Here is a 56,146-nt window from a genome sequence, read left to right as displayed (position 1 = left end):
TATGCAGAAACTATGAACTTCTAATGGAATCCTCTGAAAACATGGTCAAATTATCTGCTATAAAATTATTACTCAATAAAATTTAAACAGGCTCTAAAAGAATTAGGAGTTATTTAATCCTCTTTTTCTAAAAAATCAATTATATTATTTTCAATTAATAAATTCTCATTTAACATTTTTTTCCAACAATGAGAATTTATTATTTTTTCTCCAATTTCTTGAAAGGAATAAATATTCTTAAATTTTTTATTTAGAATAAAATGAGTTTCTCCTTGAGAAAATTTATTTTTATTCAATTCACAGATTAGAAAATCCAAATCTTTAGTTTCTTTAAGAAGTGAATCGACTAAATCTTCTATACTCTTCATATCCATATGATATTTTTATTTAAGTTTATAAGCCTCTTTAAAAATGTTACCAAAAAAGAGTAGGGAATATTAATTGGATTAAAAACATCTATTTAGAGCTGCAAAACAAAAAATTAATGTATCCAACAGACTTTAACCCTTACTCTTTTTTATTCTTACTTTTTTAGCTAATCTACAACCAATTTGCTCTCGTTCATAAACTGTTAATTTATAACTATTTTGGAAATACGCATTATACAAACTATCATTAGCTTTTGTTCGTTTTAAAATCCCAATCAATTCTTCCAATTCGATCTGTCTTTAAGGAGCTAAATAATCATCACTATTTAATTCCCAAATTGCCACCATATTTTCATTAGTTATTTTTGCCATTCGAAAACTACACACAACATTCCGCCTCTTCATACAGTTGCGAACTTCCAAAGTTTATATTAGCCGATTAAAGATAAAACTTCTTGCGAAGCGTAAAGATGAATTCACTACAAAATTTGCAATTACCTGAAACAGCTATTATAGCCAGTTTTTTATTTTTCCTGCTGTTTATCATATATACTTGGGTTCAATACTTTTTCTAAATTACCCATTTTGAGCAAGTCTTCAATTGTTTGTTGAATACATTCTCTTGTTAGTTCTTTTACAAATAAGTCTGGTGGCTTTTGATAAAGTCCACTTAAATTTTGTCCTGTTTTCTCGTCTTCACTAATTGCAGTTTCTAAAAAACTGTATGTCCAAACGTTAAGACCATAGTGTCGCCCGTCTTCCAGGTCAACATGAATATTGCAGAACTCATTTTCTTTGTCCCAATTTGTTGAGTCAAATTCTTCAAATTCTAACCACAATGTAAATTTCGTCTTTTCTGTTTTTCTATCTTTTAACTTGTTATAGAGTTTTCTCAATTCTTTATTGTCTGACCAGCCTTCACTTTCAGTCATTGCAATAATAAGAAAGTCTTTTGCTTCGTAAATTGTGTTTGCCTGTCCTTTAACGACGGCATAATTCCAAGGACTTTGATTTTTAGACATTTTATATTCAAATTGGAATTTTTTGTCTCCGATACTATAAACCCTCACAAACCAACCATCTTCCCAACTGTCTGTTGCTTGAATTAAAAGCGAATAATGAGAAGTCAATCCATATAATGTCGTTTTAATAAAAGTTTCGTTTACCATTGAAATAAAATCGAACATTACCTTTCCAATTTCATTTTCAACCATAGTTGCATTGTCACTTGTCAATTCTTTGTAGAATTCCTCAAGTCTCTTATTCTTTTGGTCTGAACTTCTAATTATGGGCATATTATCGTTTTAAAATTGACTATAAAACTCAAATATAAGCTATTGTATTAATATTTTTAACGATCAATAGCCAATTTTCTTACCATCCCTTTGAAAATCAATCCATGAAACGGTAATACAGAATACCAATACAATCTTCCCCACAACCCTCTTGGTCGAAAGACAGCTTTCTGCCAAAGCTTTCCTTTGTATAATTTGAACATAAGCCAAGCTTCTCCGGGTAATTTCATTTCAGCAAAAAGGATTAATTTACCTTCTTCTCTATTGGCATAAATAACACGCCAGAAATCCAAAGCGTCGCCTTCGTGAAGTTGTAAAGGGTGTGTTCTTCCTCTTCTAAGACCAGGACCACCAACCAAAACATCCATATAGCCTCTTATCTTCCAAAGACCTTGTCCATACCAACCATTGTTTCCTCCCACTCCAAAAACACGGTCAAGACATTTTTCCTTGTCATCATATTTTGCGCTCCTAACATCCTTAAAACATCCAAAATGAGGCACTTCGATATATTCTTTGAGTGAGGAGTCATTTCTGCTGCTGATAAAGCTGTCTTTCCAACTAGAAAGTATTTCGTTGGCCTGAATTTTAGCCATCGTTCTCTCCAAAGCCTCCCTATATGAAAAAGGGGTAACTCCGGTTATTTTTTTAATCTGAGATAAACTTTCGTCCTTGCAAACAACTTCAATTTTCATACTTCCTACCAATGAACTTGCCAGATTATAAGATGTTGAAGTGATAAAATACAGCCAGTAAGATGATAATTTTGGTGTCATTACCGGTAAAATAAAAATGCTTCGTTTTAAACCGCGCACATTGGCGTAACCCATCAATATTTCTTTGTAAGTAAGAACATTATCACAGCCAATATCAAAACTTTTATGGTACGTTTCCTTCTTGAACAGAGTGAAAATGAGAAAATCCAAAACATTCGCAATACCTATCGGTTGGCATTTCGTATTAAGCCATCTAGGAGTAATCATCACAGGCAACTTTTCAACAAGATCACGGATTATCTCAAAGGAGGCACTCCCAGAACCGATGATAATTCCAGCCCGCAAAACAGTAACAGCAATTTCACATTCAATCAATAACTTTTCCACGTTAAATCTTGAATTAAGATGTTTTGATAATTCTTTTTGGTTCACCAATCCTGATAAATATATAATATGCTCACACTGGGTTTTCTCAATAGCAGAAACAAAATTCTGAGCGCAAGTCTTTTCAGATTCTTCATAATCATCACTTGTACTCATAGAATGCATCAAGTAATAGGCGCCGGAAATATCATACGGAATATTCTTCAATGTTTCTTCTTTCAGAAAATCAACCTCAATTACTTCTATCAAATCATCTTTGATTCCATCTGGCTTTGAAAAACGACTGACATCACGACTGCAGCAAACCACTTTATAGCCATTCTCTGCAATTACACTGATCATTCTTTTGCCGATGTAACCAGTTGCTCCTGTGAGTAATATTTTTTTCATATAAAATATTATTTTTAATAATTTACATAAACATTTTATGATACCAATAGAAAAATTAAAGCTTATCCAAAAGATGACCGAAATAATCTTTCTTTGTAGTAAGATAAGATTCATTGATTGGATTAGATTCAATTTCCAAAGGAATTCTTTCATTAAGTAAAATCCCGCTATTATTAAATACCTTTAATTTTTCAGGATTATTGGTGAGTAAATTAACTTTAAAGACATTGAGAATTTTCAGTATCTGAATTCCTACATCAAAATTTCTACCATCTGCCGGCAGACCCAGTCTCAAATTGGCCTCTACCGTATCAAGACCTTGCTCCTGAAGAGCATATGCTTTTAGTTTGTTAATAATCCCAATATTTCTTCCTTCCTGTCTTAAATAAATTAAAATACCTCCGTTTTCTGATAAAAATTTCATTGTAGCATCCAGTTGTTGTCCACATTCACACTTCCTGGAATGAAAAACTTCTCCAGTTATACACTCCGAATGGAAGCGTACATTAACAATAGTATTAAAATCTGTTTTTTCAGCGACCCATACCAAATGAGGACTCCAGTCATTTTCATTTTCAGAAAATGCATAAACGGTAAACATTCCAAAATCTGTGGGTATATTAGATTGAGCCTGTATTTTCAACATTAGTTATATTTTGAATCATTTATATAGTACAAATTTATACATTATTAATTTAAATAGTAAAATAAATTACTAAATTTGTTTTAAATAAAATTTAAAATGGAAAAGGAAAATCAGATTACTGAAGACAAACTATTTGAATTGTATGGTGATTATATATTGAATCATGCAGAACGGCCTAAAAATATTTATCGTTTTGCTAAGGACAATGATTTCGAAGAAAAAGATTTTTATGATTACTTTTCAAGTTTTGAGCAGATAGAAAAACAGATGCTCGCTAGTCTTTTTACCAAATCGATAGAATTGGCTGCACAAGTGAATGATTCAGAGGCAGTCACTTCAAAAGAAAAACTATTGAATGTTTATTTTATCTTCTTTGAAAATTTAACAATGAACAGATCATTGGTTCTTATGATATTGGGAAATGATAAATTGCATGCTGCAAAAATTTCGAATCACCTCAAAGAAACACACCGTAATTATATTAAAACATTAGACTTTAATGACTGGGAAATATTGAAGAAAGCCAAAAATGATATAAAAAACCTACACGAAAAAGCTAGAGAAGAAGCATTATGGTTGCACCTGGTTTCAGTCATTGAGTTTTGGAAAAAAGACACTTCGCCTTCCTTTGAAAAAACAGATCTATTCATTGAGAAAACAATTGATACCGGGTTTGAGTTAATGGATAATGAACCTTTGCGAAAGGTACTTGATCTTGGAAAATTTTTATTCAAAGAAACATTCAAAAAAAGTTAAATGAAAACACTCAATAAAATACCAACAGGAAAGTTAGAAAGAACAAGCAGTTTGTTGAAAGCCGGAGCAAAAGTTGGGGTCAATTACATCAAGTACTACGGTAATAAAATAACAAAAGATAAAAACGAAGAGGAAGCCCTTAAAACCCTCAATGAAGAAAATGCAACAGACATCTACGATTCTCTTAAAGAGCTAAAAGGTTCTGCCTTAAAAGTAGCACAGATGTTGAGTATGGAGAAAAACATTTTGCCTCAAGCTTATGTAGACAAATTTTCATTGTCTCAATTTTCAGTACCTCCCCTTTCCGGAGGTTTGGTAAAGAAAACTTTTAGAAAATATTTTGGAAAAAACCCAGAAGACATATTTGATGAATTTACTACAGAATCTGTGAATGCAGCAAGTATTGGGCAAGTGCACAAAGCTAAAAAAAGAGATAAAAATTTTGCTGTAAAAATTCAATATCCCGGAGTAAGAGAAAGTATTTCCAGTGATTTGAAAATGGTAAAACCCATCGCCATGAAAATGTTCAACATCAAAAAAGAAGGTTCAGAATCTTATTTTCAAGAAGTTGAAAGCAAACTGTTTGAGGAAACAGATTATAATCTGGAACTGAAAAGAAGTCAGTACATTGTTGAAAAATGCAGTCATCTGCCAAACACTCAATTTCCTCAATACTATCCTGAGTTTTCTTGTGAAAAGATAATCACAATGGACTGGCTGAGCGGAAAACACTTTTCAGAGTTTACAAAACTAGAAAACTCTCAAGAAGATCTAAATAAAATAGGACAAACACTTTGGGATTTTTATATGTACCAAATGCACATTTTAAAACAGGTTCATGCAGATCCTCATCCTGGAAATTTTCTGATCTCTGATGACATAAAATTACTCGTTATCGATTTTGGATGTATAAAGGAAATTCCGAACGATTTCTACAAACCTTATTTTGAATTAGCTAAAACGGAGAATTTGAATAATGCTGAATTTTACAGAGAAAAATTATATCAGCTTGAAATCTTACGTAATGATGATTCTCAGCGGGAACAGGAATTTTTCACCAAACTTTTCTACGAATTGCTTGAATTATTTACAAGACCTTTTAACAGTGAAAAATTTGACTTTTCTGATGAAAAATTCTTTCAGGAAATTGCAGATATTGGGCAACGTTATGCAAAACTCAGCGATATAAAAGAAATGAATACCAATAGAGGTTCTAAACATTTTATTTATCTGAACAGAACTTTTTTTGGCTTATATAATATGATGCACGATTTGAGAGCAAAAGATATTGTGATTAATAATTATAAAAAATTCATCCTCTAAATGCCTGCCAATTTACCTTCAAAAATTTGTGAAGTCTGCGGATTATCTTTTAACTGGCGAAAAAAGTGGAAAAAAAATTGGGATGATGTAAAATACTGCAGTGAAAAATGCCGAAAAAATAAAAAATCAATATCATCAGATGCACAAAAGATTTAATTAAAATCCTGAATTATGCCTACAATAAAATCATATATTGCACAATTGATATTTCCCCATCAGCTTTTTAAAGACACTGATTATTTGGATAAAGATCAGCCTGTTTTTTTGGTGGAGGAATTTCTATTTTTCAAACAATATGCTTTTCATAAACAAAAAATTGCTCTTCATAGAGCCAGCATGAAATTTTATGAAGATTATTTGATTAAATCCGGATTCAGAGTTCATTACATAGAAAGTACATCAGAATTATCTGATATTCAGAATCTGATCATCAATTTAGAAAAAGAGAAATACCAAAAAATCATCATCACTGATGTTTGCGACAACTGGCTGGAGAAAAGAATCAGACAAACAAAATTGGAATTGGATATTCTTGACACCCCATTATTCATTAATACAAGAGATGATCTAAAAGATTATTTCGAAGGTAAAGAATTTTATCATCAGACCGATTTTTACAAACAGCAAAGAATATCCCGGAATATTTTGATGAGTGCAGGGAAACCTTTGGGCGGAAAATGGACTTTCGATGCAGAGAACAGAAAGAAATATCCTAAACATAAAAAAGCCCCAGCCCTACATTTCCCGGAAAACAGCAAATATTATGAAGAAGCAAAAAAATATACGGAAAAACATTACAGTGAAAACTACGGTAATCTGACTTCTTATCAACTTTATCCTGTTACTTTTGATGAAGCTGAAAACTGGTTAAATCAATTTCTGGAACAGCGTTTTTCAGAATTCGGGATTTATGAAGACAGTATTGTGGAGCATGAGCATTTTCTTCATCACAGTGTACTTTCTCCTTTGCTTAACATCGGCCTCTTGACTGCTGTACATGTATTAGAAAAATCTATAAATTATGCGAAAGAATATAGTATTCCGATCAATTCTCTTGAGGGCTTTGTGAGACAGATTTTAGGCTGGAGAGAATTTGTGCGGGGTGTTTATCTCTATCAGGGAAGTTTCCAGAGAAATAAAAATTACTGGAAGCATACCCGCCCTCTTCCTACATCGTTTTACACCGCCGAAACAAATATTAAACCTATTGACAGTAGTATTTTGAAGGTCTTGCAAACGGGATATGCTCACCATATCGAAAGGCTAATGATTTTCGCCAATTTTATGAATCTCTGCAAATTCAATCCTCATGAGGTTTATCAATGGTTTATGGAATTATTTATTGATTCATACGATTGGGTGATGGTTCCGAATGTGTATGGGATGAGTAGTTTCTCTGATGGTGGGAAAATGAGTACTAAACCTTATATCAGCGGAAGTAATTATATCAAAAAAATGAGTGATTATTCTGATGGAAAATGGACAGAACAATGGGATGCCCTTTTTTGGAGTTTCATCAATGATAACCGTACATTTTTCAAAACCAATCCAAGGCTTGGAATGATGTTGAGAACACTCGACAAGATGCCTGAAGAAAAGAAGTCAGCTCATTTTAAAGAAGCAATACAACTTATGGAAAATTTATAAGAATGCTGAAGCAATTTACTACAGAACAAACAGACCGTATCATTGAAATGGCATGGGAAGACCGAACCCCTTTTGAAGCCATAGAATTTCAATTTGGCATCAGCGAATCGGAAGTCATTGAAGTGATGCGTTCAGAGCTTAAATCTTCAAGTTTTAAGCTTTGGAGAAAAAGAGTCAACTCAGGAATCAGTCATAAACATGCAAAGAAAAGAAGCCTGGAAATGGACCGATTTAAATGCAGCAGACAACGAACAATAAGCCATAATAAAATTTCAAAACGATAAAATTTGATCTAGAATACATTAAACTAATTGTAAAATTAAATATAACCAAATGAAAAATATAGTGATCATTGGCTGCGGTCAGGGAATTGGATTTGCCACTGCAAAGTTATTATCAGAAAGCAATCACATTATTGGCATTTCAAGAAGTTCTAATCCTGAAGTTCAAAATCTTAGTATTGAATTTCATCAAATGAATATTGTTAATGGAAATCTTGACGATATTAATTTCCCGGATATTGTTGACGGCTTAGTGTATGCACCAGGAAGTATCAATCTGAAACCTTTTAACCGACTTACCTCTGATGACTTTAAAAATGATTTTGAAATTAATGTTCTTGGCGCCGTTACATGTATCCAAAAATTGCTTCCGAATTTGAAAAAATCCGAAGATGCCTCTATTGTATTATTCAGTTCTGTAGCTGCTAAATTAGGAATGCCTTTTCACTCTTCTATTGCATCAAGTAAAAGCGCTGTAGAAGGTTTAACAAAAAGTCTTGCCGCGGAATTTTCTAATCAAAAGATAAGAGTTAATGCAATTGCTCCTTCATTAACAGATACCTCTCTTGCCTCACAACTGCTTTCCACTCCTGAAAAACGGGAAGCTTCTGCCAAAAGACATCCATTACAGAGAATCGGAAATGCAGAAGAAATAGCAAAAATGGCTGAATTTTTATTATCCTCCAAAGCATCTTGGATCACAGGACAAATCATAGGAATTGACGGCGGCATGGGAAATATTAAACTTTGATGAACTGAAAAAAACAAATATCTTTACCTTAAATTTAAACTATGCAAACTGATTTTTTTATCAATCTTCTGCTCGAAGTAAAAGATTTTGAAAATTCTGACTCCTACAAACCCAATTGTAATGTGGAAGATTTCCGTGTTTGGATGAATGATAAAAAATATGCAGAAGAGAGCCCGACCAAGCTTTTTAAAAATGAAAATCATCAAGTATCATTTACCGAAAACGAAATCTGCAAACAAATATTGTTATTAGGAAGATACTCTAAGCTTCTGATAAGAAAAGGCTTAAGTGATTTCCCAGATTTAGCCAATGAAGAATTCACTTATTTATACCGACTTAAAGATGAGCCTGATCTTACAAAAATTCAACTGATAGAAAGAAATGGTCACGAAAAACAAACAGGAACCCAGATTATTAAAAGGTTACTAGAAGCCGGGCTTTTAGAAGAAAAAAACGACGTAGAAGATAAAAGAAGTAAACGACTTAATCTTACAGAAAAAGGGGAGAAAACATTTCATGAATCAGTAGCCAATGTCAACAAGACTTCTAAGATCTTATCCGGAAAATTAACCGAAAAAGAAAAGAATGAACTTCTGAGAATACTAAAAAAACTCAATGAATTTCACACTCACCTATACTCCGAATATAAAAATTCTGATATTCCTAAAATTTTGGAATTTATTAATTAATGACAAAGCGCTCCTATTTACATCTATAAGTTAAAATCATTATTTTAATATGTGAAAGGATTAAAGAAAAATTTATGATTCTGCTCTTAAGTTGAAGAATGAAGAGCAGGAAATATAATATATAAGAAAAAAACAACAATCACTTTCTCCAAGAATATCCAATGAAATATCGATTACTAAAAAAATTATGAATTTATTTTCAATTGAAATAATAATTTGATGACCCAAATACATTAAAATGGTTAGTACCAAAATTAATCACCTAAAAATGAACTGATGATGAATTAGGATTAAAATAGACTTTATTCATTACAAGGCTGTTTAAATATAACGAAATAACTTATTAACCTCATTCAGTGTCAATTTACTTTTGAGTGAAAAGAATCATATTATAAACATGACCTAAGAATTACGAATTTTTTTTCACCACCTCTATCATATCATCAATATCAAATGGTTTTCTAATATAGTCATCTGCTTTGCAATCCCTTGCTTCCTTAGGTAAGTTATGAGAAGTGGAAGTCAGAACAGCCGATAGATCTTCTGTTTCTGGCTCAGATTTCAGATCTTCAATAACCTCTGAGCCTTTCTTGTTTCCTTTGATATGATCATCTACAATCACTATATCAGGCTCAATCTCGTCAATTTTTTCGATAGACTCTGTTGTTAATGATGGAATTACATCAAAACCTTCCTCCGTCAAAACCTGATCCATTATATCCAGGATATCTTCATTATCCTGAACAAGAACAACTTTTTTCTTCATAAATCATTAATATTTCATGTAAATATATGAAAAAGAAGAACTTAAAATTCAATAATAAAATATAATGACTGATAAAGGAATATTTAAAATACAAATAACATTCTATGTAAAAGAAATATTGAAACTTATTTTTTTACATAGAATGAGCTAAAGGGCATTATCCTAATGAAACTATCTTTAATCTAAGCAAAACGAAAAATAAAGTACCAATGTTTTAAGAAAAATATTCTAGCATTAATTTTAAAAATCAATATTAGAGTAATAGGTAAATTATTTATTAACCTAATTTCTGCCCTGCCCACATTACTCCATCAAAAGTCCAGGTAACTCCTATTACCCAATTCTGATATGAGATACCTAAAATTTCTTACGGAATATATTCCTTAACGTAAAATCAGTTATGTTCAGGTATAATTAGAAATTTAAAAGGCTGTTTAAAAATTATAAACAGCCCATATCATCATTAAGACACTATTAATTTGTAACAACCATTCGTTTTGAGTCAATCAGCTTACCATCTACCCATATAGAATACATATATAGACCTGCTACCAACTGATCGGAAGTTATTATGACAGAAGAAGCACCAGCCTGTTTAATCGGTACAGTTTTAATCTGTTTACCTGACAAATCGTAGATAACAATATGAGCGCTTCTAAACTGTCCAACTATATTATATTTAATTTCCGTTTCCCGAGAAAAAGGATTGGGTACATTTTGTTCCATCGATGAAACTAGCACAGATTGATTATTTGTAAATTTTGATTCCAGCTTTTTTTGAAGATCATTGACCTGCTGTTGCAAATTTTCAATCATTTTTTGCTGCTCTTGCATCCCTTTTACCAAGGGTACAACAAACTCACTGTATGCTAGACTATAATTATCATTTTCATTTTCAGGGGTATGAATCCCATTAAAATTATAATTAGCTTTTTTAGCCGCTTCTACCACTTCCTGTGCTATAAAGCCACTATGGCGAATATTATTAGCATTGGTAAAATTCTGATTCATAGATACTGCACGTGCTTCTTCAGAAAGATTTTTGGACCAAAATTCTGTTATTTTATTGGTATCTAAATTATACACCACGGGTCTTAACTGACTGATAAATGACAATCCTTTTACATCTTCTTCTTTTACATTATTCTTAAAACGACCATCAGAAAATGTATAGGCAACAGGTCCTTCCACTACAGTTACTGTAGCATTCCCAATTCTTACTTTATTACTCGTATTTACTATGGCTCCGGCACCGATAGCTGTGGCATTGGTCAAAGCATTGGATGCTACATCTGCTCCACTGCCTAGTCCCGTATTAAAAGTACCTGTAGCATTGGTATAAAGTGCTGCGAAACCATTTGCAGAATTATCAGTACCCGTGGTATTTAGGTACAATGATCTAAATCCAATTGCTGTATTGTTTACAGACATAGTCCCTAATAATGCCTGATAACCAAAGGCAGCATTATAATTTCCAGAGACATTACGATTCAGTGAATAGGCACCTGCTGCTGTATTATAACTTCCTGAAGTATTGGCATTCATTGAAAGATAACCATTCGCTACGTTAGCCAGTCCTGAAACACTTGGTAATGCACCTACCCCAAAAGCAGCATTAAGTGATCCTCCGATTGGGATACTATTTACGGAATAAGAAGCATTCTGAGCATGTAACGAATTCGAAAATGTAAGTGATAACACAATGCCTGCAACAAGTTGCAATTTTTTGGTCTTCCTCAAGATTTTTGGGAGTTTGTTTGATGTTTTCATAAAAATTTGGTATTAGTGATTTTGCGTACTCTTTAGGATTTTCTGCATACTCCTTATCTATCAAAGTTAACTAATTAAATTATAAATCACCAAATATTGAAAAAAAAATAAAAACACACAAATAACTCATAATCAGCCATAAAAAAATTCATTATAATTAAAAAGTCTTCGAAATTTAGTATCCAAAAGCATCTTGGTCTCGAATAAATAAATCTAAAAAAAGTACTATTACACTCAAAAAAAGGATGGATGATTTGCGACCAGGTACAATAGTATACCTATTGTTATAATTCCTATAAAGATTAGTGCTTATTCTTTAATAAAAGTAATTGAATAATATTCAATTACTTTTATTAAACCAATCATGCTTACTACCCTTCTGTTGCCGGAAAAGCTGTACATAATAAAATAAGCCTAATGACTATACATGAGAAAAAACATCATGATAAAAAGCTGAATACGTTTGAAGATATTAACAAAAAATTGCATATTGCAAAAAAAATTAAAATAATACCAATAGTATGCCCAGAAAAGTAGTGCAAGGTCCTATCAGAGATAAAGAAAAAACTAAACAAAAATTACTTGCCGCAGTTGGTAAAATTTTAAAAGTAAGAGGTTACTCAGGTTTAAAAGTAAGTAAGATTGCAGATGTTGCAGGTTTTGATAAAAAACTTATTTATGAATATTTTGGAAGTACTGATAAATTAATTGACGAATATATCAAGTCTCAGGATTATTGGACGAAGTTTAATCAGACGGAGGAAGTAGATCTTTCTGACGGCGGTAAAGAGCTTTCTAAAATTGCAGTACTTAACCAGTTCGAAAATCTGAAGAAGAACAAGGAACTTCAAAAGATTATTCTTTGGGAACTTTCAGAAAGCAAACCTATTCTTAGAAAATTAGTAGAACAGCGAGAAGAAGTAGGAGATGTATTATTTCAACATATTACCGATCCTCATTTTGGTGAGAATGCTACTAGATACCGAGCAATTATGGCTTTAATTATTTCTGGAGCTTACTACTTAAATCTTTATACAGGATACAATGCCAACAAGTTTTGCGGTATTGATATGAAAACAGATAAAGGCAGAGCAGAGATCGAAAAAGCAGTTGTTGAATTGATCAACTTTGCATACGTAGAAAAAAATAATGTATAAAAGTTTTACATTTAAAAAATACAATTCAAAACGATAAAAACAGGTATAAAGTATTATAAAATCAAAATCCCCGACAACAGCCGAGGATAAAAACTATTAAGCGAAAACTAATTATTACGATGAGAATCGATATAAATATAATAAAAAGAATTATATGACGAAAAATATCTAAATAGATTAAATAGATTAAAAATATTAACATAGAAATACAAAATAAAAATTGATTATTCAATGTATTGTACGCAGCTCAATTATAACAAACGATTAGTTTAAACAAATGATTGCTCATAAAATTACTTTTATTTTTTTTTATTTTTCAAACATAAAAGAAGTTTCCCCTTGATCATTCATTACTATAAATGCATCGAACTTCTTCCCCGCTTTACTTTTCATTCCTTTGATCAAAGAAGTCTTTTTATGATCAATGAGATCCTTAATATCTTTTACCTTCAACTGCTTACCACAAATCATTCTAAACTGCAACCAACCACAACTTTCATCGGAGCACTTAACCACTTTTTCTCTTAGTAAAAGGGGATGCTTTTTACATCGTGGACAAAGAAGTTCAGGAATCTGTTCATGGGCAATAGAACAAGCTAAAAGTTCTCTTATTATAACCGATACATACTCTTCTATACCCTTCTGAAAAGTAGCAACATCCGATTCTCCATTTTCAATATGTTGTAAGGCAAGTTCCCATTGAGCCGTCATCGAAGCATCTGCAATTTTCTTGTCTTTAATCAAATCATAAACCTTGAGACCCTTTTCAGTAGGAACCAACGCTTTATTTTTACGGATCATATAATCCCGTTTAAATAAGGTTTCAATAATAGCTGCCCTGGTTGCTGGAGTACCGATACCAGCAGCCTGAAGGACTTTCCGCTCCTCCTCTATTTGTATTCCTTTTCCACAATTTTCCATTGCCGATAACAACCCTGCTTCTGTAAATAAAACAGGAGGTCGGGTCTTTTTTTCCAATACTCCTGCAACTTTTATTTTAAGTTCGTCTCCAGTAATAAGACTAGGAAGTTCCTGTATTGGATCCTCATTCTCCTCACCAAAACCTCCCTGAATATTACGCCACCCTGCTTCCCTTATTCTGACCCCTTTACAAGAAAACTCATAATGATTGACTTCTGTCAAAATATGAGTAATCTCTTTCTGACATGGAGGCGATACTGCTTCTAACAGACGCAGAGCAATCACATCATATACAGTTGATTCTTTCACCGAAAGTGCAGAAGGCATTTTATCGGTGATCAATAACCCGTGATGATCCGTTACTTTAAGAGGATTCACAATACGCTTTGCCAATTGCCCTAACATAATCTTTGCAACAGCTTGTGCTAAAGATTCTTTCTCACGCATGCATCTGATCAAATGAGGAATTTCAGGCCATACATCTTCAGGAATACAACAGCTTCCTGTACGCGGATAGGTAATAAACCTTTTTTCATAAAGGCTTTGTGCAATATTCAATGTTTCTTCTGCCGAAAAATTAAACTTTTTATTGCATTCCTTTTGCAGGCCCGTCAGGTCAAATAACAAGGGGGACTGTTCTGATATACTTTTGGTTTTGGCGGTGATAACAGTGGCTACCCCTTTTCTTTGAATAGATTTCAGTACATCATCAGCCGACTTTTTATCCTTCCATTGCTCCTTTGAAAGACAGGTAAAATCAATATACTCTTTTCTATGCTCTATTCGAATTTGCCAGTATGGTTGAATGGCAAAATTCCTATTCTCAAGATATCTTTTACAGATCAAAGCCAATGTTGGAGTCTGCACTCTCCCCAAAGAATAAATACCGGAACCGGCAGCGATACTTAATGCTTGAGAAGCATTGATTCCCACCAGCCAGTCCGCACGGCTTCGTCCTAAACCTGCCTGATAAAGAGAGTCAAAATCATGTCCAGGTCTTACGTTCTCAAATCCTTTACGAATCGCTTTTTCTGTCAAAGAACTGATCCATAATCTTTCAAAAGGTTTATTCCCATTCAGATAGTCATAGATATACCTAAAGATCAGTTCTCCTTCTCTCCCTGCATCAGTTGCCACAATGATACTTTCACACTGTTTCATTAACCCATCAATAATTTTCAACTGTTTTGCTGCTCCCTGATCCACAACATACAATTGAGCTTTCCTGATTTTTTTTACTATTAATATAAAAGGGTCAGGCAGGATGGGAAGTCTTTCTCTGGTAAACCCACTCACCCCGTACTCTTCAGGCATAGCCAAGCTGATCAAATGACCGAACGCCCACGTCACACTATACCCATTCCCGTAAAAATATCCCTCTTTCTTTTCATGTGCTCCTAATAATGCAGCGATTTCTCTACCGACACTAGGTTTTTCCGCAATAACTAATTTCATCGTATTTTCTTTTGGGTTGATCTGGCTTTCACCGGTTTTTGAGTTTCAGCCTTTTGTGGAGCATCAGAATCTTTCTGTCCAGACTTCAAAGACTGTTTCGTATTTTTTGTTGCTTCATTTGCTTTACCTTCCGAATTTACTACAACCTGCGTTTTATGCTCTTCAGAAGGCTTAGCATTTTCCTTTAATACTGCAGGGTTGCTAAAAGAAAACTCAGTTTTCCCGGTATCTTTGTTAAAAGTTATATATCCTTTATACTCCTGATCTTTTTTATCAATAAGCCCATCAACATACACAGTCTCTCCTGCTTTAAACTTATCATACTGCTTATCATCAAGCTCTTTTCCTCTAAATACCTTAGGAGCTTTATCATTTTGAGTCTGTTGCACTTTATGCTGAAGGTTATTATCAAATAAAAATTCCACATACCTTTTATCCGCACTAAACTGTACCTCCGCATTAAAAGGTTTCCCTTTCGTAGAGATCATTCCTTCAAGATACAGCGACTTCCCTTCCATAAGATTCTGCTGCTGCTCATCCGTCAGTTTAATCCCTTTGATCTCCTGAGGAATTTTAATTTTCTCTGCTCTAAGAGCAATCAGCTCATTGGTTAATCGGTCAATACTGATAATAGAAGGAATTTTCTCGCCACTTTTAAGATTTTCAAGCTCTACAATCCGGCCCATATTTCCTGTTTTCAGCAGATTATCTTTATCTTCCTGCGTAAATTCATGACCAAAAAAGGGATACTGGAGGCTAGGCTCCTTGCGAATACCATGAATGGCAACCACTACTTGTCCTTCATTATTGTGCTGAAGAGAAAGTCGGGCATCCATTCGTGTAATAGCACTGCCCAGATTAAGGCTTATTGAAACAAGATCATTGGTTTTGTAGCCCTTGAGTAAAGGTTCCAATATTTTCAGCTTCTCAAGTTTTTCCTGATTCAATCCAAGATTATTCATGGTTTTCCAATCAATATCTTCTGCTTTGTAACGATATTCATTGGCCTCTGGTGTGTTGGGTGAATTTTCCATTTTATTTTGTTTTTGTTGTTTGTTAATTTCTTGTTTTGTGTTAATCTCATACTTCGCAAAGACTTCCTTACTTTCTTCAGAGGAATCTAAAGCTGCTTTCTGTAGTTCATCAGCCACCTCAATGGCGATAGGAGCAGGAACTTTAAAGAATGAAAATTGGGTGGGATTTTTAAGCTGGCTTAGAAAATTAGAAAAGAAATTGGAGAAAAAATCTCCGGTTTTATCAATTTTCATAAACTGATTCTGATGGTTTTTATCTGGCGAGACAGTTTCCAGTTCTCCATTTTGCCCTATCCCTTTAACTGCTTCAATTTTCATTTTCTCCTTATTGAAAACCAATACAATATCAGAAAGCTGGTCAGCGATTTCAGGTGCAGATGATTCTAATTCATTCATAACAGATGATTTTATAATTTGGTCCTAAGCTAATACCCAGAGAACCTTACCACATAGACTCGTCTTTGCCTGGAACAATTAGTCTGTCTTTGTCCCGGCTCTTTGCACTGATCTGGAAAACCCCTGTCTGATAAACTGATGAACATCAGATAATTTGTAATATAATTTACCACTGATCGTATAATATGGAAGTTTACCTGAAGAGCGATAACGCTGAAGAGAACGGCTGCTAATTTTCAACAGTTGCAATACATCCTGATTATCCAAAAGTTCTTCACCATCAATCGTATGATGCGGATCTTTAAAACCCTTGATATCCTCTCCAAGAATATCAAAACGTTTCATAATACGTTCCATCCATCCTAAAAACTCCACTCTGTCTATGTTCATGAGAAGTCATTTTTAGGAGTAGTGTGTACAAGGACAACCTGTTGATCCTCATCTTTTAATTTCATAATCCAACATCTGGCAGCAGCCCGCCAGCTTTTCATTTTCCCTGCATGATGATCCAATTTCCAGTCCTGAGATTGATAGTGAGCATAAAATACTTCAGCCTCCTCCACCTTCAAATCCCTTTCTAAAAAAAAGAGCGTAACCTCTGAAACTTGAGGAATCAAAAAGATATTCTCGTGATAAACTTTAGTTTCAACACCCTCTTTCCGAATACCGAAATGATTAGGATCTACCATAGTAACCAAGCTACCTTTACAGGAATTATAGCTTGGTTCGTACATGATATACCCGTATTGATTCAACTCTTTGATGCATTTATGATACGTTGCAATAGAGCTGATTTTACTCTCCTTCATTATTTTTTTTCTTGAAATAGAAATAGGATTCTCAAATCTATTCCAGGTCCAGAATTGAAACAGAGAAACATACATGCTGATATGCGCAGGATGTAGCCGATCATCTTCAATAATTCTTTCAAAAAAAAGAATGATATTTTTATCTTTCGTCTTTTCCATGAGTATTGATTATCGGTGAACGTTTGAAATCCATCATTAATTTCTGGATGTCTTTATAATTATAATACAGCATCCCTCCTACTTTACTGTAGGATAAAGTTCCGTTGATCCTCATATTCTGTAAAGTTCCGGAAGAGACATGAAGCAGTTCTTTGACCTCTGAGGTCCGAAGCCATAATTTTTGTTCTGATGTGTTACCCTGAAGTAACTTTTCAATGCTTTCCAGCAATTCAGTTTTAAACTCCTGAAGGTCTTCTTTTGTGATAATAGATATTGCCATAATTTCAAAATTGTTTGATATGACAAATTTTGATTATCCCACAGAATTTCTTTTGGTAGCTTTTCGGTACTACCGTACGATTGTCTGATACAGCCTATGGATAAAGACGTCTATAATAAATACTTATTCGTTCGTATTGCTTTTTAGGAAGAAAACATAACATGTCATTCTATTCATCACTGCTCAGAAACAGCTGATTGAGATGATCATTAAGCATCGTTAGAAATTTAGTCCGGTTATTTTTTCGGCTCTTAATTTCCCCTATTGTTTTATAAGGATTGCCTAAATTCACTTTAAACAATTTTTCAGTCGCTTTTATAACCTCACTAAATTCAATATTTCCTCCATTAAAACAATTGGTCTGGTGAAGAGCATACAAGAGTTCCACTAATGAAACTTTAGACGCCGACCATGACAAAGGAAATTGAGCAATTGTATTGAGCGGAAGCTGTCCAATAGCATTGATCTTGTCCAATAGATATACTTCAAGCATTTCGTTAGCCATAATCTGGGAGATCATCCCATCATGAGAAGTGGTAAAATATTCATCAAAATTATAAAGATTGGAAGATAATTCCATAGTCAGGTCATAGGATCCGCGGACAAAATATTTGTGATCCAGATAGGTGGCATTGCGATGGTAATAAATATAAAAATCCTTATGTTCTGAGTGATACCGTTTCAGTTTTAAAAGTTCGTTTTCATAATACTTTCGAAGTTCTTTCTTTCCTGCAGAGGGTTGTGAGGTCTCAATACTGAGTATTTTTGAATAATAGATAAATTTTGAAAGAAATAAAGGCTTTATACTTTTGAAAAAATAAACTTCTTCTGCTATACTTTCAAAGATAAGATCTGTAACAACAGATTTTATTTCCCGAATTGTTTCATCAATTTTGATCAGTGCTTTTTCAGAAACATGAATCATATGTTCTGTTTCTTCTGAAATAAGAGCCAATTCTTTATTTAACTCTTCCCAAAGCTTTTCAATTTTTCTAAAAAATGTTTTTGTAACCATACCTTTTTTAGGAAAATTTACAAAAACCATATTAACCGACTGAATTTCAGCTATTATCTACTTCTTCTTTCCTTTTGCGAATAAAATCTTTCGGCCGCATTCCATTAAACTCGAAAAACAGATCAGAAAAACTTTGTCGGGTCGAGATGCCACATTCTTCAGCTAATGCTTCAATAGTATAATTTAGATATTTCTTATGTGAATATATAAGTACGGTAATATAATGGATTCTCATTTCTCCAATGTATCGGTTAAAATTAATGCCTTTCGTTTCATTGATAAACGTAGAAAGATAATAGGTATTTGTTTTTAGTTTCAATGCCAGCTTTCTCTGAGTCAGTCCTTTCTGAATGAATTCATTATTTTTTTCAAAAGCATGTAATTTCTCAGTGAGCTCTTTTATAATCTCAACACTTAAAATCATTTTCTTGGATACGGAAACAGGAATAAGAGATTTTCCCTTACCCTTTTCAACGCTATTGGCAGCGTTAAATTTTTCCTGAAGCAATTTGTATTTGATTGTACTATTCCGCTCTTTACGATAATGCAGTATAAAAAGAAGTAAAAAAATAAAAGTTAATACGAAGAAGGTAATCGTTAAAAGTGTTCTGTTATGATTCGTCTGTAATAAATATTTTTTATCATCCAACAAAGACTGTCGATCATATTCTTTATGAATTTTAGAAGACAGATAGGTAAAGTCTTTAGAGATCAAACTATCAGCTTTTAACAGCTGATTGGTATAATAAAGCTGTTGACCAATATCCTTTTCTTTCTTATAGTAATTGATTAAATATTCATAATTACTTCTGATTCTAGGCACTACAAAATGATGTCTGTTAAAAATAGAATCTACTTTCTGAAAACTACGGATTGATTTTTCCGTATCATATTTCAGGTAACATTTCCCCAGGTAAAAGTAGATAATAGACACCCATTCAAAATCACCCGTCTTAATGATCTCAGGTAATGACTGATGAAAATCTACAATAGCACCTTCATAATTATCCTGATAAAACTTTAATATCCCTTTCGACTTAAAAAAATAACTTTTCTCAAGCAAAAAATCTTTATTGTCTGCGATATTTGAGAGGGCTACAGTAACGATGCTATCTGCCTTGCTATATTGCTGTAAGTTTCCATAGCATATGGTAATCTGGTGTAAACTATTCAGATATCCTCTCTGATGATCATACAGTATATTAGGATGTAGCTTATCTTTTGTCTTCCGTTCAAAAAATGCAATACATTCATTAAAATGATCTATTGCTTCTTCATAATACCCCAAGTAACTTTTCACTACTCCCAAATGGTAAATCACCTTATATTTAAGATATTCATTCTTTGTATTTTTTGAATATCGATAAGCTTTTACATATTGGTCTAAGGCAGGTTTAAATTTTTTAAAACTGAAATAATACACAATACCCTTCCCTAAATAAGCATACGTTATTAAATCATCATCCTTAGAACGTAAAGCAGCATAAATGGTACTGTCTGCATAGGCCAATTTCTTATATTCCGACGGATTGTAAAGAACCGCATCTCTATATCCCTGTACCAGTTTAGGATAATCCAACTCTTTTTTTGCTTTTTTAATATACTCATTGATATACGGAATCGCCCGAATATCATTTCTTATTAAATTTTCATAGTTTTTTCTGATATCTGCATATTCATTTTTTTCACCTGCGTACAAATAATAAGATGATAATAAAATAAAGCTGGCTACGAGGATACTTTTGACGATAGTCATAATGGTATTTTTGGGAAATGGATCATTCCAAAATTAAACAAATTAGAATAAAAAACATTGAATAACAATAAGTTATTCATTAAATCAAGATATATCCCTATAGATTCCTATTAATAAACATTTATTACTGTAAGGATCTGTCAAAATTTAAAAATCATGACGTATGAATTTTTAAACAATGCCTATAAACACTTTTTCAGGGGCTTTTAGTCCAATATCTTTGACTCAGGAATTCCACTAAAAACTCGGCCGAGATAACCTTAAAAATCAATTACCATGAAAAAGTTTATCTCAATAACAACCCTTTTATTATGCACATTATCTCTCTCTTCTTGCAGAGAGTCAGATGAAACAATTACGGCTTCTGAAACTCCTAATTTGACGATCAAACAGGAAACAAAAAACGAAGGTGAAAACCTAAAAAATGGAGACTCTTTAAAGATTCCAGACAGTAACGAAATTGATCCACCCATAAAAGATGGACAGGATTGGAAGCTTAAATCAGAAACCAAATGACAAGCAAAACTGAGCCACAGAATCTTTGTACAAAATCAATCCTTCGTACAACAGGAACGTCCTGCCCTATCAGTGGAATTTGGGAAAGTACAGGCAATTTCAGAACCACCTGCCCTGTTGCAAAGGGCAGTCAAATGCCTAAGTACTTTGGAAAAATAATCCAATGGAAACTCATACAGGTCGGTTGATAACAGTATAAAAATATTATCATGAAAAATGTAATTCTTAAGATTCCTAACATCACATCCTATTTCTTCATCCTCTTATTCTGTTATGCAGCCATAAGTAAAATAATGGATTTTGAAAACTTTCAGGTCCAGATTGCGCAGTCCCCATTACTGAGTACATATGCGGGATTGATATCTTACAGCACAATTATTATAGAATTAATCATCGTTATAGCGTTGTCTTTTTTAAGAACAAGACTTCTAGGATTGTATGCTTCACTTTTTCTCATGGCAGCTTTTACCATTTATATCTATCTAATATTGAATTACAGTGATTTCATCCCCTGTTCTTGTGGTGGAATACTACAAAACATGAACTGGACACAGCATCTAACTTTTAATATTATTTGTACAATACTATTAATAGTGGCAATCATTTTATTGGAGCGTAAAAGAAGTACGAGAACCTCAAGATTGATTTCCAACATAAGTTTACTACTTATTCTAAGTTCGGGGACTGTTGTTTATTTATTTTTGACTTCAGAGCATATGATAAAAAAGGAGAATAATTTTACGCGGAGATTTATTCCTACGGCAGTAATGAAATCCAAAGCGTTGCCACTAAGTGCTGATTCCTATTATCTTGCAGGTATTGAAAATGAGAAAATATATTTGGGAGATCCCAAATCCCCTCTCATTCTTACAACCGTAGATACAACCTTAATCAGAGCTTCAGCACGTAAGCTTACCCTTGACAATACCCATTATCAATTTAGAAATGTACAATTACAAGTTCAGAAACCCTACTATTATTTATATGATGGCACCGTTCCCGTCATTTATCGTGGGCGTATAAAAGATTCTATAGCTAAAACAATAAGTTATAATGAGGTATATTTTAATCAATTTATACCTTTAGACTCAACCCAATTTGCTTTTAGAACCATCGCTACTAAAAATAAACAATTCATACTGGCAGGTCTGAAACTTGAAAAGAGTCGTCGAGCAGTCGTCAATCTATATGCCAATATCCTAAAGAAACAGAAAGACGGTATTTTTGATTCAGATGGAAAATTGCTTTACGACCGAAAAAAATCCAATCTTATCTATATTCACAGCTACCGAAATCAAATTATAGTTATGAACAATGATTTCAAAGTACAGCACCAACTTCATACAATAGATACAACCACCATTGCTCGGGTTAAAATCCGGAAACTTACAAACGGAAGTTATAAAATGGTAGCTCCTCCATTAAAAGTAAATAAAAGTTCCACGGTGTACGGAGGTATTTTATTTAATCAATCCAATTTAATTGGCAAACATGAATCTCCACAGACATGGAAAAGAGCTTCCATTATTGACATTTATCGTACAGACAAGCAAGAATATCTGGGTAGTTTTTATATCTACAACAGAAATGACGTCAGCATTTCAAATATGATGGTCAATGGTAGCTCCTTATATCTAATTATTGGAAATGAATTAATTAAATATAAACTAAACAAAAAAATAACTGATAGCTACAGTACAGGAAAAGCCGAAAACCTGTAAAAAAGAGTAGGCACTTATTCCAAATTCTTTTATTATGAAAAATCTAATTATTCCTGCTATCCTTTTAATCATAGGAACAGGATCTGCTTTGGCCACTAAAACAGCAGACAACAAGAAGGCCGTATTGGTATCCGGTTATCATATCAACCAACAAACTGGTTTATGTGAAATCACGGATCAGAAATGTAACACTGTCGGAGTCGATTTATGTTTTTGGTCGGAAGATGGGTCTACCCAGTTAAGGAATCAACCCATCAGTCCAACGATGTGTGGAACTCCTCTATTTAAAGTAGAGTAATAAAAAGGAAGGATGCTTATACAGCATCCTTCTTTTTTTGTTTACTGATTCATGAAGTATTCTTTTTATTTTTCAAAAAATAATCCAGCTATTCTAAAACTCTACGATGCAGATTTATCTTCTTTCTAGAATATTGGGTTCAATATAATAACCTTTATCAGGATAGAATAAAGTAGTGTGCTCTTTTTTTATTTCTTCTAAGGCCAACATAAAATTCAATACCTTATTTTAAAAAATTGCTATCTTCGCGATTAATCACAGCTTACACCATCAGAACTGTACATATCAGCAAATTGTGAATTGCTTTCAAAAATTATTATCTTCGTGATTAATCACAGCTGTAACGACTGTTTCATCATCTACTATAGCGTTGTGAATTGCTTTCAAAAATTATTATCTTCGTGATTAATCACAGCCGAAAAATCACTATGTTGTTACGGGTGTTAGTTGTGAATTGCTTTCAAAAATTATTATCTTCGTGATTAATCACAGCTACTGAATCTATTTCCCCAAAAGAATTAATGTTGTGAATTGCTTTCAAAAATTATTATCTTCGTGATTAATCACAGCTGGAACCATCACATGCCGGAAGATTGTACGGTTGTGAATTGCTTTCAAAAATTATTATCTTCGTGATTAATCACAGCTACTCTTTTTAACCTCAACAAACATATTATGTTGTGAATTGCTTTCAAAAATTATTATCTTCGTGATTAATCACAGCAAATTAATTCGATTGGCGGAGGTGTTGATTGTTGTGAATTGCTTTCAAAAATTATTATCTTCGTGATTAATCACAGCATTAGCTGATGGCGTTACGTCTATGGAGGTGTTGTGAATTGCTTTCAAAAATTATTATCTTCGTGATTAATCACAGCTGTTGAAGCAAATGCTTGTATTTTAACACTGTTGTGAATTGCTTTCAAAAATTATTATCTTCGTGATTAATCACAGCAACCTGCCATCCTTTTTGCAAAGTCAGTTAGTTGTGAATTGCTTTCAAAAATTATTATCTTCGTGATTAATCACAGCTCAATCGTTTGTTAAGAGAAAGACAAGCTTGTTGTGAATTGCTTTCAAAAATTATTATCTTCGTGATTAATCACAGCCTCATTCTCTAAATGCCTGATTGGTTCCATGTTGTGAATTGCTTTCAAAAATTATTATCTTCGTGATTAATCACAGCTCAAACAACATTATGACTTACCATTTCTAAGTTGTGAATTGCTTTCAAAAATTATTATCTTCGTGATTAATCACAGCCTCAAAAAATAACCTACTATAAATCAGTAGGTTATTTTTACATTTAGAATTGAAAATTTAGAATAATTCCAGCTGTTGAAAGGTTGGAGGTGGTTCTTCTTTACTTCTGGCAAAGAAAATTTCAATATCACCAAATTGTTTGTCTGTAATACTCATAATAGCAACTTTTCCGGCTTTAGGAAGCATAAACTTGACCCTTTTAATATGAACTTCAGCATTTTCTCGGCTTGGACAGTGGCGTACATACATTGAAAACTGAAACAATGTAAATCCATCATCAATCAAAGCTTTCCGAAAACGATTAGCATCCTTCATATTTGCTTTAGTTTCAGTTGGTAAGTCATATAATACTAAAACCCACATAATTCGGTAAGCGTTAAACCTTTCGGTATTCATATTAGTTCAGGATAAGAGATCAATCGTTTTTCACCTGTATAACATTTATAAAGCGATGATGCAGTTGTTTTAACAGCAACTAACAATGGTCTTGTTTTACTATCCATACTCACGTCTTTTGTGGCTACCTGCAGAATATGGGCTTTAAACTCTTTTGTCAATTTCTCATTTTCAGGATTTCCTTTTAACCAATCCATCACCAATAAATCAATAAATGGACGGTAAGGCTCCATAAGATCATCTGCCAAACAATAGGGATTGTATTTATTTTTATGGAAAATCCCAAGAACAGGTAATAAACCAGTTTCAACAATAGCTCTTGCCACAATACTTCTGAGAACCGCATAACCAAAATTGAAAAACAGATTAGGTGAATCACCAAAACGCTGTCTTAAAAAGTCTAAACTGATAAGGTATTTCCAGTAGTGTTGTGCAGCAATTCCTTCCATATTCGTAATATCACCACTTTTCACATTGTTTTGATAGTGAATCATAGGTTCATAATAGTTACCAAGCCGTCGTAGAACTTCCTTTTGGTTTTCAATTTTACATTCTATTGTTTGTTTCCAAAGTTGTTTTTTTAGTGGCTCACTGGCTTCCAGTTGATCTTTTACTCTATCTGAATGTTCAGTATGTCCATAAAGTGGTAACATAATGCCGTGTGGCAAATGATGATTGTCACAACTTATTACAACAACATTATTTCCCATCATTTTCTGAATAAGATGATGCGAAATCGTAATTTGAAAATGATCCAGCATCAATAATCCCAGATCTTCTACAGGAACACTTCCTCTCTCTGTTTTAGTTTCAGGACAGATAATCTTCATCTGTTCATCTTTAAGCTTGAGATAGGCTGGATTTCCGATATAGATTGAGCGTGTAATCATGATTCACATTTTTAGTTTAATATTCTCCTACCTGTACGATTTTACCTAAATGATTAAGTCTAACTTTAACTATTGTTTTCATAAAATCTTTACTATAAAAGTCTAGATAAGAAAAATTTCTCAATTCCTTTTTTACATCAACTGATGTTTCTAAATGATGTCTAAACCAAAAACCTGATTTCGAAAGTTCACCAAACTTCTGCACTCTAAACAAATTCTTAGAAATTAATCTTAAATTCTTTTCGTCATATAAATCTATTTCTTGAGGATTGAAATCTTCAGACGGAAACAAAAACATTTCATTTTGTTTCATCGTGAATAAAAATTTCCAACCTAAACTAGAGTTATATTCATTATCAATTACAGATAATCCTTGGTTTACTCTTTCAACAGCTTCATAAAAACTCAAGACTCTTTCCTGTAGATTTCCAACTGCATCTTCATAAATAGCAACGTGATGATTATTTCCAGTACTTACAAAATCAACAGGCATTTTATGCCCTTTGTCATCCAGAATTTCTTTTCCGAAGTGATCTTTTTTGTAATGCAGAGCTTCCACATTATTAACTCCAGTAATCGTAACTTTTTTTATCGCAATTCCTTTGGGTTTGTTTAACCAAATAGGATTTTTTTCTAAATCTGAAAATGCATCTTTGGAATTTCCATTAAACTCTCTCAATCTATCTGTTAAAATATTGCGAACTTTTTTATCCGTAACTTTATCTATATTTTTATAATCTTTAAAATTATCAGAATTTATAGATTTTCTTATTGTATAAATTATTTCATACCAACCTAAAGTTAAAACTTCAGGCAATTGTTCCGTTTTTTCTATATTCAGAAATATTGGATTCTTTGCTAAAATATTTTTACCTGTAAATGCCTTTTTAGAATCATCTCCAAATTCTTTTAATCTTTCTAATAAAGCATTTTTATACCTTTCATTCTGAACTTTATTAATAGTTTCTAAATCAAACTTTCCAGATACTTTCTCATCTTTGGTTTTAAGATATTTAGAACTCCCATATATAGTTTCCTTATGAAGTTGCCCCCTAGGGGTAAGTTCAATTTTAGAAATAATACTCCCTTTTTTCTTAATCTTATTTATATTTTTTGTAACAACTTTATTCTTTGCTTTATGTGAAATCAATATTTCGTCTAAATGCTTTTTAGCAGCAACTCTGAAATTATGAATTGGCTCTAAAAACCGTCTCTGTTTTGATCCATTTTTCTTTTCAAATACTTTAGTAATTAAATTTTCAATATTTGATATCATTTTATGCTGATTATGAGCTTCATTCTTTCTCGCATTTAGATAATTGAGATATTGAATATGATTGTGCGTAGTGAAAGCAACAGTGAGAGCATCCATCGCATGATGACGATGGTCATTTCTCTTACTCCAATCTATAATTTTTTCTTTTTCTTCTCCTTTTGAATTAATTACAGTTTCAGTTAAACCAAGCTTTCTGTATTTATCCAAATTCAGTTCTTTCATTGTGTTTACGAGATTCCAATCTTCACGCAATTTATCCGTAATTCTTCCCGAAGTAGAAACCACAGAATTGGTAATTCCAAAAAGAATTTCTTTAGCTTTCTTCGCTATATATTGTGTATCTCGCAAATCTCTTTCAATAAACCCATCCCCTATTTCAGTTCCTTTTTTCTGAAGTTTTTCATATTTAGCTTTAGTGATTATCCCTTTATCATAAAACTCTGTGATGGTATTGGTGAATTTTCCCAGCGTATCTTTTCCTTCACTTTCCAGATAATCAAATGCGGTTAGATTTCCTTTCTTAAGATTAGCCCCTCTTGGAACCAAAACTTTATTCGAAAAACTGTCATCAAAAAATCGTGATTGCGGAATTATATGGTCTATATCATATTTGTCTGTGAAAAGCTCTTCTCTTTTAATTTGAACATCTGTATATAAATCTTTAAAGCCATTATTTGACAATTCCAAATATAATTTATATCGGATAATATCATTTCTTGAAGGCGATTTTATTCCAAATTCCTTTTGTAATATTTCTGAATATTTCTGATGCTGTATGGTTGCTTTGCCTATCTCAGAAGTCATATTAGCTCTTTCTTCTGCATTCTTTTTAAGCTCTCTTGCTAATTCTATCCTTATTTCATCGGGTTTTCCATATTCTTTAATGACTTCATTTACAACATTTATCATTTGATTGAGAATTTTTTCAACCACAGGATTTCGTAGAGAATTTTTAGGTAAAATTTCTAAGTGTTCCTTCAAAACTCTTTTTGCTAATTCTTCTTTAGTCAATGACTTTGAATGATTATAACCAGCCATTGCAGTTGCTGAAAGTATGGTATCATTATCTGATTTCCTCGCAAAAGGTAATCCAGCTTTTAAATGTGGTATAATCTTTCGCATCGCTTTCGTGCTCAAACTTCCATAATCTTGTGGAAAACCAATATCAGCCAATATTATGGAATGTTCTTTTCTGAAACCAAATTTCTTCTCTAAAAGTTCATATAATTTTTCGTTTCCAGACGGAGATACATCCCCTTCGTAAGAATAGAGTAAATGCCATAATTGGTAGGAATCTTGTTTTTCAAAATTTGTTCCTTCCAGTTCAGAATTAAAATCTAAAATAGACGTATTTATTCCTAGTTCAGAAAACTTTTCTCTAACAAATTCTATTATTTTTCCAGCAGAACAACTTATCTTAGAAACCTTAATATCATCATCAAGATTATATTTAAATTCTTTTGGAAACTCAATTCCCTCATTAGCAATAATCTTTAAATAAGCAGTATATAAATTTTCGTTAGTATTATTTCCTTCAATATCTTTAAAATTGGTTTTCCACTCTTTACCTGAATATCCCAATACATCTAAAACCGCTTTCGCAGAAATCGTTCCTTTTATATTTACTTCATTAAAAATAGATTCTTTAAACTCTAAATCAATCGGAAATATTTCTTTAGATTCAATATTTTGAAACTGTAAATTATTAAGAACCTGCCAGATTTTAAACTCTTGAAATAATAGTGAAGATTTCGGAGCTACTTTTAGACCAACTTCTTTCTTTTTAATTTTTCCATTCTCTGTAATTTCAATCTCTCGATTTTCAAACTCACAAATACTGATTAATCCTTTCTGAGACTTTAATTTTCTTTGATAGAAAATAACAACATCACGGATTTCATTTTTCAGTTCTTTCGTTAATAGCACATGATATTTGGATTGGGTCTCCCATATTTTTTCAAATTCATCCAGATAATCCTGTCTATAAAAAACCTGATTTTTAAGCTTACTATGAGGATTCTCTTTTAGTTGACAATGTAAATATTCTCCAACCGTTTGATTATTGAAATAAAGTTCTTTACTTCTATCACTAATAGCTCCCAAATAACCACTGGAGTTATTAAGATTGCTATTTATCTCCTGAAAAACAACAGCCAAACTTTCAAAATCAAGATGCTTTTTAACAGCTTCACTTCTCCAAAAACATTTTTCTATCTTTTTATCTTGTTGTGTTCCAACTTGCTTTATTCCAACTAATGAAAAAGGTATTTCTAAAATCTTCCAGGTGGCATTTTTATTTTTCCCTTGTAATTCTTTGTAAAGATTATCACTAAAAATTTCCGGATAAAACTGTTTTTGGAAATTCCATACTCGATCAAACTCAGCTTGTAAATCAGAACGATAAAAATCGGGTAATTGTTTTTTACCTGATTTTAAAAGTTCATAAGAATATTCTCCGGGAGTTGTATTTTCTTCATATAATTCTTTAGCAACAGCCATTCCGTCAATAATCTGCCCTTCATCTTCATTTTTGGCTTTACGGCTACTTTTATATCCTCTTTTTTTATTAATTAAAAGTAAGACTCGTGCAAATTCAGATAATTCTACTTTTTTCTTAGCCGACTTTGCACGTATTTCTTGAGTTTGAAATGTTGAATCTCCCCCGCTTTCAGCAAGCAGGTCAGTTTGTTTCAATATCTTATTTTTTTGTAAAATATCAATGAGATGGAGTCTTCTTAATTTAAATCTCTGTAAATTTCTTCTCGCTCCTCTTGCTAAAGTTCTCCCTGCATTCGTTGTTATTGGTTTTCCCTTTTCAAAATTTATTTGCTCGTCAACAGTCAGTGGATTAACCCGCACTCCTAACTTTATAATTTTATTATTCATTGAATTTTTAGCATCTTCTTCAACAATCGCCCATCCGATTGAAGAAACACCCAAATCCAAACCCAATATTTTTTTAGCCATAGCTATTAATTTTATGATATTGTATAAAAATAGAAATAAAAAAAATAATTAAATTATGGTTTTCCGTAAAACAATAAACATATTTTTGGCTTATATTTGTCTCAATAATTTTGAAAAGCAATTCACAATAAGGATTATTCCGTTGTGAAAACATTTAGCGCCTCGACTATCTTCGGGGCATTTCTTTTATATAAAAGTCACCTTAATTGTTTCAAGATTATAAAAACTAAAAAGAGTTATCAATATGTGCTTTGCGACCACAACAAAATCTGATTATTTTTACCATGCCTTTAATAAGAGGAATAGAATCTGATTTGACATAAAAGGCAGAGCTCTAGTTCTCTTTGCAGTTCACTTAATAAACAGGAAAGAGATCTATATAGCATCCTCCTTTATTTGTTTGCTAATCCACGAGAAGTCCTTTTTGTCTTTCAGAAAATAATCCAGCCATTCAAACACTCTACGATCCAAATCTCTTCTTTCTGCAGTGTTGGGCTCAAGGTCATGCCCTTTCTCGGGATAGAATAAAGCAATGACCACTTTTTTATTTCTTCTCAGGTCAACATAAAATTCCATACCCTGATTCCAAGCAATATTTTCATCTTTATTCCCTGCCCGCAATTAACAAAGATCATCAAAAACATAGTTAATGCTCTTAATACATCAATTGATAAAATACATGCAGATAGTTGATTATCCGCTTAATAAACTTTTCTTAATTGTAATGCATTTAAAACAGCCTTGCCCTCAACAGGTGTAAAATCTATGGTGATTCCCTTTCCATTTTGAACAGTTACTCTGGTCTTTTTAATGATTGCAGTGGTATAACCAAAATCTTTAGCCAGGTTAATATTGTTTAAAAAAGTTGCTCCATTTATGAGTACCGAGAAAATCCGATTCTCTTCTACTTCTTTTTTATGAGTATTATCTAAGTTGTAAACTAAAGCCTCTTTAGAAATTCCACCAACCAGCTCGGCAAAGTATAACGACAATTCATACTCGCCATCAGGTACATCCATTTTAAATTGCTGAATACCTACTTGCTGAGTTTGATAAATTGGATCATCGTTGGTATCTAAAATATTTTTGTCGCTGCCATAAGTAATTCGATTATTTGTGCCCTTATATGGTTCGCCACCAATCCAACCCCAAGAACCTTTTCTGTATGGCTGATCGGGCATCCACAATTGGTGCTGGTTCTCATCGATATAAAAGCGTTTAGAACCCAACAAAACATTCATATTTTTAAAGGAAACCAACTGATCCGTAAAGCGATAAGGTTGCAATTGAAAGTTAATATCAGTCTCATCGCTTTTATTGCCAGCCACCACACGCAATTGATTTAAACCATCAACAAATGGAACCTGCCAGCTACAAACATGATCTACAGCTTCTTTTATACCTAAACTTTTGCCGTTTAAGAATAGTTCGGCCGATTTTAAATTAGTGGCCACCTGTAAAGGTTGGGTACAAAACAAGGAAGCAGAATCTGCCACTCCCGTTCTATCTTGCCATTGTGCGGAAGTAATTTTCAAATAAGGCTGATCTGCCAGATACGCCTGATATAGAAAATAGGTATCTTTTGGTTTGCGTCCAATGGTTAAAAGCCCTTTATTATTGATATGCGGCATGGTTTCTTCGCGGGTTTCCGAATTAAAATCGGCCAAATTCCAAGCCATCCCGCCACTTACAAATGGGCGTTTAAGCATTTCGTTTAAGTAAATTTGATTAAAGTAAATGCAATACTCTACACTTTTATCAAAACGCACCGGCGAAAATGAACGGATACGCGGATCGGCATCAGCACCATACTCCGTAACCAACATTGGCTTATCAGCCAGCTCTTTATGATGCTGATCAAGGAATTTAGCAAAATCTGCCGGACTGCCTGAATACCAACCATTATATAAATTCCAGCCAATAATCATTGGAATTTTTGTTAGACCAACTTTATTATAAATATCCCATGCACCATGATTAACAAGCAAAGTATAACGTGATGGATCTTCTTTTCTTGTTAAATCTTCTAATTTTTGAGCCAATTCCCGAACATGATCAAAATAAATTTGCTGACGAGGTTTATCGTTCTCAAACTTTGTGCGAAGCAAAATCTCGTTCATGTATGCCCAAATAATAATGCTTGGATGGTTAAAGTTCTGCCTAATCATTTCCACCTGCATATCAAGGCAGTTTTTGGTAAACGTTTCTGATTCTGTAATGGTGTTTATCACCGGAATTTCTACTGAAGCTAAAATCCCTAAACGGTCACAAGCTTCGAGTACCAATGGATCCTGCGGATAATGTGCAACTCTTAAAAAGTTACCACCCATTTTTTTCAATAACTCTACATCTCTTATTTGCAAAGCATCTGGCGTAGCATTACCTAAATATTCATAATCCTGATGACGACTTGCTCCTATTAATTTTAAGGGCTTATCGTTTAAGAAAAAACCCTGATTTGCATCAAATTTAAACCATCGAAAACCAAGTGGATTAGAAACCTGATCTAATACAGTTTTGGTTTTCATATCGATAATTTTAGTCACTATGCGGTATAAATAAGGGCTTTCTGGCGACCACAGTTCAGGTTGTTTAATGTTATTTAACTCCTGAACCACGGTATCATTTCCTCCGGAAAGCATATTCAGGGTGGAAATTTGGGACAATATTTCCTTTCCCTGCGCATTAAATATTGTAGTTTGTATCTGAACTTTTTTAGCTAATGATAAGTTTTCGATTATACTTTTAACCTGCACTTTTGCCGTAGCAGCAGAAACTTGTGGCGTTGTAATAAAAACACCAGAACTGCCATTTTCTTTTTGCGAAAAATGAACAGGATTGGTAATTAACAGATTTACATTGCGGTATATACCACCAAAAAAGGTAAAATCGGCTGTTAAAGGTGGAATATCTTCATTAAATCTGTTAGTAACCCTAACTTCAATTACATCATCCTTATAATTTAAAAATGGCGTAATGGCTACTGTAAAACGAGTATAACTGCCAATGTGTTTACCAGCAGTTTTACCATTAATTAAAACTTCAGCTTCTTGTGCAACGCCATTAAAAACCAAATAAATATCTTTCCCTTTTGCAGAATCATCCAACTTCAATTTACGCTTATAAATACCTAAACCACGGTAATAACCTGGCTCATCATCCATTACATCTTTATCGTTCCAAGTGTGCGGAAGGTTTACTTTTTCTGTTACCCCGTTTTCTTTTTTAAATTCCCACTGGTCGTTTAAGCTAATTAATTTGCGTCCGCTATCTTGCGCAAAGCTATTGGTTACAAAAAACGTTATAAGGAATAATATTAAGAGTGATTTCGTTCGTACGGATGATTTCTTCATGTTATATTTTATAGGTAATATTTTTAGCTACAGGAAACACTGAAAAGTTTTTTCCCATCTGCTGTTTCTAAACTTCTACGGTTAATTCAGAAGCTTAAAAAAAATTAATTTTAACAAATATATGAAACAAGAAAGAAAAAATTATGATCCAGCTTTTCAGACCAAAGCGGTTGAATTAAGCAATGAAAGAAGTAATATCTCGGAACTAGCTAGAGAATTTAGCATTAAAGTTACGTTGCTTTACAAATGGCGAAAAGAATATGAGGAATTTGGAAAAGGGAGTTTCTCAGGGAAACGAAATTTGAAATTAACACAAGAACAAATCCATTACCTTGAGAAAGAGTTGGAGGATGCTGAGCTAATTAACCAGTAATACTTACATTATTTTTAGATCAAAAGAAAAAGAATGACAGATTCTGCCATTCTTTACAATAAATGTAGATAAATATGCTACACAACGTTACCATTTGTTTTTATTCATGAGATCCCCTCTTTATTTGTTTATTAATCCACGTGATTTCCTTTTTATCTTTCAAAAAATAATCCAGCCATTCCAATACTCTTCGGTGCAGATCTCTTCTTTCTTCAGTGTTGGGCTCAAGATCATGACCTTTCTCAGGATAGAATAAAGCAATGACCTCTTTTTTATTTCTTCTCAGGCCAACATAAAATTCCATACCCTGATCCCAGGCTATATTCTCATCTTTCTTCCCTGCCCATAATAGTATCGGTGCATTAACTTTCTCAACATTATAGATGGGATTATTTCTGACATACAATTCCTTATTTTCAGCAAAAGGAATGTTCATTTCGTATTGTCCGTTTTCAAACTGCCAGTAAAAAGGACTGCTGAAATTATAGTTGTACGAAAAATACGACCTTATGATATCACTGTTTCCTGCCCCCGAAATATAAGCCGCAAAACGATCAGAATGTGTGGCGATAAAGTTGGTTTCATATCCTCCATGAGAATGCCCAATCAAAGCCGTTTTATCCATATCTATATTTTGATTTTTACTCACTTCATCGAGAGCCTTATTCACGCAGTCTAACGCCGATAATCCTGTTCCTGTTTTCGTAAAAACAATATCTGGCATAAGAACAAAATAACCTCTTTTGAGGAGTGCCCGAAGATCAAAACAAATAGGGTTATTATATCCCGGGGTCAGATACTGCGTTGCTTCATCACTCTGCACCTGATAAACACGGACCACCATCGGGTATTTCTTTTGGTGGTTAAACCCTATAGGATAATATAAAATTCCTTTTAAAGGCGTTCCCTCTGTATTTTTATAATGAATCATTTCCTGCCTCATTCCTATTGACTCCTGATCTCTTCTATCTTCAAATACCGGATGTTCATTACCCTTTCTTATATTATATTCTACAACCTGTGAAGGCATATTAAAAGATTCTTCTACAAAACAAAATTTCTTCCTATCTGCATCATATTTAATATTTTTAATGTTAGCAATTCTTGGGCTTACTACCGTTCTTATGGTATGACCATCCCATTGCACTACGGATACTTCATTATTGACCAGATCACTCACTTTAACAAGGAGAAAATCTGCATTGTCAATCCTATGCTGAAAAAAATTAAATCCATCGATCAAGCTCGTTTCTTTTTTATTGAGGATTTCAGTCTTTTTGTTCTTGCCCATGTGTAAAGAGTGCAAAGATTCACTCTCAATATGATATTCCCACAGATCATTTTCACTTTCAAAGTAAATCATTTTCTCATCAAAGCTGAATACAGGAGTTTTAAGATGGAAATCCCCTATCCGCTTCTTTATTTGGGTATTCGGGTTATACAACACCCAGTTATTTTTCAAGTCCGGATAAATGAACCAGTTTCCACTTTTAGAACTATAAAGCGAAGGTTTTATGGCATCTAACTGTTGAAAAGTTCCTGTTTTAATGTCAAAGAGATTCATATTTATATCAGGAATCCAGCTGACATAATTTTGCAGTTCTGCTTTATTAAAAGCCAGAAAATAAAGGGTATTATTGAAACTAGCTATAGATTCAAATTGGTCAGTAGGAATTCTTGTTATTGAATTGCCTTTGGGATACCATACTACATAGTCCCGTTTAACAGTTCCATACTCCATATCCTTCAAGGCTCCATCGTTTCCATACCATATCTCTACATTATTTTTATGTTTTACATATTTTTGAGATTCAATACAATACATTTCTCCATCCTGAATTTCTGTTACTTTAAAAAAATCGGCGTCCTGAGTATCCCTCCCCAATGGATACAATGGTGTTTGATCGGCAATAGCGGAAGTACTAATAAAAATAAGATTCCGTTTAGCTGTTGTCTCCTCTTTTTCGGTAATCATCACCTGTTTACCGGAAGGACCTAGTTCAAAACGCTCTATTTTATTCTTTGTGGAAAATAAAACGGTAGGTTCTTTACTCTTTTCATTCGTGTTGTTGTTGTTGTTGTTGTTGTTGTTTCTATAATTGAAATTCTTTTCTCCTTGCTGGGGTTTTGCATTTTCAATCAATATTATTTCACTCCACTCTCCTACTCTTCTTTCTGCATACACTTTTTGGCGTCCATCCGTGATATAATTGGTTACGTTAGGAACAGACTGTAATAAAGTTCCGTGATAGTCGTACACCGTTAAACCTTTATCCTTGCTCAGCATTGCAAACTGATTGACGGTCTGTAATGCATCTGTCTTACTGATATTTTCAAATATCTTTCTTTGATGGGTGATCAAATTCCATAAGTCTGTCTGTGAATTCCCACTCGCTAAAAGAACATTTGCTTTCAAAAATGTAAGCTGGTTCTTTTTGACCAGATAGCCTTCTACAGCATTTGATCTGTTGGCATCCATTATCATCATCGTATCTGCGTTATAATCATACCATTTCTTTACTGCTATCCATCTTCCATCCGGGGAATAGTCGGTGATATTCACTTTGAAGAATTTTGACTTCCAGATTTGCATCGTATCCTGATGGGTTGTTGTCTGATTCTTTTTAATCAGATTATCCTTAAAAGAAGAATCTGTTTGCCCAAGAACAGAAGTATAACAAAGCAGCCCTAACAGAAGCATCAGGTAATTTATACTAAACATCATCTTAGCCTTTTGTAGTTTAATACCCTGCATTTTGTGGATTTAAATGTTGATTTAAAAGCAGTTCGTTTTGTGGAATGGGCCAACGTTGGTGAGTGTCTTTCCAGTTCTGTTTTACCGTAAGGAGTGTATGCAGACGGCCCAGTCTTTTTAAGTCTAAAAAGCGGTGTCCCATCTCTGCAAAAAATTCTTTTCTCCGTTCTGACAGGATTTCATCTATTAGCTGTGCTTTAGGCAATTGATTGGATAAAGCGGTAAGGCCTGCACGTACTCTGGTAGGATTGATATAAGACACTGCTTCCTGTAGCATATTCTGCTGGACTAAGGATTCTGCCAATAGAAAATAAACTTCTTCCAATCTAATAATAACGGAATACTCTGTATTATTAACGGTTCTATTCTTATACTTATCCACCCGATACCAGGTATTTCCGTTTACAGTAACAGGAGTGATCCAGTTCAATTTTCTTAGATCATTATTCGAAAAACTATTCATCAGATCTTCAGAAACAGCATAATTATTAGGAAGGGCATTGGAGAAATAATATAAGATCACTTCCTTCGTAGGATCCCCCGAGTTCTTGGGTTTGAGCTGCCATAGGATATGTTTTTCCGACTTCGTAAAGACTTTGGTGATATCGTTTTCAAACTGATACAAAGAACTTTGTACAATCCCTTTTAATAGGGTTTCCGCATCACTCCATTTACCCTCCGTCATATATACTTTGGCAAGCAGTAACTGGGCTACTTTACGGTTAGGAAAAATACGTTCTGCATTGCGGTAATCATCCACCAACCAACTGATGGCCTGACTCAGGTCGATTTCTAACCTTGCCGATATGTCTGAAGCCGATGTTTTTGACAGTATTCGGTTAAGCTGATAATCGGTGCTGACAACATACGGAATATCTCCAAACATCTGTTGCAGATAGAAATACAGCATGCTTCTTACCAATAAAGCCTCTCCTTTAACTCTATTTTTTTCTACCGAAGGCAAAGAAGAATGTTCCACTCCCTCTATAATCGAATTGGCAGCATAGATCTTTTCGTAGGCTGAAGACCAATACGAATACACTGCGGTATTGGTATCCACCTGCTGGTTAATATAGATATCATAAGCGCCATTGGTTGCCGTAACGGCATAACAGTTCAGATCATCGGTATAGCTTCCCAATAATTTTCCTGACTGATCTCCTGATAAAGGAGAATTATCCCACAATCCGGCATATAATCCGGCTAAAGCTGCATTCGCAGTCTGTACATCTTCAAATACCTGTTTGGTGTTAATTTGATTATCCGGCATCTGAACTTCTATGAGTTTTTCACAAGAGGTACAGAAGAACTGCACCGCCATGAAAAAGAAAATATATCGTATAATGGATGTTTTCATTTTTAAAGATTTTATTTCGTTGTTAAGAACAACTGTTTTGTTTTACTTTTTTGTGATGGTCTTACAGGGTAAACTGTACCCCAAGCGCATAGGTTCTTAAAGGGGGCAGATACCCCAGCGAAAGGAATTCGGGATCCATTCCAAAATAACGGGTCCATGTCATAAGGTTTTGTCCCTGAAAATAGACCTTCACATTTCGGAAAGCAGAATTCTGTAAAGGAATACGATAGCTCAGCTGTACATTTTTAAGACGGATGAATGAGGCATCTGACACAGAACCCGTACTATTTCTAAAATAGTTTTGTGCTGTGTTTTTAGAACCGTTAGAACCTCCGCTGTACGGCATATAGAATCCACCAGGATGATCAGGGGACCATACATCCAATACCTCAACAGGTTGATTATTCATTCCTCCGGGAGTGGGCATCAGGCTGTTGTAATTTCTGTTTCTCTGGCTGACAAACTGAAACAGTACAGAAAGATCCCAGTTTTTATAGGTCAACGTATGACTCCAGCCTCCAAAATATTTCACCCCTATATTTTCAATGACCTTATTATCATCGGGCGAAGAGATCTTTCCATCCCCATTAAAATCGGTAAATACATACAGTCCCGTCTTCGGATCAATTCCTTCCAGCCGATATAATTTTACAATAGTGGTAGGATATCCTATCAGATATTGATTGGCATAGGTAGAGCCTTCGAGATCAGGAAAAGACAAGAGTTTGTTTTTAGGAAAACTGAGATTAAAAGAGGTTTCCCATTTAAAGTGCTCCGTTTTAATTGGAGAAGCGCTCAGTTCAAACTCTATTCCTGAATTTTCTACAGTGGCAGGTAGATTGGCAAGGACAGAACCAAAACCGGTCATGGATGGCAGCTGTACCCCTATGAGCTGATTGCTCGAACGGTTTCTGTACCATGAGCCCGTAACGTTGATCCTATTTTTAAGAAAACCTAATTCCAATGCAGCTTCAAGTTTTGTCGTTTTCTCCCAACTGTAATCAGGATTATAGAGACGGGAGGGCGTAAGTCCGGTAACAGAATTGTAGATCAATGAAGAAACCGTATAGGTATCTAAATATTGGTAGTCTCCAATGTTATCACTTCCTGCCGTTCCTATACTACCCCGCAGTTTTCCAAAGCTCAGCCATTTTGCTTTTTCCAAGAATTTTTCTTTAGAGAATATCCACGCTGCTCCCACCGCTCCGAAATTAGCAAAACGGTTATTGGGTCCAAAACGGCTGCTGCCATCTCTACGACCTGTAATGTTCAGGATATACCGATGATCGAACTGATAGTTAATTCTTCCAAAAACAGCAGCATACCTGTATTCAGTCCGAAACTGATCAGAGATGATCTTCGTTTGCGCCGCACCAATATTCTCAATAAAAACATTGCTTTCAAAGCCAATTCCTACCATAGAACCCTGCTTATTAACCTCTCTCTGAAAAGTTCCCCCTACCAGCACATCTATTTTATGCTTATTATACGCATACTGCCAACCCAGTTGTGGCTCCAGTATTAAAGAAAAACGTTCCTGATTATTTTTTGAAGCGCTTGAATAGGCACTGGATTGCCCTGTTGCAAAAGATGGATTATAAATAGTATTAGGCTGAAGAGCCCTTTCTTCCAGTGTCTGATAATTGATTCCGCCATTGAGCTTGATAATAATATTTTTTACGATCTGGTATTGGGTATTGATATTGGTTAAAAACTGCTTGTTTTCGTTTGAATATGTGCCGTTATAGGCAGCAATGGGATTCATGAAGGTGTTATGCTCCCAGTTCAAACTGCCATCCTCATGATATAATGCAGGCGCATTGGGGGATAGAAATAATGATTTCTTGGTGACATCCTCATTAATCACATTGTTTTTCTGCATGGAAAAAAGGTTCGATATTTTCAGCTGAAAAGCATTGTCTTTAGATCGGTGTGAAATTGTATTGGATAGCGTATTGCTGAGATACTTAAAATCTTTGGCAAAAACGGTAGACTGCTCCTGATGTCCTACACTCAGTAAGAAAGTGGTGGTGTCATTTCCTCCTGTTAAGGAGAGCTGCGTGGAAGAAGAACTGGCGGTATTTCCGATCAGTTCCTTTTGCCAATCCGTCTCTCTTTTCTGATTCCATACGCCATTAACATCATAAGCCGTAGCAGGATAATTTGTTATTCCATCATTCGCATATCCCTGTCTCCGCATATCCAGATATTGCGAAGTACTCAGCATTTTCATTTTCGATAACACCTGACTCAGCCCATAGGTCGTATTAAAACTAAGTCCTACTTTTCCTGATTTACCTTTTTTAGTTGTTACCAATACCACTCCATTGGCTCCTCTTGAACCATAAATGGCAGTAGCATCTGCATCTTTCAAAATTTCAATGCTTTCAATATCCTGTGGATTAATACTGTTGAGCGGGTTCATGCTGTGTCCGGGCAGGATCTGTGTTGAATACAGGGAGTTCATTTCACCCCCGATCGGCATACCGTCTACGACATACAGGGGTTGATTTCCATCAATGTCACTATTACTTTTATTTCGAAGACTGTTCCTTCCCCTGATCTGAATATCATAACCTCCTCCCGGAACGCCCGAATTCTGCGTAATACTCACCCCTGCCATTCTTCCCTGCGCCGCAGAAAGCACATTTGTTACAGGCTGATTCTCGATATCCTTTGCGGAAACCTTCGCAATACTCCCCGTCCGTTCCTTATCCTTAACCTTATAATAGCCTGCATTCACAACCACTTCCTCAATCCCCGCCATCCTCTCCAACAAAGAGACATTGATAAACGTTCTTTCCTCCACCTCAACCCTTTGCTGCGGATAATCAGGATGCCGAAAGATCAGAACAGGATTTCCCCCTTTGATTTGCAACTGGTAAATACCTTGAATAGTGGTAACTGTGACCTGATCACTCCCCTCCTGTGAGATGCTAACTCCCGAAAGAGGCAGATTTCCTGCAGTAACTTTCCCCGTAACAATCTTGGTCTGAGCTTTTATGTGACCGCAAACAAGGGTCAACATAAAAGCAAAGCCAATGCTTCCTATAGTATTATAGGATTTTTTCATAGTTTTGTTATGTTTTTAATTAAACGATTCAATAATTACGGCTCCTTCCTAGGTCTCAAACTATATGGAAGGGGCTTTTTTATTAAATACTTTTGATTCTATTCCATTTTTTATATTATCACTCCAGAATTCATGTATTTGAAAACAATAGTTTCCTTTGGTACCCTTTGTCCTGAAAAAAGACATATAAAATCTTTAAACAGTGACCAAAAGGCACCGGAAAGCCTAATTAATATGAATGAAATTTGTGTTCCCGTGAAAGCTGTAAAGCCGCAATGGATTGTACAGGCCCATTGTATCGTGTCATTTGATACTATATTTTGTAAAGCAGGCTTAGGAAGTAGAGATAGCGGACTGCATTGGAATAAAAAAACGGCGTGGAACTCTACAATATCTGTAATAGAGGTACTGGTATACCGTGCAACAGATAAGAGAGCCCACGCCTAGGTCGTGAGCTTACTTACTTATCCTCTTGTTGCTTTAAAAATTACCAGTTTTCTATTACAAGATTCTAAGCAATAGCTTCTAATTTTCGTTGAAGTATCGCAAAATTACAATTTCTATAATTTATTCATCAAATATACTAAAATATTTTCATTTGTTATAAGATCTTATAACATTTGTTTTGTAAAAAATTCCGCCTTTTGTAAAAATAATGTTATGGACGAAAAGGAACTGGAACTTATAAGGTTTGGCCTACACATTCGCAAACTCAGAATTGATAAAGATCTGAGTCAAGATGACGTGGTAAATAATAGTAATAAATTAACCAAATCAACAGTAAGTGATGTAGAGAATGGAAAGAGAAATTTAGCTTTCACTACATTACTAGATTTAGCTAGAGGTCTACTTGAAGAACCAGAAATACTTTTGAAATATGATCATAATAAGAAAATTGATTTAAATAATATAGAAAAATCTTAAGTGAATATACTTAGGATTTTATTTTTACTTTACAATACTGATAAAGACAATTGATGATATATAACAAATACAGCCGTCGATTTTAGGCTACTTACTTGAATGCTTATCGTGAAAATACCGTAAAAATGACATTGTAAATAAATAATCTTCCAGAATAGAAACCCTAAGGTATTCAATGAAAGATATCCTATTTTTAGTTTTATGAAAAACCATCTGTTTTTCATAATTTTCCTCTTTTGACCCCAACCAATTTTTGAATTTCGTCTAAATCACCAAAGAACGGAATAGTATTTAAAAAGATTCCTCAACCTAAAACAATTGAAGATTTTTAACTTCATATAGCTTAAATTTGAATTATGGATATAAAAGAATTAATTAATATAAAGGGAAGTAAAGAACCTAGAGGAGTAAATGTTGATGATTTTAGATTAGCTATAAATAGTGAAAATGCATATTTAACACCAATTGCATTAAATGAAGAGTGGATATTAAAGTATGGATTTACTCTAATGCCTGAAAATGAATATACTCTTTACACCTATGAGCTTGATGGATTTCAATTATGGAATAAGAACGGTGAATTTTCAGAAATAGAGTATCTTACAAATCGTGAGTCAATACTAGTAAAATACGTTCACCAATTACAAAACCTTTTCTTCGCACTTAAAGGAAAAGATATAGAATACAGCAATTTTTAAACTCGGTCTAAACTCCGACACAATAAGCGTTTACAGTAAAGCATTAATCTGAGAATTAATGCTTTTGCTATTCTGGACAACCATTGTTATTTTTGTATTATGATAACAGAACAAATTTTAGTTGGCAGTTATGTCAACGTTAGCGAAGTTCGTACAAAGATTGACGAACAATTATTAGAAAGTATTAACAATGGAGACATTTTTGAAATTGAACCAATAAAATTAAACGGCGGTTGGCTTAATGATTTCGGATTTACACAAGGACCAGGCTACTGGAGATATGATTCTTCTGATTCAGAAAATGTAGAAATCTTTATTTCGAATGACAGGGTTAACAAAATTCATTTTAATTTAAAAGACGAAGGATATTCTCAGTTTGATGAAGAAATTCAGGATGTTCATATGCTACAATTTCTTTGTTTCCATAGATTAAAAGTGATGCTATCTTTGAAGGATAGTTAACAGCTAAATTTTAATGTATAGCCCCAATTAAGGGGCTTTATTTATTTTTCACTATTATCAAATATAATATTTATATTTTCTTTTTCTTTATTCCATAAATATTTTAATGGTTCATCTTGAGTGTTGAAAGCTTGACTAATTATTATAATTAATCTTAAAAATACGCTTCCAAGACCCAAAAAGTAAATTATATTTGGAGCAGCAATATTTAATCTCATGTACTTCTTAACGATGGAACTAAATTTCAATTCTTTTTTTATATCCTCTTCAAGTAATTTTTGATTTATCTTTATTGACTCAACATTAACAACCATATCATCTTTTATTGATTTTAGCTCTCTGATTAGTATAGTTGCTTCATTTGAATCTATACCGTACTTTTTTATTTCTTCATTTATTTCTTCCTGCCTACTAAGTTGTTTATTTAATACTTCCTTCCCATTACTGATTATTTTTGATATCTCATTTTGCATATTTAGATAATCTTCTGGTAGTAGTTCTGCTGGATTATTATCTACTTCTGAAGACAATTTGAACTGCAAGAAGTAATATAAGTTTATAAGCAGTAATACGAAGATCAGAATTCTTCCATTAATCGTGACCTTAACACCTTGTATATCTATTTCATTAACAACCAAAAAATTTAATGACATTAAAATAATCGCAGAAGAGGTTAAAACTGTCTTATTACTAAATGAAATGCTCTGCTCACTTAAGTATGATTTTGCTTGTTTTAGATCTAATTTTTTTAATTTTGGTGTGTATTCCATCATAATTATTAGTTTTCTACAAATATAACAAAAAGCCCTCTCAAAAAAACAATAACTACAATGTAACTAAATACTTCCTAAAACCTCCATTATGAGCTAAAGAAGTGTCTTGTACTATCTGATTTCTCCAATAGGCAAAATTCTCAGCTTTGTATTCCAGGTCATTTTCCCTGGCAATAGGTTCTTTTAGGTAAATAAGGAGATTAGCAAAACCATTTGAGAGATCCGGAAATTGTTCCGAATCTATTTTCTTGTACAATCGTTCTATTCTATGAGATAGTTTCTGATAAAGATGGGAAAGGTAGTTGTCATTGTAGAAGTGAAAACAGAAATACGAAAGTTCCGCAATTTCCTCACTGAAAATAACATCTTCACAATATCCCATAAATTGAGGTGTGAAAGCTATAAAGTGTAGCTCCATTTCGTGGGTGAGGCGGTCGTATTCGGTGTATTCTTTTGAGGTCACGGGTTTTTATTTAGAAAGAACTTTCTTTAAGTTTTCGACGATAGCCGAAATACCATCGCTCACTTTCAAATATCTTTTTGTCGATAGAAGTGGATATTGGTCGAGTATTGATTTAATCTCATCTGAATTACCTAGCATCAAAGGTAAGACTCTGACATCCCCTGTATTTGTTTCAATATTTAAAACCGCCTCAAGTTCTTTATTTGTCCATTTTTTATCAACAAAACTTTTAGACAAAACAATTATTGAATACTTTGACTTTGATAAACCTTGATTAATTTTTCTTACTAGACTTTCTCCCCAGCCTATTTCATTTGAATCATACCAGAATTTTATATTCTCAGCTGATAAATGTTCACAAAAAGTCTCTACAAACGTACCTTTATCTTCTGATGCGTGACTTATAAAAACATCATATTCATCACTTTCTATTGTATTACTATTTTTACTCACAGCAGACATTGTTTTATTAATTACTCTTTCCTCTAACAAATATAAATCTTTAGTTTTAAGTATCGCTATCAATATCAACACGCTTTCAAGAATTTTTATTTGGTCTTGCAATGTTTGAACCATCTGAATTACACAATTAAATCTACGAGTCTTTGATTGAGCATCTAAAGCATTACTAATAATTTTTTCATACGATTGTACCTGATCAACCCAATCATTTTCTATTTTTTGCACCCAAGAGTACAAGGTACCATGTTTATCTGCATAATTTACAGAATATAAGTCATATGCTAGAGATCTTGCCATGGATCTACCATAGGAATATAATACTTCAATTTTTCTATATTCATTAGGGTCATATCCATATATAAGATGCATATCTTCATTATTCTTGTCATGAGACCAATTACTATCTAATTCCTGAAGACTTTTTGATAATAATATAGCTTTATAGATTTCTGCTTCAACTGAAATAAAATCTTTTCTAACCTCCATGTTTATTAATTTTTTCGAATGCCGAATATACAAAAGATTAATCACTCAATAGTCAAATCATTAATACTTCCGTAAAGCGTTTTAAGAGCTTTTAACGCATCAACAGAATCTTTCTTGGTGAATGTTCGATTTGCTGTTTTATTGAGCTTATTTGTAAGATATAGAGGCGCAGTCTTATTGTTTGGGAACATCAATTTTGCCACCTCTGAAATGTTAACTGCTTTATTTGTTTTCAAGTATTCCTCTACTGTCATAAGGCAAAGATAAAATAAATTTTAAATAAGTACATGATTTTATGTATTTGTACATGTTTTTATGTACTTTTGTAATCTGAATCAACAAATACTGCAATAATGGAAAAACTTACACTAAAACAAGCAATTGAACAAGGTTATAAATATTTCGTGTATCCAGAAGATGGCTATCAAGCACTAATGGATTTAGAGCATAACAGTGAAGATGATGTTAATTGGAATAAAAAACCAACTCTTTGTAATAAAGACGCTTCTCACCCTTCAGGAATGGATGCAGAAGAATTAAAAGTTCATTTGGCTGATACAATATCTGATAATCATGCAGGTGATACGGGTTGTGATACCGATGACGTTTACGAAGCTATTATGGAACTTGACTTCACAGAAATGGCAGAAAAAATTCAAGAAAGGCTAAATGGAATTAATTTCTACTGGCAATCAGATGTAGAGCTGATTAAATTAAGTCTGAGTAAACTATACTGCTTACATGGTTATTAGTTTTATCCTCGGCTAAGGTCGGGGATTTTTAATATATTTACAAAAACATTTTATGGAAAACAGCGATCTAATTGCAGGCTTGGCTTTATTACTTTCTGTGGGAATTATTATTAAAGACGTAATAGTTTTCATAGTTTATCGCCAAAAGAAAGTTGCTGTATCAATTGATTATGATTTTCAGTCAGATAGACTTGAAGGTATTGTTATTACTTCCATATCTCAAAAACCAATAGTTATAGACGGATATTCAATTTCCAAAACCAGACTCACTAATAATAATGAAAAGGAAGACACTGATTTCGGAAGTCTTGATACATTTATATACAAAAAGCTAAATCATTACGAATCCTATCGTATTAATGTTGGCGAAGAGTATGGAATAAGGTTTAAACAAGATGTGAAATTTTATTTAGAATTGCATTTCCTAGGATCCGACAAAAGTAAAATGTTAAAACTTAATTAGATTTTTATTTTCCTTTAAGAAATAAGGCTTACTTTTTCTCTTCTGCAAACTCTCAAGATTTTCTGAGAGCCATGATTTAAAATTATCGGGAACACGTGAGATAAAGCTTGCTAATGATTCTGGTGATAGGTTTTGACTTTTTTTTATTTGTGTTATGGATTCCATGCATGAAAAAAATCACCCACACAGATATTAAAACCTTTTCAAAGCTGTAGCAATCTCATCTCCATTTTTTTATTTATAAGAAAAATACATCTAAGAAAAAACATACAAAAACCACAAGGTCTATATAGCATCAAAGTTTCCTTCCTTTCGAGATAATACCATTCTTATTTATCTTTTCCTTCTTCTCATTCCTAAACGAAAACTCCAACCTCCCCTTCACCTTATCAAACCTCAAATACCCCTGATACTTCTTCCCGTTCCCATCAACCAATCCATCAACATAAGCCGTCTCCCCTGCCTTTAATCTATCCATCTGCCATAAACGAAGCGTCTTCCCTCTAAATACAGTCGGAACCTCACCTTTACCTCTACTCCCCAAATCTCCCAACCTAAGACTCTTAATATTCTTCTTAAATAAAAACTCCACATAGCCTTTATCTGCATTAAACTGTACATTCGAATTAAACAAAGTTCCTTTCTTAGACAACATATTTTCAATAAACAAAACTTTCCCTTCTTTAAGCGTTTTTTATGTACTTCATTCAAAGTCACCCCACAAATCACCAACGGAACTCTAATAGATCCCGATCTCCAAGCCACCAGTTCATTAGTTAGCCGATCTCTGCTAATCACCGAAGGAATCACCTCATCCGTCTTAGGATTAACCAGATTAACAATCCTCCCCATATTTCCTGTTTCGAGAAGCTTCCTTTTATCTTCTACCGTAAAAATATGTCCAAAGAATGCATTATTAAGATCAGGCTCTTTACGGATTCCATGAATGCAGGGTTCCACTTCTCCAACATCATTACATTGAAGCGAAAGTCTTGCATCCATTATAGTAATCGCTTTACCCAAATTAATCTTAACAGGAATCAGATGAGGTGTTTTATATCCTTTGAGTAAAGGCTCCATTACATTCAGTTTTTCAAGCTTTTCCTGATTCAGTCCAAACTTTTCCATTATCCCCCAATTAATCTGCTCAATCTGATACCGATAAGGAGGTCCTACTTTATTAGAATCAAAAGATTGAGCAACAGACTGAACAGTTCGGTCCTTTACCGCATCTATTGATATCTCATATTCTTTAAGTCCTTCCTTTTCATCCTTTGATGCATTCGTAACATAAGCCTGTAGCTCCTTAGCAGTTTCAACAGCGTCATATTCCGTTACCTTAAAAAATGAAAAATCAGAAGGGTTTTTCAGCTGATTGTAGAAATCCGAAAAGAATTGAGCAAACGACTCATCATTAGCCTCAATATGAAGAACTTCATCAGAACCTTTATGTTGAGGTAATACTTCCTTTAGCTGACCTTGAGGATTTACGCCATTAACAAGTCGAATCGTATTATTCTTATGATGTAATACGAGCAAAGTATCCCCTACTTTCTGTATGGCTTCTGTGTCATGAGTTTTCTTTTTTTCCATAGCTTCATATAATGAGGCTATAATTTATAGACCAATAGTACTTATTGAAAACAGATAGCAGGCTATGGCTCTACTTGACAGTGAATGTCACGGTTAATGTAGAAAACAGGAGAAGTCATCCCCTCTATTATACAAATATGTAGTACATGCGTAGGCTTAACATTATATCAAGATTCTATAATGATAAGAACAGACTTAACAATTTTTGTAAAGTTTCGGATAAATACAACCTTAAAAATATGAAGTTAGATCAGATCTAAAACATAATACAAAACATCCTCCGAGTGTCCATCCTGCCATTTACAAGGCTCAGTATGGGTATACCTAAAGCCAAATTTTTGATTGGCAGCCTTTGATGCGAGATTACTTTCTCTATGACTTACTCTAATTCTTTTCAAACGTTTTGCTAACGCCCAATCCATCCTAATTTTATAAAAAAGTGATGATAATCCCTTTCCTCTATGTACTTTTTTAATATAAGATTGTCCCAAATAAGCTTCTTCATGATCAAGAAGTATAATACTCGTAATTCCTATCAGCACATCCTCTGCATAAAGTCCAAAAACAGCTCTAGGTTCTTTTATTCTTTCTTGCCACTCATTATCAGTAATCTCTGTTTCTGGAGGAACCGTTACTCTAAACATGGCGGGTTCAACTTTTAAAGCCTCCAACCGCATATCTTTATATAATAAAAATTCCGATTCTTCGAGTTGCCTAATGACGTATATACCAGATTTCACACTAAGGTTTCGCTCTTCCATCTGCATGATATTTGTTTAAACGATAAAATATATTATAATTAATTATAAAGCTTACAAAGTCTATCTTTTCAACGATAATTCATTATCGCCAGAACACCCTGATTTGGTACTATGATCACATAGAACCTCAAATTGAAGCAACTCAGCCCAGACTTATTCATCCATAGTTATTCTAGTAAGCAAAGATAATATTTTTAGGAACGCAAGGTATATAATGAGGGTTCGAACGAATAAAAAATTAAAGCTCATATTAACTCCATCGGTACACACTCATGTGATAAATCTGGGCTTTATTTATTTTGAATTCTTTTAGCTTCTGCCTAAATTTGCAAAAAATAAATTGATGAATTATACCCTTGAACTCAATACCCAGAAACAAGGCTCTAATATTGTTTTTAATACTATCATTTTTGATGCATTCAAAGTGAATATTGTTGAAAGATATACAGGAAAAATGCGATTTAATCAAAAACTTAGTCACATTTTATTTAAGGTTAGAACACTGAATAATGATATCATAACCACAAGAAATGGACATTTAAGGATAAAGATTAAAAACGATGAATTTGATACCTATCAAAAATTAATTAATGTTATCAATTCTTATGATTACAAAAACAAACTGATTAACAGAAAAACTGCTGACCAGGATTATGTTCATTTTATGTTGGGATTAGTGATTTCTAATTATCAGCTTAGTTAATATTTTTCATCTGCACCTTTTACTTTCAAAATCAGCAATTAATTTCTATACTATAAAAAAAACATCGCTTCTTTTATCATTAGATATCAAATCTTTAACTACCCTACCTTCAGATTAATGTAAGAGTAAATATTGACCTATGGCGTGGTAAAGATTATCTTAATTATATTTCTTAAAAAAAACATTCCATTGATCATCAGAAAACTCTTTAAGATTAAATATTTTTATAAAATCATCTTCTAAATTTTTATTTTTCACTGAACTAGATTTATAAAAGCTCATATAGAAAACGGTAGTATTTTGAGATTTTAAAAGATGCACACTTTGAAATCTTATTTTTTCAATTAACTTTCTCAAAATCTCGTATCACTAAACACAGTTTCATAAATTTATGACGTATGAGTTTAATGTAACAAATTATGAAAATAGGATATGCACGGGTTTCAACCAAAGATCAAAATTTGGATTTGCAAATTGAAGCTTTAGAAAAAGCTGGTTGTGAGAAAATTTATCAGGAGAAAATTTCAGGCGCTACAAAAAATCGACCTGAGCTTGACAAGATGGTTGAACAATTTCGGGAAGGTGATGAATTGTATGTTTGGCGACTTGATCGATTGGGTAGAAGTTTAAAAAATATCATTGATCTTGTCTTAAGTTTAAGTGACAAAGGAATTATAATAAAAGGTCTTGTAGATGGTGTTGACACTTCAACGATTAATGGCAGGCTATTTTTAAATTTAATGGCTTCTCTTGCTGAGTACGAAAGGGAGTTGATAAGAGAAAGAACCAATGCAGGATTGCAATCTGCCAGAGCAAGAGGAAGAACAGGAGGAAGGCCAAAAGGTTATACCACAGAAACAATTTCAAAGCTATTACTTCTACGCTCAATTTATAAAGATCCAACACTACGTCCGGAAGATATTTACAAACCCTTAGGATTGACCAGGGCAACATTTTACAGGTATGCTAAAATTCTTGATCATCATACTGATGAAGAAATAAAAAAAATGGGAATTAAAAAATAAATCAAGTTTTTATATATGATTTCCGTATAAATACGGATTGCCGTAAACACCAAATAATTCTTATTATTACATTAGTGAATTAATCAAATTTTAACTATAAAAATAAAAAATCACTTTTAAGTGATAAAAATTTATATTTTTAGATTTATGCTTTGAAAGCCTTAAAAAAATGAATAGGCTGTCAAAAAATAGTAGCATAAATGGCTTTGCCAATATCATATAGTTTGTCTTTACGCAATGCGTAAAGACAAAAGTTAGCGGTCAGTGTAAATAACAAACAGAAAACAAAATATGAGTGACTTATTTCAAAAATATTATTTGAGTGAAGTGTTATCTAATCAAAGAAAATCCTTTTTACAACATATTGACAAATTAGAAGTAACTGACAACACGGATATTATAGAACTTGTCGAAAAAATAAAAAATGAATTCACAATATATCCAATCATAATCGGTCAACCTGAGCCGTCACAGCCAAGAGAAACAACAAGACAAATCAGGAATGATTGGGGAGAAATGTATAATCGAAACGTTGTTGAGATTACAGTAACTATTCCGTTTGAAGGTGACTACAACTTATTCTATTGTATGCCTTCCCATTCAACAGTTGTTTATCTCGATAAAAACGTAGTCATTGGTAAATCAAATATTAAAGCAATTATCACATTGACTCAATTTGATGAGAATGCATATTTTTCAGAAATAAACAAAATCATTGGGACGGTGAGTACAAACTTACCAACGATACACGCTGAAATTAAACCTTGGAATGACCGACTTGAAACTTTAATTCAACAATCCATAGAAAGTAGAAAAGAAGTTGTTTCAAAAAAGTTTGACTTTATGGAAAAAATTGGATTGAAAGTAAATCCAAAATCAACAGAATATTTACTTCCTCCAACTATTGTAAAAAAAGCAATTCCAACACCAGCGACAGAAACAAGCAAAACTGTAGCGAAAGAAAAAGTTCCAATTCTTCAACAAGAAGTTTATGCAGACATTAGGGAGGTATTGTATAATGTTGGAAAAGCAATAGAGCGAAAGCCTTCAATTTACAAAGATAAACACGAAGAAGATTTAAGAGATGTTTTTTTGCTATTCCTTGAAACAAGATATGAAGCAACTACAGGTGTTGGTGAAGCATTCAACAAAAAAGGTAAGACAGACATTCTCTTGAAATATGCTAAAGACGGAACAAATCTTTTTGTAGCAGAATGTAAATTTTGGAAAGGTCAAAAGGAATTTTTAAAGGCTATTGACCAACTTTTGGGCTATTTAACACACAGAGACTCTAAGACAGCGTTAATATTTTTTGTTAATCAAAAAGAATTGACAAATATTGTAAGCACAATAAAAACCGAAATTACTCAACACAAAAATTACTTTAGCCATATAAATGACACATACGAACATTCTATTAACTATGAATTTATTCTGCCAGACGACAGCAAAAAAAAGATTCAAGTTGAAGTAATGCTTTTTCACTTTCCGACAATTTGACAACTATAACTGAAATAAAAAAACACCGAACCGCTAACAGGCGTTTGCCAAAAAAGTTGGTTCAGTGGTTAATTGAACTTTCTGCCTCGTATCAACATTTGAGCTGGGTTGACAGTTTAGCGCTTCGAAATCCTCTTCTTCGCCAAGCGCCAAACCGTTGTGCGTCATGCACGACAGTATTAAACCCGATAACAATAAATTAACCAACAAAACACTTATTCTAAAAGCAAGCTAATGAACGAGAATCTCCAACAACAAAACATTCATTCTGAATTAGAAGAAGCAAGAGAGCAACAAAGATTAAATATACCAGCTAAAAGACTACTTGAAAAGTTAGTGCCGATTCCCAGCAACGTTTTAGATTTACAAAGGAGGTGGTTTTGGGAACTTCTACAAAATGCAAGTGACTACAATGACACAGTTGACATAATTTTAGAATTGCAAGAAAACAAAATTATATTCAAGCACAACGGCAACCCATTTAGACCAATTGATACAGAAAATTTAATTGCCCCTGATTCAGGAAAAGACAGCGAAGAATTAAAAGATAAGGATATGATAGGACAGTTTGGAACGGGCTTCATATCAACACATATTCTTTCAGCAAAAATCACAGTAGAAGGTGTAATTAAATCTGAAAGAATACAAGATTCATATTCAAAGTTTAAGTTTGATTTAAATAGACTTCAATACAATGATAAAGAAGCTCTTAAAAAATCAATACAAGATTCATCTAAAGAACTTAACCAAAATGTCCAAACCATAGATTATAATCCCAAAGAATTCAATACAGTTTTCACATACGATTTAACTATTCATCTTGACAATATAAACCCAATAGAAATAGTCAATAAAGGGTTAGAATATGTTACCGATGTACTTCCCTACACTCTTGCTTTCATGCCCAAGGTTCAATCTGTAACAATAGACAACCAGAGCAATGATTTTTTTCAATCAAAATCAAAACGGTTTTCAATAAAAAATAGAACAACTGATGCAGTTGATGTAAGCGTTGTAACAATTGGGCTAAAAGAAAATGAAGAACCCGAAGAAATAAATCTTAAAATATTCAATGAACAAGGAACTGAAATAATAGTGAATATTCAACAAGGAAAGATTTTACCTTATCCTAAAAGTATAACTAAACTATTTTGCTCTTTGCCAATGATTGGAACGGAAGACTTTAGTTTTCCTGTTGTAATTAATTCAAAGTCATTTATTCCAAAAAATGAACGAGATGGGATAAACCTTAGCAATAATGACGTTCCGAATAGAAATATTATCAAAAATGCAGTTGTCGCTTTTTCCAAACTAATTACCCATGTTTCAAATGAGTCTGTAAAAGATTGCTTTTACCTATTGAATTGCCCAACAATACATTTGAAAAATGAAACAGATAAAACATGGTACAAAACTAATATCCTTGATAAAATAAAAGACTTATTACTTAACGCTAAAATTGTGGACAGTTATTCGGAAAGAATTCTTTTAAAAGACACCCTTTTCCCATACATTCCAGCGGACGAGATGCAAAAAGAAACTCATTTGCAATTTTTGCTTAGTTTCTATAAATCAGTTACAGGCTTTAAACCAAATAAAACTCCAGAAGAAATTAATTTTTTGAACTGGTATAATGCAATTGATTTCAGCATTTTCACAAAAAATAAATTTACTGTTGACTTTTTACTTGATGAAGTGAGCAAACTTGGAGATTTGCCAACTCTTTCAACAAAGCTTAGTGACTCTACAAAATGGCTTAATGAACTCATTGAGTTTACTTTGAAATACGATGATAATTTCCTTGACAAATACAGCATCATTCCAAATCAACTTGATAAATTCCTTCATAGGAAAGATGAAATTAATTGGGACGAAGGAATTGATGATAGTGAAGATGGTCTTTTTAAAATTCATTTACTAATTACAGGCAATGACTATAAAGAAATCCTACTTCATAAAGATTTTGAAATAAACACAACGCTACTAAAAAGAGAAAAAAGTAAAGGCAACAAGAGCATCGCAAAAGTAATTGATGATGGCTTTAGTGAATTTAGTGGCGACAGAGAATCAAAATCATATTTAACTGCATTACGACTTACGTTCAAATGGTTCAATGATTCAGGTTTGGAAATAGAAGAATTAAAGGAAATGTTTAAATGGTTTGCAAGCCATAGACCGCAACTATTTTTAGAAACTTTTGACGATGAAAAACGAGACCAGGCTTTTGTAATTGTTCAAAGCGGAAAGTTGCAATCTCTTGCCAAACTTGCAGAATCAAATCTTTCCGATTCAGAAATCAATGCAATTTCAAATAATGTAAATTCCATCAAGGAACTGGTTCAAATAGTAGGTCAAATTGGTTCTATGGAAGGAATTATGGAACATGCAAGAGAACTACTTGAAGACAAATTACACTTTGACTATTTAAAGCGAATTGGCGAAAACGTGGAACTGGTTTTTAAAGAAGCTCTTTTACAAGAAGGTATTGAAGCGGAAATAATACACCAAGGTTGGGGCTCACATGATTTTGAAATTAGGAATACAAAAAATGGACAGTCAATGTTTGTAGAACTAAAATCATTTGCCAATGGTTCTACCGAACCTTTCAAGTTTGCTGTTAGTCAGGCAGAAAAAGCCGTTAAAAAACCAAGTCGTTTTGCAATCTGCATGATTGAACGACCTGTTTCAGATGGTGAAATTACACCCGACTTTATTAGACAAAACCTGATGTATAAGGAAAACATTACCGACCATTTAAAAATTGCACTTAACGACAATGCAACTTTCGACAAAATTAGATTTAATCCAAATGAAGTGAAGTTGTTTGTGAATTTAAGGGAAGACGTTAGAGTTATGGTTTCAAAAAACATTCTAACCGACAATCACCTCCTTTTTAATAACTTAATCGTAAACATTAAGACACAAATAATTTGACGATAGACCAAGCAGAAGCACGAACGCATAACAGCAGTTTGGCGAAATGGCGGTTTCAGTGCTAAATTCAACGGCAGTTCTTAGATTAAACTTTTGGGCAAAACTCAGTATTTTTACTTCGAAAGCCGCCACTTCGCCAAGCTGCAAACCGTTGTAATTGCTATTAAAATCTCAAAAAATGATAAATAGGAGAATAAAAAAATAATTAATAAAAAACAATATTTATGGATACTCCAATTAGAAAATTACTTTTAAGATCAAAAAACTTTAATCCAAACAGAGAAATGTTATTACCATTTCTTATGGACAATGCTTTAAATTTTCTTGAAGAAGAAAAGAATTTTATTAAACAAATATACAAAGATGCTTTAAAAGATAGTGGTCTAAACGATGCTCAAAAAGAATTAAAAGCAGAGTCGTACTATAGTGAAAATTACAATAATAAATAATCTAAAAACGATAAATAAATACAATGCATCTTAAAGATTTAACTAAGTCACAATTAAATTTGCTTTTTTGTTCTGCTATGGGTTGGCACAGCCAATTATCTACTACTGATGAATATTCTGTAGAAAAATTTGATAAATTCTGCGAACAAAAACTAAATTATGAATGGGAAGGAAACCTTTGGACTATTAGGTCTGATAAGGTTCAAATAGAAATTCACGAGAACTTATATTTTCGCTGTGGTCATATAGTGGGAACAGGAATTGGAGGAACTGCATTTGATTTAAAAGCAGTTTGTAAATGTTTGAGAGAATTTGGTTTTGAATTATAAATAATCTCAAAAAACGATTAAACTCTTAAAGTTTCTGTATACAAATTAAAAAGCAATATGAGTAAAAAAATTTCAAGAACTTTAATACTAAGTATAGAATATTCAGCTTTACTTGGTTCCATAATTTTGATTGTATATTCTATTATAAATTCTAATTGGGAAGTTACAGCTGCTGCCTTAGCGGTAGTTGCTGCAATTATTGCAAATTTCAATTCTCAACGTATTTCCTGGAAACAGGAAGATGAGTATGAAGCCGATATTGATATTAATTTTGATCTAAAGACAATTAGTAGAAAAGTATTGTTAGTAATTCAAAATACTGGCGGTAGTAGAGCTTATAAAGTGAACTTTGTTATTACACCAGAAT

General features: G+C 33.2%; 53 protein-coding genes and 1 CRISPR repeat array (1 of these 54 only partly in view). Of the genes, 25 read left to right on the top strand and 28 right to left on the bottom strand.

What is annotated here, in order from left to right; all coding sequences use genetic code 11:
- Window positions 1-113: 113 nt before the first annotated feature.
- From BUB80_RS07240 to ribA, 5 genes are all read right to left on the bottom strand, one after another.
- The gene (locus tag BUB80_RS07240; protein WP_139262583.1) at window positions 114-368 is read right to left on the bottom strand and encodes a hypothetical protein; all 255 of its coding nucleotides are present in this window, start codon (window positions 366-368) and stop codon (window positions 114-116) included.
- A gap of 132 nt (window positions 369-500) precedes the next feature.
- On the bottom strand, window positions 501-608 hold the full coding sequence (locus BUB80_RS24065) for a hypothetical protein (RefSeq protein ID WP_394334054.1): 108 nt from the start codon (window positions 606-608) through the stop codon (window positions 501-503).
- Window positions 609-892: 284 nt separating this feature from the next.
- A complete protein-coding gene (locus BUB80_RS23815; RefSeq protein ID WP_228433711.1) occupies window positions 893-1,663 on the bottom strand; it encodes a hypothetical protein in 771 nt (256 codons plus the stop codon).
- Window positions 1,664-1,719: 56 nt separating this feature from the next.
- A complete protein-coding gene (locus BUB80_RS07230) occupies window positions 1,720-3,153 on the bottom strand; it encodes an SDR family oxidoreductase (RefSeq protein WP_073292265.1) in 1,434 nt (477 codons plus the stop codon).
- A gap of 55 nt (window positions 3,154-3,208) precedes the next feature.
- Window positions 3,209-3,799, bottom strand: coding sequence for a GTP cyclohydrolase II (gene ribA, locus BUB80_RS07225; RefSeq protein WP_073292263.1), 591 nt, complete (start codon window positions 3,797-3,799; stop codon window positions 3,209-3,211).
- A gap of 96 nt (window positions 3,800-3,895) precedes the next feature.
- On the opposite strand from ribA, the gene BUB80_RS07220 reads away from it, so the two are divergent.
- From BUB80_RS07220 to BUB80_RS07190, 7 genes are read left to right on the top strand one after another with little or no spacing between them, the layout of a single operon-like run.
- Window positions 3,896-4,555, top strand: coding sequence for a TetR family transcriptional regulator C-terminal domain-containing protein (locus BUB80_RS07220; RefSeq protein WP_073292261.1), 660 nt, complete (start codon window positions 3,896-3,898; stop codon window positions 4,553-4,555).
- Window positions 4,556-5,878 carry an ABC1 kinase family protein gene (locus BUB80_RS07215; protein WP_073292259.1) on the top strand — a complete coding sequence of 441 codons (1,323 nt, stop codon included), beginning with the start codon at window positions 4,556-4,558 and terminating at the stop codon, window positions 5,876-5,878. It abuts the gene before it with no gap.
- Window positions 5,879-6,034 carry a DUF2256 domain-containing protein gene (locus BUB80_RS07210; RefSeq protein WP_073292258.1) on the top strand — a complete coding sequence of 52 codons (156 nt, stop codon included), beginning with the start codon at window positions 5,879-5,881 and terminating at the stop codon, window positions 6,032-6,034. It begins immediately after the preceding gene.
- A gap of 15 nt (window positions 6,035-6,049) precedes the next feature.
- A complete protein-coding gene (locus tag BUB80_RS07205; protein ID WP_073292256.1) occupies window positions 6,050-7,525 on the top strand; it encodes a cryptochrome/photolyase family protein in 1,476 nt (491 codons plus the stop codon).
- Window positions 7,526-7,527: 2 nt separating this feature from the next.
- On the top strand, window positions 7,528-7,809 hold the full coding sequence (locus tag BUB80_RS07200; RefSeq protein ID WP_054509433.1) for a TIGR03643 family protein: 282 nt from the start codon (window positions 7,528-7,530) through the stop codon (window positions 7,807-7,809).
- A 49-nt stretch (window positions 7,810-7,858) separates the two neighbouring features.
- Window positions 7,859-8,557, top strand: a complete 699-nt coding sequence (locus BUB80_RS07195; protein ID WP_073292254.1) for an SDR family NAD(P)-dependent oxidoreductase — start codon at window positions 7,859-7,861, stop codon at window positions 8,555-8,557.
- 41 nt (window positions 8,558-8,598) lie between these two features.
- Window positions 8,599-9,246 carry a MarR family winged helix-turn-helix transcriptional regulator gene (locus tag BUB80_RS07190; protein ID WP_073292252.1) on the top strand — a complete coding sequence of 216 codons (648 nt, stop codon included), beginning with the start codon at window positions 8,599-8,601 and terminating at the stop codon, window positions 9,244-9,246.
- A gap of 409 nt (window positions 9,247-9,655) precedes the next feature.
- Here the strand turns inward: BUB80_RS07190 and BUB80_RS07185 are convergent, their stop codons facing one another.
- Complete coding sequence (locus BUB80_RS07185) at window positions 9,656-10,012, bottom strand: response regulator (RefSeq protein ID WP_073292250.1); 357 nt, start codon at window positions 10,010-10,012, stop codon at window positions 9,656-9,658.
- 474 nt (window positions 10,013-10,486) lie between these two features.
- Window positions 10,487-11,782, bottom strand: coding sequence for a tail fiber domain-containing protein (locus BUB80_RS07180; RefSeq protein ID WP_083547098.1), 1,296 nt, complete (start codon window positions 11,780-11,782; stop codon window positions 10,487-10,489).
- A 521-nt stretch (window positions 11,783-12,303) separates the two neighbouring features.
- Between BUB80_RS07180 and BUB80_RS07175 the strand changes: the two genes are divergently transcribed.
- Window positions 12,304-12,939, top strand: a complete 636-nt coding sequence (locus BUB80_RS07175; RefSeq protein ID WP_073292246.1) for a TetR/AcrR family transcriptional regulator — start codon at window positions 12,304-12,306, stop codon at window positions 12,937-12,939.
- A gap of 309 nt (window positions 12,940-13,248) precedes the next feature.
- Here BUB80_RS07175 and topB read toward each other — a convergent pair whose 3' ends face one another.
- From topB to BUB80_RS07140, 7 genes are all read right to left on the bottom strand, one after another.
- A complete protein-coding gene (topB, locus tag BUB80_RS07170) occupies window positions 13,249-15,315 on the bottom strand; it encodes a type IA DNA topoisomerase (RefSeq protein WP_073292244.1) in 2,067 nt (688 codons plus the stop codon).
- Entirely contained in the window at window positions 15,312-16,745 is a 1,434-nt protein-coding gene (locus BUB80_RS07165) for a DUF3945 domain-containing protein (protein ID WP_073292243.1), read from the bottom strand. Before BUB80_RS07165 ends, topB begins: the two co-directional genes overlap by 4 nt.
- A gap of 78 nt (window positions 16,746-16,823) precedes the next feature.
- The gene (locus BUB80_RS07160; protein WP_073292241.1) at window positions 16,824-17,135 is read right to left on the bottom strand and encodes a helix-turn-helix domain-containing protein; all 312 of its coding nucleotides are present in this window, start codon (window positions 17,133-17,135) and stop codon (window positions 16,824-16,826) included.
- Entirely contained in the window at window positions 17,132-17,713 is a 582-nt protein-coding gene (locus BUB80_RS07155; RefSeq protein ID WP_073292240.1) for a hypothetical protein, read from the bottom strand. The genes BUB80_RS07160 and BUB80_RS07155 overlap by 4 nt, the downstream gene beginning before the upstream one ends.
- Window positions 17,694-17,993 (bottom strand): helix-turn-helix domain-containing protein, encoded by a 300-nt coding sequence (locus BUB80_RS07150; RefSeq protein ID WP_073292238.1) that lies wholly within the window; start codon window positions 17,991-17,993, stop codon window positions 17,694-17,696. The genes BUB80_RS07155 and BUB80_RS07150 overlap by 20 nt, the downstream gene beginning before the upstream one ends.
- A gap of 169 nt (window positions 17,994-18,162) precedes the next feature.
- Window positions 18,163-19,008, bottom strand: a complete 846-nt coding sequence (locus BUB80_RS07145) for an RteC domain-containing protein (protein ID WP_073292237.1) — start codon at window positions 19,006-19,008, stop codon at window positions 18,163-18,165.
- Window positions 19,009-19,054: 46 nt separating this feature from the next.
- Window positions 19,055-20,764 carry a helix-turn-helix domain-containing protein gene (locus tag BUB80_RS07140; protein ID WP_073292236.1) on the bottom strand — a complete coding sequence of 570 codons (1,710 nt, stop codon included), beginning with the start codon at window positions 20,762-20,764 and terminating at the stop codon, window positions 19,055-19,057.
- A gap of 276 nt (window positions 20,765-21,040) precedes the next feature.
- Here BUB80_RS07140 and BUB80_RS07135 point away from each other — a divergent pair, with 276 nt between their 5' ends.
- From BUB80_RS07135 to BUB80_RS07120, 4 genes are read left to right on the top strand one after another with little or no spacing between them, the layout of a single operon-like run.
- On the top strand, window positions 21,041-21,280 hold the full coding sequence (locus BUB80_RS07135) for a hypothetical protein (protein ID WP_073292234.1): 240 nt from the start codon (window positions 21,041-21,043) through the stop codon (window positions 21,278-21,280).
- Entirely contained in the window at window positions 21,277-21,468 is a 192-nt protein-coding gene (locus BUB80_RS07130) for a hypothetical protein (protein WP_073292232.1), read from the top strand. The genes BUB80_RS07135 and BUB80_RS07130 overlap by 4 nt, the downstream gene beginning before the upstream one ends.
- A 21-nt stretch (window positions 21,469-21,489) precedes the next feature.
- Entirely contained in the window at window positions 21,490-23,001 is a 1,512-nt protein-coding gene (locus BUB80_RS07125) for a MauE/DoxX family redox-associated membrane protein (RefSeq protein ID WP_073292230.1), read from the top strand.
- 34 nt (window positions 23,002-23,035) lie between these two features.
- Window positions 23,036-23,299 (top strand): DUF6520 family protein, encoded by a 264-nt coding sequence (locus tag BUB80_RS07120; protein WP_073292228.1) that lies wholly within the window; start codon window positions 23,036-23,038, stop codon window positions 23,297-23,299.
- Between the two features lie 292 nt (window positions 23,300-23,591).
- Window positions 23,592-24,562: a CRISPR direct-repeat array (repeat unit 47 nt; unit sequence GTTGTGAATTGCTTTCAAAAATTATTATCTTCGTGATTAATCACAGC).
- A gap of 57 nt (window positions 24,563-24,619) precedes the next feature.
- On the opposite strand, the gene cas2 is transcribed toward BUB80_RS07120, so the two are convergent.
- The 5 genes from cas2 to BUB80_RS07095 all read right to left on the bottom strand — a co-directional run bounded on the left by cas2 (window position 24,620) and on the right by BUB80_RS07095 (window position 33,444).
- Window positions 24,620-24,958: a CRISPR-associated endonuclease Cas2 gene (cas2, locus tag BUB80_RS07115; protein ID WP_073292227.1), complete on the bottom strand. Its 339-nt coding sequence runs from the start codon at window positions 24,956-24,958 to the stop codon at window positions 24,620-24,622.
- Window positions 24,955-25,848, bottom strand: coding sequence for a type II CRISPR-associated endonuclease Cas1 (gene cas1 / locus BUB80_RS07110; protein ID WP_073292225.1), 894 nt, complete (start codon window positions 25,846-25,848; stop codon window positions 24,955-24,957). The genes cas2 and cas1 overlap by 4 nt, the downstream gene beginning before the upstream one ends.
- Before the next feature lie 16 nt (window positions 25,849-25,864).
- Window positions 25,865-30,091 (bottom strand): type II CRISPR RNA-guided endonuclease Cas9, encoded by a 4,227-nt coding sequence (cas9, locus tag BUB80_RS07105; RefSeq protein WP_073292223.1) that lies wholly within the window; start codon window positions 30,089-30,091, stop codon window positions 25,865-25,867.
- A gap of 375 nt (window positions 30,092-30,466) precedes the next feature.
- Complete coding sequence (locus BUB80_RS07100) at window positions 30,467-30,712, bottom strand: alpha/beta hydrolase family protein (RefSeq protein ID WP_073292221.1); 246 nt, start codon at window positions 30,710-30,712, stop codon at window positions 30,467-30,469.
- An 80-nt stretch (window positions 30,713-30,792) separates the two neighbouring features.
- Entirely contained in the window at window positions 30,793-33,444 is a 2,652-nt protein-coding gene (locus BUB80_RS07095; protein WP_073292220.1) for a glycoside hydrolase family 2 TIM barrel-domain containing protein, read from the bottom strand.
- Window positions 33,445-33,565: 121 nt separating this feature from the next.
- Here BUB80_RS07095 and BUB80_RS07090 point away from each other — a divergent pair, with 121 nt between their 5' ends.
- The gene (locus BUB80_RS07090; RefSeq protein ID WP_073292218.1) at window positions 33,566-33,817 is read left to right on the top strand and encodes a transposase; all 252 of its coding nucleotides are present in this window, start codon (window positions 33,566-33,568) and stop codon (window positions 33,815-33,817) included.
- A 100-nt stretch (window positions 33,818-33,917) separates the two neighbouring features.
- On the opposite strand, the gene BUB80_RS07085 is transcribed toward BUB80_RS07090, so the two are convergent.
- From BUB80_RS07085 to BUB80_RS07075, 3 genes are all read right to left on the bottom strand, one after another.
- Window positions 33,918-36,572, bottom strand: coding sequence for an alpha/beta hydrolase family protein (locus BUB80_RS07085; RefSeq protein ID WP_073292216.1), 2,655 nt, complete (start codon window positions 36,570-36,572; stop codon window positions 33,918-33,920).
- The gene (locus BUB80_RS07080; protein ID WP_073292214.1) at window positions 36,559-37,929 is read right to left on the bottom strand and encodes a RagB/SusD family nutrient uptake outer membrane protein; all 1,371 of its coding nucleotides are present in this window, start codon (window positions 37,927-37,929) and stop codon (window positions 36,559-36,561) included. Before BUB80_RS07080 ends, BUB80_RS07085 begins: the two co-directional genes overlap by 14 nt.
- A gap of 61 nt (window positions 37,930-37,990) precedes the next feature.
- Window positions 37,991-41,002, bottom strand: a complete 3,012-nt coding sequence (locus BUB80_RS07075) for a SusC/RagA family TonB-linked outer membrane protein (RefSeq protein ID WP_073292213.1) — start codon at window positions 41,000-41,002, stop codon at window positions 37,991-37,993.
- A 660-nt stretch (window positions 41,003-41,662) separates the two neighbouring features.
- Between BUB80_RS07075 and BUB80_RS07065 the strand changes: the two genes are divergently transcribed.
- The 3 genes from BUB80_RS07065 (at window position 41,663) to BUB80_RS07055 (ending at window position 43,086) form a co-directional block, all read left to right on the top strand.
- The gene (locus BUB80_RS07065) at window positions 41,663-41,926 is read left to right on the top strand and encodes a helix-turn-helix domain-containing protein (RefSeq protein ID WP_073292209.1); all 264 of its coding nucleotides are present in this window, start codon (window positions 41,663-41,665) and stop codon (window positions 41,924-41,926) included.
- A gap of 356 nt (window positions 41,927-42,282) precedes the next feature.
- Window positions 42,283-42,624, top strand: a complete 342-nt coding sequence (locus tag BUB80_RS07060) for a hypothetical protein (RefSeq protein WP_073292208.1) — start codon at window positions 42,283-42,285, stop codon at window positions 42,622-42,624.
- Between the two features lie 99 nt (window positions 42,625-42,723).
- Window positions 42,724-43,086: a hypothetical protein gene (locus tag BUB80_RS07055; protein ID WP_073292207.1), complete on the top strand. Its 363-nt coding sequence runs from the start codon at window positions 42,724-42,726 to the stop codon at window positions 43,084-43,086.
- Between the two features lie 41 nt (window positions 43,087-43,127).
- Here BUB80_RS07055 and BUB80_RS07050 read toward each other — a convergent pair whose 3' ends face one another.
- The 4 genes from BUB80_RS07050 to BUB80_RS07035 are packed head-to-tail and all read right to left on the bottom strand — an operon-like array spanning window position 43,128 to window position 45,524.
- Window positions 43,128-43,859: a hypothetical protein gene (locus tag BUB80_RS07050; protein ID WP_073292205.1), complete on the bottom strand. Its 732-nt coding sequence runs from the start codon at window positions 43,857-43,859 to the stop codon at window positions 43,128-43,130.
- A 52-nt stretch (window positions 43,860-43,911) separates the two neighbouring features.
- On the bottom strand, window positions 43,912-44,322 hold the full coding sequence (locus BUB80_RS07045) for a hypothetical protein (RefSeq protein ID WP_139262579.1): 411 nt from the start codon (window positions 44,320-44,322) through the stop codon (window positions 43,912-43,914).
- 6 nt (window positions 44,323-44,328) lie between these two features.
- Window positions 44,329-45,270, bottom strand: coding sequence for a toll/interleukin-1 receptor domain-containing protein (locus BUB80_RS07040; protein WP_073292201.1), 942 nt, complete (start codon window positions 45,268-45,270; stop codon window positions 44,329-44,331).
- A 41-nt stretch (window positions 45,271-45,311) separates the two neighbouring features.
- The gene (locus BUB80_RS07035) at window positions 45,312-45,524 is read right to left on the bottom strand and encodes a hypothetical protein (RefSeq protein WP_073292199.1); all 213 of its coding nucleotides are present in this window, start codon (window positions 45,522-45,524) and stop codon (window positions 45,312-45,314) included.
- A gap of 99 nt (window positions 45,525-45,623) precedes the next feature.
- Between BUB80_RS07035 and BUB80_RS07030 the strand changes: the two genes are divergently transcribed.
- On the top strand, window positions 45,624-46,022 hold the full coding sequence (locus BUB80_RS07030; protein ID WP_073292197.1) for a hypothetical protein: 399 nt from the start codon (window positions 45,624-45,626) through the stop codon (window positions 46,020-46,022).
- Window positions 46,023-46,074: 52 nt separating this feature from the next.
- Window positions 46,075-46,485, top strand: a complete 411-nt coding sequence (locus BUB80_RS07025; RefSeq protein ID WP_073292195.1) for a hypothetical protein — start codon at window positions 46,075-46,077, stop codon at window positions 46,483-46,485.
- A gap of 465 nt (window positions 46,486-46,950) precedes the next feature.
- Here BUB80_RS07025 and BUB80_RS07010 read toward each other — a convergent pair whose 3' ends face one another.
- Both BUB80_RS07010 and BUB80_RS07005 read right to left on the bottom strand, forming a co-directional pair.
- The gene (locus BUB80_RS07010) at window positions 46,951-48,078 is read right to left on the bottom strand and encodes a DUF4099 domain-containing protein (protein WP_073292190.1); all 1,128 of its coding nucleotides are present in this window, start codon (window positions 48,076-48,078) and stop codon (window positions 46,951-46,953) included.
- A 245-nt stretch (window positions 48,079-48,323) separates the two neighbouring features.
- The gene (locus tag BUB80_RS07005) at window positions 48,324-48,749 is read right to left on the bottom strand and encodes a GNAT family N-acetyltransferase (RefSeq protein ID WP_175549574.1); all 426 of its coding nucleotides are present in this window, start codon (window positions 48,747-48,749) and stop codon (window positions 48,324-48,326) included.
- A gap of 433 nt (window positions 48,750-49,182) precedes the next feature.
- On the opposite strand from BUB80_RS07005, the gene BUB80_RS07000 reads away from it, so the two are divergent.
- From BUB80_RS07000 to BUB80_RS06965, 7 genes are all read left to right on the top strand, one after another.
- Entirely contained in the window at window positions 49,183-49,542 is a 360-nt protein-coding gene (locus BUB80_RS07000; protein WP_054509498.1) for a hypothetical protein, read from the top strand.
- 419 nt (window positions 49,543-49,961) lie between these two features.
- Window positions 49,962-50,567 carry a recombinase family protein gene (locus BUB80_RS06990; RefSeq protein ID WP_073292186.1) on the top strand — a complete coding sequence of 202 codons (606 nt, stop codon included), beginning with the start codon at window positions 49,962-49,964 and terminating at the stop codon, window positions 50,565-50,567.
- Window positions 50,568-50,858: 291 nt separating this feature from the next.
- Window positions 50,859-52,067 (top strand): hypothetical protein, encoded by a 1,209-nt coding sequence (locus tag BUB80_RS06985; protein ID WP_073292184.1) that lies wholly within the window; start codon window positions 50,859-50,861, stop codon window positions 52,065-52,067.
- A gap of 234 nt (window positions 52,068-52,301) precedes the next feature.
- On the top strand, window positions 52,302-55,001 hold the full coding sequence (locus BUB80_RS06980) for a sacsin N-terminal ATP-binding-like domain-containing protein (protein WP_073292182.1): 2,700 nt from the start codon (window positions 52,302-52,304) through the stop codon (window positions 54,999-55,001).
- A gap of 224 nt (window positions 55,002-55,225) precedes the next feature.
- Window positions 55,226-55,450, top strand: a complete 225-nt coding sequence (locus BUB80_RS06975) for a hypothetical protein (RefSeq protein ID WP_073292180.1) — start codon at window positions 55,226-55,228, stop codon at window positions 55,448-55,450.
- A 23-nt stretch (window positions 55,451-55,473) separates the two neighbouring features.
- Window positions 55,474-55,779, top strand: coding sequence for a hypothetical protein (locus tag BUB80_RS06970; protein ID WP_139262577.1), 306 nt, complete (start codon window positions 55,474-55,476; stop codon window positions 55,777-55,779).
- A 57-nt stretch (window positions 55,780-55,836) separates the two neighbouring features.
- A protein-coding gene (locus tag BUB80_RS06965; RefSeq protein ID WP_073292176.1) for a hypothetical protein crosses the window boundary here: on the top strand, window positions 55,837-56,146 show its start. Its footprint extends 326 nt past the window's final position; 310 of the gene's 636 nt are visible here — the first part of the coding sequence; the start codon lies at window positions 55,837-55,839; its stop codon lies off the right edge, out of view.

Origin of the sequence: Chryseobacterium polytrichastri (assembly GCF_900142445.1) — a bacterium.
Classification (GTDB): Bacteria; Bacteroidota; Bacteroidia; order Flavobacteriales; family Weeksellaceae; genus Chryseobacterium; species Chryseobacterium polytrichastri.
The sequence above is the reverse complement of the archived record's forward strand: the minus strand, read 5'-3'. Positions and strand labels throughout refer to the sequence as shown.

What these genes read in the sequence shown, in the direction of transcription:
- BUB80_RS07240 (WP_139262583.1), bottom strand. Translation starts at nt 368, where the DNA reads ATGAAGAGTATAGAAGATTTAGTCGATTCACTTCTTAAAGAAACTAAA.
- BUB80_RS23815 (WP_228433711.1), bottom strand. Translation starts at nt 1,663, where the DNA reads ATGCCCATAATTAGAAGTTCAGACCAAAAGAATAAGAGACTTGAGGAA.
- BUB80_RS07230 (WP_073292265.1), bottom strand. Translation starts at nt 3,153, where the DNA reads ATGAAAAAAATATTACTCACAGGAGCAACTGGTTACATCGGCAAAAGA.
- ribA (WP_073292263.1), bottom strand. Translation starts at nt 3,799, where the DNA reads ATGTTGAAAATACAGGCTCAATCTAATATACCCACAGATTTTGGAATG.
- BUB80_RS07220 (WP_073292261.1), top strand. Translation starts at nt 3,896, where the DNA reads ATGGAAAAGGAAAATCAGATTACTGAAGACAAACTATTTGAATTGTAT.
- BUB80_RS07215 (WP_073292259.1), top strand. Translation starts at nt 4,556, where the DNA reads ATGAAAACACTCAATAAAATACCAACAGGAAAGTTAGAAAGAACAAGC.
- BUB80_RS07210 (WP_073292258.1), top strand. Translation starts at nt 5,879, where the DNA reads ATGCCTGCCAATTTACCTTCAAAAATTTGTGAAGTCTGCGGATTATCT.
- BUB80_RS07205 (WP_073292256.1), top strand. Translation starts at nt 6,050, where the DNA reads ATGCCTACAATAAAATCATATATTGCACAATTGATATTTCCCCATCAG.
- BUB80_RS07200 (WP_054509433.1), top strand. Translation starts at nt 7,528, where the DNA reads ATGCTGAAGCAATTTACTACAGAACAAACAGACCGTATCATTGAAATG.
- BUB80_RS07195 (WP_073292254.1), top strand. Translation starts at nt 7,859, where the DNA reads ATGAAAAATATAGTGATCATTGGCTGCGGTCAGGGAATTGGATTTGCC.
- BUB80_RS07190 (WP_073292252.1), top strand. Translation starts at nt 8,599, where the DNA reads ATGCAAACTGATTTTTTTATCAATCTTCTGCTCGAAGTAAAAGATTTT.
- BUB80_RS07185 (WP_073292250.1), bottom strand. Translation starts at nt 10,012, where the DNA reads ATGAAGAAAAAAGTTGTTCTTGTTCAGGATAATGAAGATATCCTGGAT.
- BUB80_RS07180 (WP_083547098.1), bottom strand. Translation starts at nt 11,782, where the DNA reads ATGAAAACATCAAACAAACTCCCAAAAATCTTGAGGAAGACCAAAAAA.
- BUB80_RS07175 (WP_073292246.1), top strand. Translation starts at nt 12,304, where the DNA reads ATGCCCAGAAAAGTAGTGCAAGGTCCTATCAGAGATAAAGAAAAAACT.
- topB (WP_073292244.1), bottom strand. Translation starts at nt 15,315, where the DNA reads ATGAAATTAGTTATTGCGGAAAAACCTAGTGTCGGTAGAGAAATCGCT.
- BUB80_RS07165 (WP_073292243.1), bottom strand. Translation starts at nt 16,745, where the DNA reads ATGAATGAATTAGAATCATCTGCACCTGAAATCGCTGACCAGCTTTCT.
- BUB80_RS07160 (WP_073292241.1), bottom strand. Translation starts at nt 17,135, where the DNA reads ATGAACATAGACAGAGTGGAGTTTTTAGGATGGATGGAACGTATTATG.
- BUB80_RS07155 (WP_073292240.1), bottom strand. Translation starts at nt 17,713, where the DNA reads ATGGAAAAGACGAAAGATAAAAATATCATTCTTTTTTTTGAAAGAATT.
- BUB80_RS07150 (WP_073292238.1), bottom strand. Translation starts at nt 17,993, where the DNA reads ATGGCAATATCTATTATCACAAAAGAAGACCTTCAGGAGTTTAAAACT.
- BUB80_RS07145 (WP_073292237.1), bottom strand. Translation starts at nt 19,008, where the DNA reads ATGGTTACAAAAACATTTTTTAGAAAAATTGAAAAGCTTTGGGAAGAG.
- BUB80_RS07140 (WP_073292236.1), bottom strand. Translation starts at nt 20,764, where the DNA reads ATGACTATCGTCAAAAGTATCCTCGTAGCCAGCTTTATTTTATTATCA.
- BUB80_RS07135 (WP_073292234.1), top strand. Translation starts at nt 21,041, where the DNA reads ATGAAAAAGTTTATCTCAATAACAACCCTTTTATTATGCACATTATCT.
- BUB80_RS07130 (WP_073292232.1), top strand. Translation starts at nt 21,277, where the DNA reads ATGACAAGCAAAACTGAGCCACAGAATCTTTGTACAAAATCAATCCTT.
- BUB80_RS07125 (WP_073292230.1), top strand. Translation starts at nt 21,490, where the DNA reads ATGAAAAATGTAATTCTTAAGATTCCTAACATCACATCCTATTTCTTC.
- BUB80_RS07120 (WP_073292228.1), top strand. Translation starts at nt 23,036, where the DNA reads ATGAAAAATCTAATTATTCCTGCTATCCTTTTAATCATAGGAACAGGA.
- cas2 (WP_073292227.1), bottom strand. Translation starts at nt 24,958, where the DNA reads ATGAATACCGAAAGGTTTAACGCTTACCGAATTATGTGGGTTTTAGTA.
- cas1 (WP_073292225.1), bottom strand. Translation starts at nt 25,848, where the DNA reads ATGATTACACGCTCAATCTATATCGGAAATCCAGCCTATCTCAAGCTT.
- cas9 (WP_073292223.1), bottom strand. Translation starts at nt 30,091, where the DNA reads ATGGCTAAAAAAATATTGGGTTTGGATTTGGGTGTTTCTTCAATCGGA.
- BUB80_RS07095 (WP_073292220.1), bottom strand. Translation starts at nt 33,444, where the DNA reads ATGAAGAAATCATCCGTACGAACGAAATCACTCTTAATATTATTCCTT.
- BUB80_RS07090 (WP_073292218.1), top strand. Translation starts at nt 33,566, where the DNA reads ATGAAACAAGAAAGAAAAAATTATGATCCAGCTTTTCAGACCAAAGCG.
- BUB80_RS07085 (WP_073292216.1), bottom strand. Translation starts at nt 36,572, where the DNA reads ATGCAGGGTATTAAACTACAAAAGGCTAAGATGATGTTTAGTATAAAT.
- BUB80_RS07080 (WP_073292214.1), bottom strand. Translation starts at nt 37,929, where the DNA reads ATGAAAACATCCATTATACGATATATTTTCTTTTTCATGGCGGTGCAG.
- BUB80_RS07075 (WP_073292213.1), bottom strand. Translation starts at nt 41,002, where the DNA reads ATGAAAAAATCCTATAATACTATAGGAAGCATTGGCTTTGCTTTTATG.
- BUB80_RS07065 (WP_073292209.1), top strand. Translation starts at nt 41,663, where the DNA reads ATGGACGAAAAGGAACTGGAACTTATAAGGTTTGGCCTACACATTCGC.
- BUB80_RS07060 (WP_073292208.1), top strand. Translation starts at nt 42,283, where the DNA reads ATGGATATAAAAGAATTAATTAATATAAAGGGAAGTAAAGAACCTAGA.
- BUB80_RS07055 (WP_073292207.1), top strand. Translation starts at nt 42,724, where the DNA reads ATGATAACAGAACAAATTTTAGTTGGCAGTTATGTCAACGTTAGCGAA.
- BUB80_RS07050 (WP_073292205.1), bottom strand. Translation starts at nt 43,859, where the DNA reads ATGATGGAATACACACCAAAATTAAAAAAATTAGATCTAAAACAAGCA.
- BUB80_RS07040 (WP_073292201.1), bottom strand. Translation starts at nt 45,270, where the DNA reads ATGGAGGTTAGAAAAGATTTTATTTCAGTTGAAGCAGAAATCTATAAA.
- BUB80_RS07035 (WP_073292199.1), bottom strand. Translation starts at nt 45,524, where the DNA reads ATGACAGTAGAGGAATACTTGAAAACAAATAAAGCAGTTAACATTTCA.
- BUB80_RS07030 (WP_073292197.1), top strand. Translation starts at nt 45,624, where the DNA reads ATGGAAAAACTTACACTAAAACAAGCAATTGAACAAGGTTATAAATAT.
- BUB80_RS07025 (WP_073292195.1), top strand. Translation starts at nt 46,075, where the DNA reads ATGGAAAACAGCGATCTAATTGCAGGCTTGGCTTTATTACTTTCTGTG.
- BUB80_RS07010 (WP_073292190.1), bottom strand. Translation starts at nt 48,078, where the DNA reads ATGGAAAAAAAGAAAACTCATGACACAGAAGCCATACAGAAAGTAGGG.
- BUB80_RS07000 (WP_054509498.1), top strand. Translation starts at nt 49,183, where the DNA reads ATGAATTATACCCTTGAACTCAATACCCAGAAACAAGGCTCTAATATT.
- BUB80_RS06990 (WP_073292186.1), top strand. Translation starts at nt 49,962, where the DNA reads ATGAAAATAGGATATGCACGGGTTTCAACCAAAGATCAAAATTTGGAT.
- BUB80_RS06985 (WP_073292184.1), top strand. Translation starts at nt 50,859, where the DNA reads ATGAGTGACTTATTTCAAAAATATTATTTGAGTGAAGTGTTATCTAAT.
- BUB80_RS06980 (WP_073292182.1), top strand. Translation starts at nt 52,302, where the DNA reads ATGAACGAGAATCTCCAACAACAAAACATTCATTCTGAATTAGAAGAA.
- BUB80_RS06975 (WP_073292180.1), top strand. Translation starts at nt 55,226, where the DNA reads ATGGATACTCCAATTAGAAAATTACTTTTAAGATCAAAAAACTTTAAT.
- BUB80_RS06970 (WP_139262577.1), top strand. Translation starts at nt 55,474, where the DNA reads ATGCATCTTAAAGATTTAACTAAGTCACAATTAAATTTGCTTTTTTGT.